Origin of the sequence: Streptococcus sanguinis (assembly GCF_013343115.1) — a bacterium.
In the GTDB taxonomy this organism is placed as follows: domain Bacteria; phylum Bacillota; class Bacilli; order Lactobacillales; family Streptococcaceae; genus Streptococcus; species Streptococcus sanguinis_H.
This window is the reverse complement of record NZ_CP054570.1, coordinates 1,498,006-1,554,174: the sequence shown is the minus strand read 5'-3', so window position 1 is coordinate 1,554,174 and position 56,169 is coordinate 1,498,006. Positions and strand designations below refer to the sequence as shown.

58 protein-coding genes and 2 pseudogenes (1 of these 60 only partly in view) are annotated in these 56,169 nt (G+C 43.0%); 47 read left to right on the top strand and 13 right to left on the bottom strand.

Annotated elements, in window-relative coordinates; translation table 11 throughout:
* Positions 1-758: 758 nt before the first annotated feature.
* The 6 genes and pseudogenes from FOC72_RS11735 to FOC72_RS07405 form a co-directional block, all read left to right on the top strand.
* Positions 759-903, top strand: a pseudogene (locus tag FOC72_RS11735) (hypothetical protein); the annotation flags it as partial.
* 94 nt (positions 904-997) lie between these two features.
* Positions 998-1,816 (top strand): hypothetical protein, encoded by an 819-nt coding sequence (locus tag FOC72_RS07425; protein WP_002896301.1) that lies wholly within the window; start codon positions 998-1,000, stop codon positions 1,814-1,816.
* A 3-nt stretch (positions 1,817-1,819) separates the two neighbouring features.
* The gene (locus FOC72_RS11575) at positions 1,820-3,346 is read left to right on the top strand and encodes a hypothetical protein (RefSeq protein ID WP_002896299.1); all 1,527 of its coding nucleotides are present in this window, start codon (positions 1,820-1,822) and stop codon (positions 3,344-3,346) included.
* Positions 3,347-3,361: 15 nt separating this feature from the next.
* Positions 3,362-4,336 (top strand): hypothetical protein, encoded by a 975-nt coding sequence (locus FOC72_RS07415; protein ID WP_002896298.1) that lies wholly within the window; start codon positions 3,362-3,364, stop codon positions 4,334-4,336.
* A gap of 91 nt (positions 4,337-4,427) precedes the next feature.
* A complete protein-coding gene (locus FOC72_RS07410) occupies positions 4,428-4,784 on the top strand; it encodes a hypothetical protein (protein ID WP_002898121.1) in 357 nt (118 codons plus the stop codon).
* A gap of 121 nt (positions 4,785-4,905) precedes the next feature.
* The gene (locus FOC72_RS07405; RefSeq protein WP_032914249.1) at positions 4,906-5,952 is read left to right on the top strand and encodes a 2,3-butanediol dehydrogenase; all 1,047 of its coding nucleotides are present in this window, start codon (positions 4,906-4,908) and stop codon (positions 5,950-5,952) included.
* A 104-nt stretch (positions 5,953-6,056) separates the two neighbouring features.
* Here FOC72_RS07405 and FOC72_RS11570 read toward each other — a convergent pair.
* A pseudogene (locus FOC72_RS11570) lies at positions 6,057-6,161 on the bottom strand (helix-turn-helix domain-containing protein); the annotation flags it as partial.
* 68 nt (positions 6,162-6,229) lie between these two features.
* Complete coding sequence (locus FOC72_RS07395; RefSeq protein WP_002896290.1) at positions 6,230-6,856, bottom strand: TVP38/TMEM64 family protein; 627 nt, start codon at positions 6,854-6,856, stop codon at positions 6,230-6,232.
* A 131-nt stretch (positions 6,857-6,987) separates the two neighbouring features.
* On the opposite strand from FOC72_RS07395, the gene FOC72_RS07390 reads away from it, so the two are divergent.
* The 31 genes from FOC72_RS07390 to FOC72_RS07240 all read left to right on the top strand — a co-directional run bounded on the left by FOC72_RS07390 (position 6,988) and on the right by FOC72_RS07240 (position 31,687).
* On the top strand, positions 6,988-7,515 hold the full coding sequence (locus FOC72_RS07390; RefSeq protein WP_032914247.1) for a YqeG family HAD IIIA-type phosphatase: 528 nt from the start codon (positions 6,988-6,990) through the stop codon (positions 7,513-7,515).
* Between the two features lie 2 nt (positions 7,516-7,517).
* Positions 7,518-8,624, top strand: coding sequence for a ribosome biogenesis GTPase YqeH (yqeH, locus tag FOC72_RS07385; RefSeq protein ID WP_002896288.1), 1,107 nt, complete (start codon positions 7,518-7,520; stop codon positions 8,622-8,624).
* Between the two features lie 107 nt (positions 8,625-8,731).
* The gene (gene yhbY / locus FOC72_RS07380) at positions 8,732-9,043 is read left to right on the top strand and encodes a ribosome assembly RNA-binding protein YhbY (protein ID WP_002896287.1); all 312 of its coding nucleotides are present in this window, start codon (positions 8,732-8,734) and stop codon (positions 9,041-9,043) included.
* Positions 9,044-9,069: 26 nt separating this feature from the next.
* Positions 9,070-9,702, top strand: coding sequence for a nicotinate-nucleotide adenylyltransferase (locus FOC72_RS07375; protein ID WP_002896286.1), 633 nt, complete (start codon positions 9,070-9,072; stop codon positions 9,700-9,702).
* On the top strand, positions 9,699-10,298 hold the full coding sequence (gene yqeK, locus FOC72_RS07370) for a bis(5'-nucleosyl)-tetraphosphatase (symmetrical) YqeK (RefSeq protein WP_002896285.1): 600 nt from the start codon (positions 9,699-9,701) through the stop codon (positions 10,296-10,298). Before FOC72_RS07375 ends, yqeK begins: the two co-directional genes overlap by 4 nt.
* Entirely contained in the window at positions 10,295-10,798 is a 504-nt protein-coding gene (locus FOC72_RS07365) for a cysteine hydrolase family protein (protein WP_002896283.1), read from the top strand. Before yqeK ends, FOC72_RS07365 begins: the two co-directional genes overlap by 4 nt.
* Positions 10,799-10,807: 9 nt before the next feature.
* On the top strand, positions 10,808-11,173 hold the full coding sequence (gene rsfS / locus FOC72_RS07360; protein WP_002896282.1) for a ribosome silencing factor: 366 nt from the start codon (positions 10,808-10,810) through the stop codon (positions 11,171-11,173).
* 74 nt (positions 11,174-11,247) lie between these two features.
* The gene (locus tag FOC72_RS07355; RefSeq protein WP_002896281.1) at positions 11,248-11,982 is read left to right on the top strand and encodes a class I SAM-dependent DNA methyltransferase; all 735 of its coding nucleotides are present in this window, start codon (positions 11,248-11,250) and stop codon (positions 11,980-11,982) included.
* Position 11,983: 1 nt separating this feature from the next.
* Positions 11,984-13,078 (top strand): nucleotidyltransferase, encoded by a 1,095-nt coding sequence (locus FOC72_RS07350; RefSeq protein ID WP_002896280.1) that lies wholly within the window; start codon positions 11,984-11,986, stop codon positions 13,076-13,078.
* Positions 13,079-13,284: 206 nt separating this feature from the next.
* On the top strand, positions 13,285-14,088 hold the full coding sequence (locus FOC72_RS07345; RefSeq protein ID WP_002896279.1) for a DUF6612 family protein: 804 nt from the start codon (positions 13,285-13,287) through the stop codon (positions 14,086-14,088).
* 230 nt (positions 14,089-14,318) lie between these two features.
* Positions 14,319-14,684, top strand: coding sequence for a hypothetical protein (locus FOC72_RS07340; protein ID WP_032914328.1), 366 nt, complete (start codon positions 14,319-14,321; stop codon positions 14,682-14,684).
* A gap of 240 nt (positions 14,685-14,924) precedes the next feature.
* The gene (locus tag FOC72_RS07335; RefSeq protein ID WP_002896277.1) at positions 14,925-15,641 is read left to right on the top strand and encodes a YebC/PmpR family DNA-binding transcriptional regulator; all 717 of its coding nucleotides are present in this window, start codon (positions 14,925-14,927) and stop codon (positions 15,639-15,641) included.
* 214 nt (positions 15,642-15,855) lie between these two features.
* Positions 15,856-16,998 carry a M20 peptidase aminoacylase family protein gene (locus FOC72_RS07330; protein WP_032914244.1) on the top strand — a complete coding sequence of 381 codons (1,143 nt, stop codon included), beginning with the start codon at positions 15,856-15,858 and terminating at the stop codon, positions 16,996-16,998.
* Between the two features lie 118 nt (positions 16,999-17,116).
* Complete coding sequence (locus FOC72_RS07325; RefSeq protein ID WP_032914242.1) at positions 17,117-17,944, top strand: amino acid ABC transporter substrate-binding protein; 828 nt, start codon at positions 17,117-17,119, stop codon at positions 17,942-17,944.
* A gap of 116 nt (positions 17,945-18,060) precedes the next feature.
* The gene (locus FOC72_RS07320; RefSeq protein WP_002896274.1) at positions 18,061-19,443 is read left to right on the top strand and encodes a M20/M25/M40 family metallo-hydrolase; all 1,383 of its coding nucleotides are present in this window, start codon (positions 18,061-18,063) and stop codon (positions 19,441-19,443) included.
* 16 nt (positions 19,444-19,459) lie between these two features.
* Complete coding sequence (locus FOC72_RS07315) at positions 19,460-20,053, top strand: MptD family putative ECF transporter S component (RefSeq protein WP_002896273.1); 594 nt, start codon at positions 19,460-19,462, stop codon at positions 20,051-20,053.
* Positions 20,054-20,084: 31 nt separating this feature from the next.
* Positions 20,085-20,930 (top strand): SAM hydrolase/SAM-dependent halogenase family protein, encoded by an 846-nt coding sequence (locus FOC72_RS07310; protein WP_002896272.1) that lies wholly within the window; start codon positions 20,085-20,087, stop codon positions 20,928-20,930.
* Between the two features lie 11 nt (positions 20,931-20,941).
* Entirely contained in the window at positions 20,942-21,484 is a 543-nt protein-coding gene (locus tag FOC72_RS07305; RefSeq protein ID WP_002896271.1) for an ECF-type riboflavin transporter substrate-binding protein, read from the top strand.
* A gap of 135 nt (positions 21,485-21,619) precedes the next feature.
* Positions 21,620-21,817: a hypothetical protein gene (locus tag FOC72_RS07300; protein WP_002896269.1), complete on the top strand. Its 198-nt coding sequence runs from the start codon at positions 21,620-21,622 to the stop codon at positions 21,815-21,817.
* Entirely contained in the window at positions 21,801-21,998 is a 198-nt protein-coding gene (locus FOC72_RS07295; protein ID WP_002896268.1) for a helix-turn-helix transcriptional regulator, read from the top strand. The genes FOC72_RS07300 and FOC72_RS07295 overlap by 17 nt, the downstream gene beginning before the upstream one ends.
* Positions 21,999-22,012: 14 nt before the next feature.
* Complete coding sequence (locus FOC72_RS07290) at positions 22,013-22,501, top strand: DUF6773 family protein (RefSeq protein ID WP_002896267.1); 489 nt, start codon at positions 22,013-22,015, stop codon at positions 22,499-22,501.
* A gap of 141 nt (positions 22,502-22,642) precedes the next feature.
* Positions 22,643-23,629, top strand: coding sequence for an oxygen-dependent tRNA uridine(34) hydroxylase TrhO (trhO, locus tag FOC72_RS07285; RefSeq protein ID WP_002896265.1), 987 nt, complete (start codon positions 22,643-22,645; stop codon positions 23,627-23,629).
* Positions 23,630-23,644: 15 nt separating this feature from the next.
* Positions 23,645-23,953, top strand: coding sequence for a putative quinol monooxygenase (locus tag FOC72_RS07280; RefSeq protein WP_002896263.1), 309 nt, complete (start codon positions 23,645-23,647; stop codon positions 23,951-23,953).
* Positions 23,954-24,193: 240 nt separating this feature from the next.
* Complete coding sequence (locus tag FOC72_RS07275) at positions 24,194-24,997, top strand: helix-turn-helix transcriptional regulator (RefSeq protein WP_032914239.1); 804 nt, start codon at positions 24,194-24,196, stop codon at positions 24,995-24,997.
* Between the two features lie 56 nt (positions 24,998-25,053).
* Positions 25,054-25,467, top strand: coding sequence for a VOC family protein (locus tag FOC72_RS07270; protein WP_002896258.1), 414 nt, complete (start codon positions 25,054-25,056; stop codon positions 25,465-25,467).
* A gap of 9 nt (positions 25,468-25,476) precedes the next feature.
* Positions 25,477-25,836 carry a TfoX/Sxy family protein gene (locus FOC72_RS07265; RefSeq protein WP_002896256.1) on the top strand — a complete coding sequence of 120 codons (360 nt, stop codon included), beginning with the start codon at positions 25,477-25,479 and terminating at the stop codon, positions 25,834-25,836.
* A gap of 294 nt (positions 25,837-26,130) precedes the next feature.
* Positions 26,131-27,048: a DUF4299 family protein gene (locus FOC72_RS07260; protein ID WP_002896254.1), complete on the top strand. Its 918-nt coding sequence runs from the start codon at positions 26,131-26,133 to the stop codon at positions 27,046-27,048.
* 266 nt (positions 27,049-27,314) lie between these two features.
* Positions 27,315-28,076, top strand: coding sequence for a nucleoside phosphorylase (locus FOC72_RS07255; protein ID WP_002896253.1), 762 nt, complete (start codon positions 27,315-27,317; stop codon positions 28,074-28,076).
* Positions 28,077-28,085: 9 nt separating this feature from the next.
* Positions 28,086-29,771 carry an ABC transporter ATP-binding protein gene (locus FOC72_RS07250; protein ID WP_002896251.1) on the top strand — a complete coding sequence of 562 codons (1,686 nt, stop codon included), beginning with the start codon at positions 28,086-28,088 and terminating at the stop codon, positions 29,769-29,771.
* On the top strand, positions 29,764-30,600 hold the full coding sequence (locus FOC72_RS07245) for an energy-coupling factor transporter transmembrane component T family protein (protein ID WP_002896250.1): 837 nt from the start codon (positions 29,764-29,766) through the stop codon (positions 30,598-30,600). The genes FOC72_RS07250 and FOC72_RS07245 overlap by 8 nt, the downstream gene beginning before the upstream one ends.
* Before the next feature lie 106 nt (positions 30,601-30,706).
* A complete protein-coding gene (locus tag FOC72_RS07240) occupies positions 30,707-31,687 on the top strand; it encodes a hypothetical protein (protein ID WP_002896249.1) in 981 nt (326 codons plus the stop codon).
* Positions 31,688-31,788: 101 nt separating this feature from the next.
* Here the strand turns inward: FOC72_RS07240 and rsmG are convergent, their stop codons facing one another.
* The 5 genes from rsmG to FOC72_RS07215 form a co-directional block, all read right to left on the bottom strand.
* The gene (rsmG, locus tag FOC72_RS07235) at positions 31,789-32,502 is read right to left on the bottom strand and encodes a 16S rRNA (guanine(527)-N(7))-methyltransferase RsmG (protein ID WP_002896247.1); all 714 of its coding nucleotides are present in this window, start codon (positions 32,500-32,502) and stop codon (positions 31,789-31,791) included.
* A gap of 81 nt (positions 32,503-32,583) precedes the next feature.
* Positions 32,584-33,327, bottom strand: coding sequence for an ABC transporter ATP-binding protein (locus tag FOC72_RS07230; RefSeq protein WP_002896246.1), 744 nt, complete (start codon positions 33,325-33,327; stop codon positions 32,584-32,586).
* Between the two features lie 57 nt (positions 33,328-33,384).
* The gene (locus FOC72_RS07225) at positions 33,385-35,721 is read right to left on the bottom strand and encodes an ABC transporter permease (protein ID WP_002896245.1); all 2,337 of its coding nucleotides are present in this window, start codon (positions 35,719-35,721) and stop codon (positions 33,385-33,387) included.
* Positions 35,696-36,979 (bottom strand): MFS transporter, encoded by a 1,284-nt coding sequence (locus tag FOC72_RS07220; protein WP_002896244.1) that lies wholly within the window; start codon positions 36,977-36,979, stop codon positions 35,696-35,698. The genes FOC72_RS07225 and FOC72_RS07220 overlap by 26 nt, the downstream gene beginning before the upstream one ends.
* Before the next feature lie 62 nt (positions 36,980-37,041).
* Entirely contained in the window at positions 37,042-37,659 is a 618-nt protein-coding gene (locus tag FOC72_RS07215) for a TetR/AcrR family transcriptional regulator (protein ID WP_002896243.1), read from the bottom strand.
* Positions 37,660-37,812: 153 nt separating this feature from the next.
* Here FOC72_RS07215 and FOC72_RS07210 point away from each other — a divergent pair, with 153 nt between their 5' ends.
* The 5 genes from FOC72_RS07210 to FOC72_RS07190 all read left to right on the top strand — a co-directional run bounded on the left by FOC72_RS07210 (position 37,813) and on the right by FOC72_RS07190 (position 46,854).
* Positions 37,813-38,382 (top strand): LemA family protein, encoded by a 570-nt coding sequence (locus FOC72_RS07210; protein ID WP_002896242.1) that lies wholly within the window; start codon positions 37,813-37,815, stop codon positions 38,380-38,382.
* A gap of 1 nt (position 38,383) precedes the next feature.
* The gene (gene htpX, locus FOC72_RS07205; protein WP_032914236.1) at positions 38,384-39,280 is read left to right on the top strand and encodes a zinc metalloprotease HtpX; all 897 of its coding nucleotides are present in this window, start codon (positions 38,384-38,386) and stop codon (positions 39,278-39,280) included.
* 75 nt (positions 39,281-39,355) lie between these two features.
* A complete protein-coding gene (locus FOC72_RS07200; RefSeq protein ID WP_002896239.1) occupies positions 39,356-40,735 on the top strand; it encodes an ABC transporter permease in 1,380 nt (459 codons plus the stop codon).
* A 455-nt stretch (positions 40,736-41,190) separates the two neighbouring features.
* Complete coding sequence (locus FOC72_RS07195) at positions 41,191-42,072, top strand: helix-turn-helix domain-containing protein (RefSeq protein ID WP_002896237.1); 882 nt, start codon at positions 41,191-41,193, stop codon at positions 42,070-42,072.
* 69 nt (positions 42,073-42,141) lie between these two features.
* Positions 42,142-46,854 (top strand): glycoside hydrolase family 70 protein, encoded by a 4,713-nt coding sequence (locus FOC72_RS07190; protein WP_002896236.1) that lies wholly within the window; start codon positions 42,142-42,144, stop codon positions 46,852-46,854.
* A 130-nt stretch (positions 46,855-46,984) separates the two neighbouring features.
* Here the strand turns inward: FOC72_RS07190 and FOC72_RS07185 are convergent, their stop codons facing one another.
* The gene (locus FOC72_RS07185) at positions 46,985-48,226 is read right to left on the bottom strand and encodes an MFS transporter (RefSeq protein WP_032914233.1); all 1,242 of its coding nucleotides are present in this window, start codon (positions 48,224-48,226) and stop codon (positions 46,985-46,987) included.
* 351 nt (positions 48,227-48,577) lie between these two features.
* Positions 48,578-49,447 (bottom strand): Rgg/GadR/MutR family transcriptional regulator, encoded by an 870-nt coding sequence (locus FOC72_RS07180; protein ID WP_002896234.1) that lies wholly within the window; start codon positions 49,445-49,447, stop codon positions 48,578-48,580.
* 98 nt (positions 49,448-49,545) lie between these two features.
* Here FOC72_RS07180 and FOC72_RS07175 point away from each other — a divergent pair, with 98 nt between their 5' ends.
* The gene (locus FOC72_RS07175; RefSeq protein ID WP_002896233.1) at positions 49,546-50,076 is read left to right on the top strand and encodes a DUF177 domain-containing protein; all 531 of its coding nucleotides are present in this window, start codon (positions 49,546-49,548) and stop codon (positions 50,074-50,076) included.
* A gap of 104 nt (positions 50,077-50,180) precedes the next feature.
* Positions 50,181-51,659, top strand: coding sequence for a flotillin family protein (locus FOC72_RS07170; protein WP_002896230.1), 1,479 nt, complete (start codon positions 50,181-50,183; stop codon positions 51,657-51,659).
* Between the two features lie 260 nt (positions 51,660-51,919).
* Here FOC72_RS07170 and FOC72_RS07165 read toward each other — a convergent pair whose 3' ends face one another.
* Genes FOC72_RS07165 through FOC72_RS07150 form a run of 4 tightly spaced genes read right to left on the bottom strand, consistent with a single transcriptional unit; the run spans position 51,920 to position 54,659 of the window.
* Entirely contained in the window at positions 51,920-52,213 is a 294-nt protein-coding gene (locus tag FOC72_RS07165; RefSeq protein WP_002896228.1) for a DUF5960 family protein, read from the bottom strand.
* Positions 52,191-52,565 (bottom strand): hypothetical protein, encoded by a 375-nt coding sequence (locus tag FOC72_RS07160; protein WP_002896227.1) that lies wholly within the window; start codon positions 52,563-52,565, stop codon positions 52,191-52,193. Before FOC72_RS07160 ends, FOC72_RS07165 begins: the two co-directional genes overlap by 23 nt.
* A complete protein-coding gene (locus FOC72_RS07155; protein WP_002896223.1) occupies positions 52,562-53,977 on the bottom strand; it encodes a Y-family DNA polymerase in 1,416 nt (471 codons plus the stop codon). The genes FOC72_RS07160 and FOC72_RS07155 overlap by 4 nt, the downstream gene beginning before the upstream one ends.
* A 4-nt stretch (positions 53,978-53,981) precedes the next feature.
* Positions 53,982-54,659: an XRE family transcriptional regulator gene (locus FOC72_RS07150; protein ID WP_002896221.1), complete on the bottom strand. Its 678-nt coding sequence runs from the start codon at positions 54,657-54,659 to the stop codon at positions 53,982-53,984.
* Positions 54,660-54,801: 142 nt separating this feature from the next.
* On the opposite strand from FOC72_RS07150, the gene FOC72_RS07145 reads away from it, so the two are divergent.
* The 3 genes from FOC72_RS07145 to coaD form a co-directional block, all read left to right on the top strand.
* Positions 54,802-55,290: a YcxB family protein gene (locus FOC72_RS07145; RefSeq protein ID WP_002896219.1), complete on the top strand. Its 489-nt coding sequence runs from the start codon at positions 54,802-54,804 to the stop codon at positions 55,288-55,290.
* Positions 55,291-55,359: 69 nt separating this feature from the next.
* Positions 55,360-55,908: a 16S rRNA (guanine(966)-N(2))-methyltransferase RsmD gene (gene rsmD, locus FOC72_RS07140; RefSeq protein ID WP_002896218.1), complete on the top strand. Its 549-nt coding sequence runs from the start codon at positions 55,360-55,362 to the stop codon at positions 55,906-55,908.
* Positions 55,898-56,169: the 5' portion of a pantetheine-phosphate adenylyltransferase gene (gene coaD, locus FOC72_RS07135; protein WP_002896217.1), read on the top strand. It continues 223 nt past the right edge of the window; only the first 272 of its 495 coding nucleotides appear in the window; it begins with the start codon at positions 55,898-55,900; its stop codon lies off the right edge, out of view. The genes rsmD and coaD overlap by 11 nt, the downstream gene beginning before the upstream one ends.

Genomic DNA, 56,169 nt, shown 5'->3' with positions numbered 1-56,169 from the left:
ATAAGTAGAAAACCAGTCGAGAGGCTGGTTTTTGTTGTGGAAAATAAAATATGCTAAAATATAAAAAAAGCATGGGAGCAATAAGGATGAAACAACTTTCAAAAATAATAATTCTCCTACTAGGTGGATTATTAATAATGGTAGGATTGAGCGCCTGAGGAGAGAAAATACCAGAAAATCGCACAAAAGAACAGTACGAGTTGGAGAAAGAGTTTCAGCCACTGTTTGACTTTTTAGCGGAAGAAGAGAAGGATTTGTCAAATGTGAAAATTTATAATAGCTCAATTTACATAACTGATAGAAAAACAAAAACGACAGAAAGTCGCAGTATTCGCTTTGAGAATCTTGGCACAGAAATTTCTGGAGAATACAAAATAGAAGATGGTAAAAATGAGAAACGAATTCCCGTTACTTTTCAAAGTGGTAAAATAATTTATAAGAATAATGTTGAAGAATCCGAAAAATATAATATAGATATTTTTAATTTGCAACTTACGTCAAAATTTTTTTCAACTCTTCCGATATCTGATTTCATGGCTAATCATCCCGAAACTTACATGAAGCGCATTGATCATAGAGTTAAAGATAATTATGAATTCTTTAACAATCTAAAAAAGAGATATGGTTTTGTTGAAAAATGTCATGTTGATGTTAATGTTATTATTAATGGACATGGAGATTATGAGCTTCAAATAGAATTTATAGATTCAAATAAGATAGCTACTATAACTCATTCTATTGTTTTAGAGGAGAGTGCTCATAAAAATGCTATAAATGATTATAAGGGCGGCAATAAGAACGCGGCCAAGTACCTTGATTGGTCAGTTGATGAAGGTCACTAAGGGGCAAGACAACCCACAAGTAGCACAAAAACTACTCAATGAAGAGTTGGAGAAACTTTAGAAATCAGTAGAAAACCAGCCGTGAGGCTGATTTTTTATGAGAAAATGAAATAGATGGCAGAATCTTCATAGGGTTATCATTAGGTAAGAAATTAATGAAATATACATCTTCTAAAAATAAAATGGAAGGTATTTCTATAATTGACACTTTTGTCATAGAAAAGACAATAAAGAATATTATAGAAAAGCTATTGATAAATCAGCAGATTTTTTATCTAAAATATGTTAAAATACAAAAAAAGTATAGGAGCTATACTATGAAACAATTCTTTAAAATAATTATTTTACTACTAGGAGGATTATTGATAATGCTTGGATTAAGTGCATGTGGAGAGAGGATTCCAGAAAACCGTACAAAAGAACAGTACGAGTTAGAGAAGGAGTTTCAGCCACTTTTTGACTTTTTAGCGGAAGAAGAAAAAGATTTGTCAAATGTAAAATTATATAGCAGTAAAATTTTTATGATGGATGAAAATGCTGATAGTAAAATATCAAGGAGTGTTTATTTAAAACCTGATAATACGGGAGAGTATGTAATTGAACAAGGGGGACAAACTACGGAGTTTCATGTTCAGTATAATAACAGAGAATTACAATATGATAAGGAAGTACCTCAAGAGTATGATTTAGAGGTTTTAAATCTGGAATTAGAGCCTGAATTTTTCCAAGAACTATCTATTTTTGATTACATGACCAAACATCCTGGTACAGGTATGAAACGGATTGATTATAATATTGTAGATGCAAGTAAATATTTTAATAATTTAAAAGAAAAGTATGGATTAAAAAAAGATTGTTCAACCTCTGTTGATGTGATGATTAATAGCGAGGGTCATTTTGAGCTTATACTAGAATTCTCTGACGAAGAACGATTACTTGTAATTACGAATTCAATTGTGATAGATATGGAGTGATAAATGAATACAAAAGAAATTATAGAAAGACGTGTGGATGTTTCAGCAGATATTTCTTATTATGTCTATAAATTTGAAAATGCGTACACAGATGAATTGAAAAAAGTTGAAAATGGTAAAAGTCATTTATCAGACAGTCAAATTAAGGAACAAGCAATAGAAGCAACTAAAGCTGTTATTAGTGAAGGGGAAAAAGAATTATCTATCAATAAAAACATAGAAATCACCCATGCTATGTATGACCAAGACACTGGTGTTGCGGCAATCGCAGTTAAAGATAAGGTTACAGAAGAGACATATATAGCTTTTGCAGGGACAAATGCTGGAGCAGATGGATGGTCTGATATTCTTTCGGATGCTTCTATTGGATTCAATAATTCTCTGCATTTGAAAAAACGAGGAGATGTTGCAGTCGGATTTTACGATCAGGTTGAACGATCAGGTGCGAACATCACTCTAGGGACTGGACATTCTTATGCTGATTTTTTAGCCAGTCGTATGGCGATGGAGCGACAAGTTCCCTATATGCTAGCTTATCAGGGAGCCCCTCAGTCTGTAAACGGGCAGTCTTTCTATCAAGATAATTATGGAAAATTTAAATTGATTATGGATAAGGAAGATTTAGACTTTCATGTTCAGCAAGAAAAGAAAGAAGCTACCAGAGTTCGCAAACTCCTTGAAGGTTATAAAGGATATGCAATGACTTTTTCCTCCACCCGCGATGCCTTGACAAATATAACTTGGGAACAATCTTCTCAAGAAATTTCTTTCGGAGGAAAAGTTCATAATTCTTTTATTGATGGTGTAGCTAATGTCATACTACCACCGGGGAGAGCTATTACAGGGATTACAATGGATACGCAGTACTTGGGTAAAGTTGTTGCTATTGATATTCCTATTCCTCATGATATGGATAAATATCGCAAGAGCAAAGAAGCAATGAAATATTCAAGACAAGTTGTTTTAGAGTCTATTTATGGTGTTGACTTAGATCAAGATGGAAATCTTGAATTTGCTGTTTCTCCTGATAAATTAACAAATCAAAGCCTCATTCCTGCCTTTGCAGGGAGCGAGACGATTCTTCTAGATATCGATGCTATGAGGGTATTAACTAATAATTTAGCTACTTGCTTTTCACAAGTTGGCGAATTGCAAGAATTAACTCAAAAAGCCATCTTAGCCAACGAGGAGGTCTTACTTAATCTTTCAAATAGACGAAATAATTTAAAAGGTAAAATTGCTAGTCATTTAGAAAATATTAATCTTGTTGAAGCAGTCAAAAAATTGGATAAGGCATATTCAAATCTTGATGATGTAGAAGAGAATGTTCAAAGGATTGCTAGCTATAGTACGGGAGATTATTTGTGTAAATTTGATAACCTAGGGACTAGTATGCTTTACGATTATTATGATGAAGCTGGTAATGGATGGGACAATTATGCTGTGGTACATAAACTAGAGGAAGTTATTCTAGCGGCTTATCAAATGAAGAGTGATATTGAAACTAATGCTAGTATTTCTACTGGTTAAACTGTAAAAGATGGAATGTTTGGTCTATCTAGTAAGACAAATATCGCTAAAAAAGGTGAAAATCTTTTAAACTCTTTTGAAAGCATGATTGAAGAAAGTACTTCTGGTCTTGATAAACGCTCTCAGTTTGGGGACGGTATTCCGCAAGCTGTGCAAGAAATTTTGCGAGTTATTCATCAAAATTTGCAGACGATTTCTGCCTGTGTTCTTTATATGCAAAATGTATCTGATAGCATTAGAGCTACTATGGAAGCCACAGATACCAAGTTAGCTACTCTTATTCAAGAAATGGATTTTAGTCATATCCCTGAAGTAAGCGCTACAGTAGCAAAGGATTACAACACGTATCTTGAAGAGAGTGGAATTTTTGATGACCGAGATGTTATCAGCGCTTTTGATAATCAGATTGATGTTAAAGCTCAGAAGCTTGCGCAAGAGATGTCTGCTGCATTTAATGTTTACCTTGATGAATCAAATGAAATTATAGCTGAAACGAATCGTAAAGTAGAAAGTTTGAAAGATTCTTGTAAAGATATAAGTATGGATTTCCCTAAAAGAATATACTATAAAGGCCGATTTGAAGCTAAGAAAGAAAAGAAGTTTTATGGTATTTTAAGAGATCAAATTTCTGTTTCTGGGACTATTACAGGTGTACAGAGTTCAATGGGGACGATTGATACAAAGTTAACAGAAGCAGCAACGACTATTAATACAGTTATCAGCATGTTAGGTGGTTTTTACCAACCGTTTAGGGATGGTATGGAGGATGCTTTCTATGGAACAGTAAATCTAACAGGTATCGTTCGTTCTCAAAAAGCGGTTGGTGCTGTCTTATCCACTATGGTCGCTAGGTTTATTCAGTTCCAAAGTCAACTTTCTACTTTCGCATCAGGATATGCAATAGATGCTTTTTCTGAAAAGTTATCAACCACTGTTAAAGTTATGACTAACGTTTCTCATGTTATTGACGATTGTTTTGGCGATGAATAGCTTAGTATTTTTAAATATCATAGCCTTTTATTTCGTCTTTCCTTTAGCCATCAGTTATGTTAAAATAATTAAAAAAACAAAGGAGTCTTTTATGTCGGAAATCAAAGTGAAACGTGGGACAGGTTTTGTAGGAATTATTGGAAAGTTTCCAATCTTTATCAATGATCAGAAAGTTGGCGCAATTAAGAATGGTGATGAGGCTGTCTTCCCTATTGAGGGGGAAGAAGCTGTTGTTCGTGTGGGAGCAGCTCCTATGAAAACCAAGCCAGTGACAGTTAAAGCAGGACAAACCTTGCTGATTGAAACAAATTTTACTAATTTTTCTATTTGTTTAGGAACTTTAGTGGTTGCTTTTCTATTTGGCGGATTGCTCCGTGCGATACTCTTGATTCTTTATATTGTTTTAATGTTTCTTTTTCCGTTTTACTCGGCTAGAATTGCAGAATAAGTCTATGACCAGCTGATGCTGGTTTTTTGTATGATTTTTTTTGAAAATGTAGCTAATCTTTTGACAAGATTTCTGAAAGGGTTTACAATTAAACTAACAAATTATAAAGCGAGGTATGTTTATGGCAAAAATGAATGCTGCGCGTTGGTATGGCGCTAAAGATGTTCGTATTGAAGAAGTGGATGTACCGGAAGTCCAACCGCATCAAGTCAAAATTGCGGTCAAGTATACAGGAATCTGTGGTACTGACTTGCATGAATATCTGGACGGACCGATTTTTATTCCGACGGAAACAGAGCATGTCTACTCTGGCCAGAAAGCGCCTGTAACTTTGGGGCATGAGTTTGCTGGGGAAATTGTTGAGGTCGGCAGTGCTGTGACACGGGTCAAAGTTGGCGATCGGGTAACAGTTGAGCCTATTTTAGCGAAGCATAATCTTGTCGGTGATTATAATCTGGACCCTAATCTAAACTTTGTCGGTTTGGCGGCAGACGGTGGTTTTGCCAAATACTGTGTTTTGGACGGAGACATTGTTCACAAAGTTCCAGACAGCCTTAGCTATGAGCAGGCAGCCTTGACAGAACCTGCTGCTGTGGCTGTTTACGCGGTCCGTCAGTCAGCTCTTAAGACGGGCGATACAGCAGTTGTCTTCGGTTTGGGACCAATCGGGCTCTTGATTATTGAGGCTTTGCGGGCAGCCGGTGCCTCTAAGATTTATGGTGTCGAGTTATCTCCAGAACGCCAAGCCAAGGCAGAGGAGCTTGGGGCGATTATTGTGCGACCAGAAGAAGGCGAAGACGTGGTGGCTGCTATTCATCGTTTAACTGGTGGCGGAGCAGATGTGTCTTATGAAGTGACTGGAGTGCCGGTTGTGCTGGGACAAGCTTTAGCTGCTGTCCACAAGGCTGGAGAATGTATGGTTGTTTCTATCTGGGAACGAGAAGCTAGCATCAACCCTAATGAATTTGCCATTCAAGAAAAATCGCTTAAGGGTATTATCGCCTATCGGCATATTTTCCCTAAGGTGCTGGAACTGATGGAGCAGGGCTATTTCTCTGCAGACAAGCTTGTGACCAAGAAGATTAAGCTAGAGGATATTGTGCAAGAAGGCTTTATCGAGCTGACTCAGGACAAGGCGCAGATCAAGATTTTGGTATCGCCAGAATAAAATCTTTGCTTAATCATGAGACGAAAATCAGTCAAAACTGGCTGATTTTTCTTTATGGTTTGTGCTGTAATAAGTAAAGATTTAGAAAGAGGTTGGGATGTCAAAAGTTTTGAAAGGTTCATTCCATATTTTTCTGAAAGTCGCTTTAAGCTGATTCCTTGTTTTCTTAGTTCATAGATTCGAACTTTATCCTCATAAGTTAGTTTCATTTAAAAACCCCCCACAAGTTAGATTTTTTCTGTCTAACTTTTGGGGTGCGGTGCAATTCAACTTCTTTTTATTTGGAGACCATTTTCCAGAAAAAATCAATGATATAAGTCAGTCCGTAGGTATAGATGACGAGGGTGATGGGCTTGCAGAGAAGGATAATCAGCATGTACTTTTTGAAAGTCATCTTGGTCAGGGCGGCCAGCATGCAGAGAAAGTCGGCTGGACTGATAGGCCAAATCATCATGAAAATAAAGAAGCGTTCAAAGCGATTACCCTTATCCAGCCAGCCGATATATTTATCATAGGTGCGCTTGCTGACGACAGACTGGACAAAAGCCGGACCGTAGGTGCGCGCCAGATAAAATATCAAGGCGCAGCCAATGACAATGCCGATATAGTTATATATGGTGCCGACGATATGGCCGTAAATGAAAACTCCAGCGACAGAGGTCAGGGCGCCGGGGATAATGGGCACAACCGTCTGTAGAATTTGCAGAAAGATAAAGAGGGGTGGTCCCCAGATGCCTGCCTGCTGGATAAAGGCTGAGAGAGTTTCCTTGGACTGGAGGATGCCAGCGAAATAGGCCCAGATGCAAAAAGCCACCGTTCCTAAAGCGCCAATGGCGGACGACCAGTTGATAATCTTTTGCAAAAGAGGAGAAACAGCCTGCATCTGCCTGTTTTTTTCTGCCATACAAACCTCCAGAACATTTATACTATCACTACTATATCATCTTTTGCCCTTTTTGTAATCTTTGAGGCTGTAAGTGCCAAAAAGCCCATTTTATGCTATAATAATGAGAATACGAATTTTTGGAGAGAGATGTGGCGATTGAAGATTATATGCCGGACTTTGCAGTTGAGGCAGTTTACGATTTGACAGTAGAGAGTTTGAAAAAACAGGGGATTAAAGCAGTTTTGGTGGATTTGGATAATACCCTGATTGCTTGGAATAATCCTGACGGGACCCCAGAGATGAAGAAGTGGCTTCATGATTTGCGGGACGCGGGCATTCGGATAATCGTGGTGTCTAATAATAACCAAAAACGGGTTAAGCGGGCTGTTGAAAAGTTTGAAATTGACTATATCTACTGGGCCATGAAACCCTTCACTTGGGGAATTGACCGGGCGCTCAAGCTTTTTCATTTTAAAAAAAAGGAAGTGGTCATGGTGGGCGATCAGCTCATGACGGATATTCGAGCTGCTCATCGGGCCGGGATTCGTTCGATTTTGGTCAAACCACTGGTCGAGCACGACTCTATCAAGACCCAGATCAATCGGGCGCGTGAACGCCGAGTGCTCAAGAAAATTACTGAAAAATACGGTCCAATTCAATACAAAAAAGGAATTTAAGCATGGAAGAACTTCTCTGTATCGGCTGCGGAGCCCCTATTCAGACAGAAGAGAAGGGCAAGCTGGGCTACACGCCTCAGTCAGCTCTAGAAAAAGGCTTGGAGACAGGTGAACTCTATTGTCAGCGCTGTTTCCGCCTGCGCCATTATAATGAAATCAGCGATGTCCAGCTGACGGATGATGACTTTCTGCGGCTTCTGCATGAGGTTGGAGATAGCGACGCTTTGGTCGTCAATGTTGTCGATATTTTTGACTTTAATGGATCGGTCATCCCTGGCCTGCCTCGCTTTGTCGCTGGAAACGATGTTCTCTTGGTTGGGAATAAAAAGGACATTCTGCCAAAGTCGGTCAAGGATAGCAAGGTGACCCAGTGGCTGACGGAGCGGGCTCACGAAGAAGGCCTGCGTCCAGTCGATGTGGTATTGACTTCTGCTCAGAACAAGCAGGCCATCAAGGACTTGATTGACAAGATTGAGCATTGCCGCAAGGGACGTGACGTTTATGTGGTCGGCGTGACTAATGTAGGCAAGTCCACTCTGATTAACGCCATTATTCAGGAAATCACGGGCGATAAGGATATTATTACGACTTCGCGCTTTCCGGGCACAACTTTGGATAAAATCGAGATTCCTTTGGCAGATGGCAGTCATATCTATGATACGCCGGGCATTATCCATCGTCACCAGATGGCTCACTATCTTTCTGCTAAGAATCTCAAATATATCAGTCCCAAAAAGGAAATCAAGCCCAAAACCTACCAGCTTAATCCAAATCAAACCCTCTTTTTGGGTGGTCTAGGCCGTTTCGACTTTGTGGCAGGTGACAAGCAAGGCTTCACGGCTTATTTTGACAATGAGCTTAAGCTCCACCGGACCAAGTTGGAAGGTGCTAGCGATTTTTATGACAAGCATGTCGGCGGTCTCTTAGTGCCGCCAGTTGGCAAGGAAAAGGAAGAATTTCCAACCTTGGTCAAGCATGAATTTACCATCAAGGACAAGACGGATATCGTTTTCTCTGGTCTGGGCTGGCTTCGCGTCAGTGGACCTGCCCGAGTAGCTGGTTGGGCGCCAGAGGGTGTAGCGGTTGTCACTCGGAAAGCTATTATATAATACTCAAGAAACCAAGGGGAATAGATCTCCTTAAAATAAGGAAGGAAAAGGCCATGAACAGTGGGGAGCAAAGCGAATCCTAGCTGTCTCAAGCCTTATAGAAGAACATGACACTAACATCAAAACAACGGGCCTTTCTCAACAGTCAGGCACATAGTCTCAAACCGATCATTCAGATTGGGAAAAATGGACTTAATGACCAAATCAAAACCAGCGTCCGTCAGGCACTGGACGCACGAGAACTGATCAAGGTTACGCTCTTGCAGAATACGGATGAGAATATCCACGAGGTCGCGGAGATTTTGGAAGAAGAAATCGGAGTGGATACGGTGCAGAAGATTGGCCGGATCTTGATTCTCTACAAGCAGTCCAGCAAGAAGGAAAATCGCAAACTTTCTGTCAAAGTCAAGCAAATTTAAAAAAATTTCTGTGGAGATGTCAGCCTATGGCTATTGAATTACTGACCCCCTTTACCAAGGTGGATTTAGAACCAGAAGTTAAAGATAAAAAACGCAAGCAGATTGGCATTTTAGGTGGGAATTTCAATCCTGTCCACAATGCTCATTTGGTCGTGGCAGATCAGGTCCGCCAACAGTTGGGCTTAGATCAGGTCCTGCTCATGCCAGAGTACGAGCCGCCCCATGTGGACAAGAAAGAAACCATCGATGAAAGGCATCGGCTGAAAATGTTGGAGCTGGCTATTGAGGGCATTGCAGGATTAGGGATTGAAACCATTGAGCTGGAGCGCAAGGGAATTTCCTATACCTACGACACCATGAAGCTCCTGACAGAGCAGCATCCAGATACGGACTATTACTTTATCATCGGTGCAGATATGGTGGACTATCTTCCTAAGTGGTACCGGATTGATGAGCTGGTTGAGCTGGTTCAGTTTGTCGGTGTTCAGCGACCGCGCTACAAGGCGGGGACTTCTTACCCTGTCATCTGGGTAGATGTACCGCTTATGGATATTTCCTCCAGCATGGTGCGGGATTTTCTGGCTCAGGGACGGACTCCTAATTTCCTGCTGCCTCAGCCGGTCTTAGACTATATTAAGAAAGAAGGGCTTTATCTATGACCTATGAAAGCTATATCAGTATGAGTCGTGAAGCCTTACTGGCTAAGATGGAAACTGTTATGCCCGAGAAACGCCTGCGGCATTGTCTGGGTGTGGAAAAGGCTGCTCGAGAATTAGCGGAGCGCTTCGGTCTTGACGTCGAAAAAGCGGGTTTGGCAGGACTTCTACACGACTATGCCAAAAAGGTCTCGGATGAGGATTTCCTATCCTTGATTGACAAATACAAGCTGGATCCTGACCTGAAAAACTGGGGCAATAATGTCTGGCATGGCATGGCGGGCATTTACAAGATTCAGGAAGATTTGGGAGTGAAAGATACTGAGATTCTGCGAGCCATCGAGGTTCATACAGTGGGCAGTGGCACCATGTCTGAGCTGGACAAGGTGGTCTATGTCGCTGACTATATCGAGCAAAACCGGGACTTTCCGGGAGTTGACAAGGCCAGAGAGCTGGCTCAGCGCTCACTCAATCAAGCTGTGGCCTATGAAACAGCAAGGACTGTGGAGCATCTAGCCCATAAGAAGATGCCCATCTATCCGCAGACCTTGGAGACCTACAATGCCTTTGTAGGGTATTTGAAGGAAATAGAAGAATGAAAACAGCTCTAATCATTATAGATGTACAAAATATCTTAGTGGAAACAGGTTTTCAGTCTGATAAAATGATGGATAAAATTTCCTTTCTGCAGCATCAGGCTAGGAGTAAAGGTGTCGAAATTATCTATATTCAGCATATGGAAAATCCAGAAGACAGTGCATTGGAAGATTGGCAGTTGTCTCCTCTCTTAAATCGGAAGTCAGATGAAAAGGTCTTTCAGAAGAAGTATAATAGTATATTTAAAGAGACAGGTTTGAAGGATTACTTGGATAAAGAAGATATTGGTCGTCTAGTTTTATGTGGAATGCAGACAGAATATTGTGTAGATGCATCGGTTAAAGTTGGATTTGAATTTGATTATAAACTCGTCATTCCAGAGGGTGCTTTTACAACTTTTGATGGAGAAGACGCTTCGGCAGAAAAAATAAATACTTTTTACCAAAAAATTTGGGACAGACGTTTTGTGGATGTTCTAGATTACAAAAACATTTTTAATTAAAGAGGAACTATGAAAGAACAAGAATTATTGGAACTGGTCGTGAAAGCGGCCGATGAAAAGCGTGCAGAAGATATTGTGGCGTTGGACTTGCAAGGTCTGACTACTGTGACAGATTATTTTGTTATCGTCAGCTCGATGAACAGTCGTCAGCTGGATGCAGTCGCTGAAAATATCCGTGAGAAAGCTGCGGCGGCGGGTGTTTCTGCTGGTCATGTTGAGGGAGACGCAGCTGGCGGCTGGGTGCTCTTAGACTTGGGCGGCATCGTTGTCCATGTCTTTTCTGAGGAAATGCGGGCGCATTACAATCTGGAAAAACTCTGGCACGAAGCGACTGGTGTGGATGTTGCAGTCTTATTGGAAGAAAAAAACAAGTGATTTTTTGCCCTTAGGCAGAAAGCAGAATTTAGCTCAGTCAGCCTGCTGGCTGGGCTATTTTTGAAAGGAAAAGTATGGCAACTTATGAAACCTTCGCGTCGGTTTACGATGCGATTATGGATGATTCTTTGTATGAGAAGTGGACAGATTTCAGCCTGCGTCATTTTCCCAAGGATAAGAAAAAGCTGCTGGAGTTGGCCTGTGGTACGGGCATTCAGTCCATTTATTTTAAGCAAGCTGGTTTTGATGTAACGGGGTTGGACCTTAGTCAGGAAATGCTGGATTTGGCGGAGAAACGTAGCAGAGAGGCCGGTTTGGATATTCCCTTTATCCAGGGCAATATGCTGGATTTGAGTGGCGTCGGTCAGTTTGATTTGGTGACTTGTTATTCGGACTCGATTTGCTATATGGAAGACGAAGTCGATGTCGGTCAGGTTTTCATTCAAGTCTACCAGCATCTAAATGAGGGCGGTCGTTTTATCTTTGACGTGCACTCGATTTACCAGATTGACGAGGTTTTTCCTGGCTATTCTTATCATGAAAATGCTGAAACCTTTGCTATGGTCTGGGATTCTTATGCGGACGAACCGCCTCATTCCATCGTGCATGAGCTGACCTTCTTTGTCCAAGACGAAGATGGGCGCTTCACGCGCCATGATGAGGTGCATGAGGAGCGGACCTATGAGATCCTGACCTATGATATCTTGCTGGAGCAGACTGGCTTTAAGAATGTCAAGGTTTATGCGGACTTTGAGGACAAGGAGCCGACTGACAAGAGCGTTCGTTGGTTCTTTGTGGCGGAGAAATGAGATGACAGTTACCGGTATTATCGCAGAGTTTAATCCTTTTCATAATGGGCACAAATATCTGCTGGAGCAGGCTGCTGGTCTGAAAATTATCGCTATGAGTGGTAATTTTGTTCAGCGAGGGGAGCCGGCTATCGTGGATAAGTGGACTCGGGCACAGATGGCTTTAGAAGCGGGAGCGGATTTGGTCCTTGAGCTGCCTTTCTTGGTCAGCGTTCAGGCGGCAGACTTTTTCGCTAAGGGGGCAGTAGATATTTTAGAGAGACTGGGCATCGAACAGCTGACTTTTGGAACTGAGGAAGTGCTGGATTATGAGAGTATTTCCAAGGTCTATGGTGAAAAGGCAGAGCAGATGGAGGCTTATCTGGCTGGCTTGTCTGATTCCCTCTCCTATCCTCAAAAGACTCAGGCTATGTGGCAGGAGTTTGCAGGGCTCAATTTCTCAGGCTCTACGCCCAATCATATCTTAGGCTTGGCCTATGCTAAGGCTGTGGCGGGAAAGGCTATAAAGCTGTGTCCGATTCAACGTCAGGGGGCTGGCTACCATTCCTTGTCAGCTAATCAGGAATTTGCTTCCGCAACTGCCCTTCGTCAGAATCTGGATCAGCCAGACTTTCTCAAGAAATTCACCCCAGCCTATCACTTGCTTGAAACGGCTCCCAAGGTGATCTGGTCGGACTTTTTTCCTTATCTCCGTTACCAGATAGTGACCTGTCCGGATTTAACAGACTTTTATCAGGTCAATCAGGAGTTGGCCGTCAGGATTAGAGTGGCCTTGAAAAGCAGTGAGACCATAGAAGATCTAGTTGAGCAGGTAGCAACCAAGCGCTATACCAAGGCTAGGGTTCGGCGTCTGCTGACCTATATCCTAGTCGGAGCTAGGCAAGAAGAGTTGCCGTCTGGCATCCATATTTTAGGTTTTTCCGAGCAGGGGCGCCAGCATTTGTCCAAACTTAAGGGAAAAGTTGAATTGGTCAGCCGTATCGGCAAGGAACCGTGGGATAGTCTAACCCAGAAGGCCGACAAGGTCTATCAGCTAGGCAATCCTGCACTTACGGAACAGAATTTTGGACGGGTTCCGATTATGAAAGACAAGTAAGGCTGAATATTCAGCCTTTTTGCTTTGTTTGCGACGGTAAATAAAAAATGGTATAATAAACAAATAAACTTGTTTTTGCTAAGGAGCATAATTTGCTTTTTAGTGGTTTGACTGTAGGTATGAAAGCTAACATTTGGTTAATAAAACTTTGCTGGGCTTGATTGAATGATTATCTTTTATATCCATGTCTCAAAGGAGGAAGACTCATGAAATTCAAAAAGATTACCTTTATGGCCCTTACAGCCTTGCTTACGCTTAGTTTAGGGGCTTGTAGCTTAATTGGGCAGAAGCATTCTCAAAAGAATCAGGGTGGAACTGAGAATAGCTCCCGTGAGAGCCAAAAGAATACTTCTTCTGATGATATTGAAGAACTCTTGGAGAAAGCAGAAACTGCGAATGAAGATCTAACTTCAATGAAAATGAAGGTGAAATTATCTATCACTGTTGATGGTTCCAATAAAACTCAAACGATGAGCGGGGATCTTCTCTATGATAAAAGCACGGATGAGCTGGCCAAGGGGCATTTAATCATAGATGGAAAAGAGAGCGGTCAGGAGAGTTATCAAGAAGCGATTATGCCAGGCGGAGAGAATAAACTTTTGTATACTCGTTCTTCTAAAAATGGAACATGGACTAAGCAAGAAATGGGAAGCGGGGCAGATTATTATGTTCAGCCCGATTATTTCAAACTCATGGATGGCTTTTATCAAATGGCTGATGATGTCACTGTAAAGGAAAGCGGTGATGAATATGTCTTTAAATTAAGCAGTAAAAATGCTGACTTGCTGGGGCTCTTTGGTGAAGAATTCAAACTAGAGCTGACAGGTGTTACTCAGGCTGATATGGATAAAACGTTAGAAGTACGCTTGGATAAAAAGACCTTATTCTTAAAAGACTTTAAGCTAGGTCTATCTTATAAAGGTGAAGAAGGTAGTTTGGATGTTCAAACAGATACTCAATATTCTGACTGGAATAAGGTAGAGGAAGATGAGTTTAAGGCGCCTCAGTAAAGCATAAGCAAAACTATTAGCTGAGAAAGAAAGGAAAAGTCATGCCTTTATTGTTTGCTTTTCGCTACCGTAGAGGACTCTATTTGACCATAGTCATCTTGGCATCTGTTTTTTTAGCCTTAAGCCTTATTTTCGGAACTTTAGCTTACTTTATACTATTTTCTTTCGAAAAGGCTATGCCTGGAGCAGGAATACGCTCGTTCAGTTTGCCTTTTATACTTGCTTTTTTCATGACTGCTGTAGTCGAAATCTTTGCAATAGTTCATGCGGGACGCAAGCTGAGTAAAAAGTGCTTTGTTCTTGCGGGAACAGAATGGGGCTTGACCGTGCGAGGAGCTTTCTTGAAAGAGCATAGCTTTGCTTGGAATCAGCTGGAAAGTGTCTTTTACCGGCCGGCTTGGGGAAGAACTTCTGATGGGCAGGCTTCTTTTCGACTGGGAGTCAGGTACTATCGGAGAGACTACCTATATGTCAAGCCTTATCATGGCAAGTCCGTTCGAGTAGATGTCACTTTTTTAGATGGCCGAATAGAGGATGTTTTTGCCTGTTTAAGCAGATGCAAACCGGATTTGCCTATTGTGAAAAATTATCAGTGATATTTTTGATGGATTTCGGTAAAGGTCCGCTATGACAGACCTGCTAGTTTCAGGAAATAGAATTTACCGTCCAGTTGCTGTGTTAGCGGCTGGATTTTTTATGGAATAGAAATAGGTGTAAAGTTAAAGAAACCAAGCTGGTTCTTCTAAAAGCTATCATTTTTTCTTAGTGATTTTTCTGATTCCCTGTGTTATAATAAGAAAGATTAAAAATGTAATTTATCAAAAGGAGAATCTCCAATGGGACGTAAATGGGCCAATATTGTGGCAAAGAAAACGGCCAAAGACGGCGCAAACTCAAAAGTGTATGCTAAGTTTGGTGTAGAAATCTATGTAGCGGCTAAAAAAGGTGATCCAGATCCAGAGTCTAACACAGCTTTGAAATTTGTTATTGACCGAGCTAAGCAGGCTCAGGTGCCGAAGCATGTTATTGACAAAGCTATTGATAAGGCAAAAGGAAACACCGACGAAACCTTTACTGAAGGCCGCTATGAAGGATTTGGGCCAAACGGTTCTATGCTGATTGTCGATACTCTGACTTCAAATGTCAATCGGACTGCAGCCAATGTCCGTGCTGCTTTTGGTAAAAATGGCGGTAATATGGGAGCTAGCGGCTCTGTATCCTATTTGTTTGATAATAAAGGTGTGATTGTCTTTGCGGGTGACGATGCCGACAGCGTCTTTGAACAGCTGCTGGAAGCGGATGTGGATGTTGATGATGTTGAAGCAGAAGAAGGAAGCATCACTGTCTATACAGCGCCAACTGACCTTCACAAGGCTATCGTGGCTCTGCGTGAATCTGGCATTCAAGAATTCCAAGTAACCGAACTAGAAATGATTCCTCAGTCCGAAGTAGAGTTGACTGGTGACGATCTGGAAACTTTTGAAAAACTTTATAGCGTTTTAGAAGACGATGAAGATGTCCAAAAAATCTATACGAATGTAGATGGATTCTAAAGATACTTGACCTGTAGTTGGAGCTACAGGTTTTTCTGTAATGAGAAGTATCAAACTGTATTTACCAATGCAGCTAAGTATGGTAAAGTACAAAAGTCATAGTACAAAAATTAGAGGGCTGATTATTGATTATTTGCTCTCTATTTTTGTTTCTGCGTCCAGCTTTGTGCTATACTGGATGGTAGATAGGTGTATTCGAGTAAAGGAGTCGGCCATGAAAAAATTTTATGATAAACTGATGCAAATGCGGCATTATCTTCATCAGCATCCAGAGCTGTCTGGGCAGGAATTTGAAACGACGGCTTTCCTAAAAGCCTACCTGGAAGATTTGGAGATTAGGATTTTGGAATCTGATCTGAAAACGGGCCTAGTTGCCGAGGTTGGCTCTGGCAAGCCGGTTATTGCCCTGAGGGCTGATATCGATGCTCTGCCCATTTTGGAGCGGACTGGTCTGCCTTACGCCAGTCAGAATTCAGGCGTCATGCACGCTTGCGGCCATGATTTTCATCAGACCAGCCTCTTGGGAGCAGCGGAGCTGCTCAAGGCTATGGAAGATGATTTGAGAGGGACAGTTCGTCTGATTTTTCAGCCGGCTGAGGAAACTTCTCAGGGAGCTAGTCAGGTTCTTGCGACTGGTTTGCTGGACGATGTGTCTGCTATTATCGGCTTTCACAATATGCCCCAGCTTAAGGCGGGGCAGCTGGCACTTAAAGCTGGATCCATGATGGCTGGGGTTGAGAAGTTTAAGGTTGAGGTAGAAGGAGTCAGCAGTCATGCGGCTAGGCCAGATCTGGGGGTTGATACAGTATTGACCTTAACCAGTATGATTCAAAATCTGCAGGCTCTAGTGGCCCGCATAGTGTCTCCTTTTGAAGCAGCTGTCTTATCTGTAACCCATATAGAAGCTGGAGCGACTTGGAATGTACTACCGCAGTCAGGCTTTTTTGAAGGAACCATTCGCAGCTTCAATCCGACCTTGCAGCAGCGTCTCAAGGAAGACTTTGTCCGAATTGTAGAGAATACAGCAGAGAATTTTGGAGCTCAAGTCAGGATTTCTTGGGACCATACACCGCCAGTGACCTATAACGATCCCGAATTGGCCGAGCTGCTCTATGAGCACTCACAGAATCTGGCAGAGGTTCTGCCAGCCAATCCATCCTCGGCTGGAGAAGATTTTGCCTTTTATCAGGAGAAGCTTCCAGGCGTCTTTGCCTTTATCGGCTCAAATGGGGCAGAAAATGCTCCTGACCTCCATCACGACAGCATGATCATTGACGACGAAGCTTTCAAAGTTTCCGTTCCTTACTATGTGGAGAGCGCCCTCTTTCTCCTGCAGCACTACAGGCAGAAAGCTTAAATAATGACTGCCTCAAAGCTGATAAAGAAAAGCTATCACCTCCATAAAAAATATATAATGGTCAAGTTTCTCCTTATTTGATATGATAAAGAAAGACTTTTTAGGAGGAATTCGAAATATGAACCTGAAGAAAACCTTGAAATACTTCTCTCTGGCGGCTGTCAGTGTCTTGGCCATTGGTGCCTTGGTGGCTTGCTCATCATCAAGTAATAAGAAAACAGAGAAAATAAAGGTAGAAGTCGGAACAGTGGGAACGACCAAACCATTTTCATACGAGGATAAAGACGGTAAACTGACTGGCTACGATATCGAAGTCCTTCGTGCTATCTTTAAGGACTCAGACAAGTATGAAGTCAATTTCAATAAGACCAAGTGGGCTTCTATTTTCTCAGGTCTGGACAGCGATCGCTACCAGATCGGTGCCAATAATATCAGCTACTCTGAAGAACGGGCTAACAAATATCTCTATGCTAGTCCATATGCGAAAAATCCAACAGTTTTAGTTGTCCGTAAGGGTGAGGGCATCAAATCGCTGGATGACATTGGCGGCAAGTCTACTGAGGTTGTTCAGGGGACTTCAACAGCTCAGCAACTAGAGGACTATAACAAGGAACATAGCGATAATCCGACAAAAATCAATTATACGGACGGAACCATTCAGCAAATCTTGGCCAATCTGAATGACGGCCGTACGGACTATAAGGTTTTTGAGCGCATAACTGTAGAGTCTATTATCAAAGACCAAGGCTTGAAAAATCTGGAAGTGATTGAGCTTCCAAGCGACCAGCAGCCTTATGTCTATCCGATTATTGCAAGCGGTCAGGAAGACCTGCAAAAATTTGTCAACAAGCGAATCAAGGAACTCTATGAGGACGGTACGCTTGAAAAACTTTCACAAGAATTCTTTGGCGGTTCTTACCTGCCAGATGCAAAAGATATCAAGTAAGAAATCCCATCAAGTTCGGTCTGCATTTGGCTGACTAGACTTTGATACAAGAAATACGATAAGGGCGGGGAAGCTTATTTCCCCAGCCCTTTATCTGCTGTTAATAGGAGTAACGCATGCCTTTCTCAACTGAGACTGAACAAATCAAGAAATTTGAAAACGACGAGGTGGCCCAGCACTATTTTGAAGTGCTGCGAACCTTGATTTCTAAAAAATCAATCTTTGCCCAGCAGATTGGCCTGCAGGAAGTAGCCAACTATTTGGGAGAGATTTTTACAGCTGCAGGTGCCAAGGTCATGATTGACGATAGCTATACTGCTCCATTTGTTTTGGCGGAGTTTCTTTCTTCAAATCCTGCTGCTAAGACCGTTATTTTCTACAACCACTACGATACAGTGCCGGCAGATGATGACCAGCCTTGGACCAATGATCCCTTTACGCTGTCAGTTCATTATGGGGTTATGTATGGGCGAGGAGTGGATGATGACAAGGGGCACATTACTGCTCGTTTGACGGCTGTTCGCAAGTATGTTCGAGAGCACGGTGATTTACCAGTCAATATCATCTTTATGATGGAAGGGGCAGAAGAGTCTGCTTCGACAGACTTGGATAAATATTTGGCCAAGCATCGCAAACGCCTGCAAGGAGCAGATTTACTGGTTTGGGAGCAAGGCAGCCGCAACAATCTAGGTCAGCTGGAAATCTCAGGCGGTAATAAGGGAATTGTTACCTTTGATATGACGGTCAAAAGTGCAGATGTAGACATTCATTCTAGCTTCGGCGGTGTTATCAATTCAGCTTCTTGGTATTTGCTCAATGCTCTATCCAGCTTGCGCAGTCCAGACGGCCGAATCCTGGTTGAGGGTATTCATGAGCAGGTTCAAGAGCCAAATGAACGGGAGCTGGCTCTGATTGAGGAATATGCCCTACGGACTCCTGAAGAACTGAGTCAGGTCTATGGCTTGAAATTGCCGGTTTTGCTGGACGAGCGGAAGGAATTTCTCCGTCGCTTTTACTTTGAACCTTCGCTTAATATTGAAGGCTTCGGATCAGGCTATCAAGGCCAAGGGGTTAAAACCATTTTACCTTCAGACGCCCAGGCCAAGATGGAGGTTCGTCTGGTGCCAGGTCTGGAGCCAGAGGATGTGTTAGACAAGATTCGTCAGCAGCTGGACAAGAATGGCTATCCGGCAGTTGAGCTGACTTATACCTTGGGAGAAATGAGCTATCGCAGCGACATGAGTGCACCTTCCATTCTCAATCTTATCGAGCTGGCTAAAGATTATTATCAAGAAGGCGTCTCTGTACTGCCGACTTCAGCTGGAACTGGTCCGATGCACACGGTCTATGAAGCCTTGGAGGTTCCTATGGCAGCTTTCGGACTTGGAAATGCCAACAGCCGAGACCATGGAGGAGATGAGAATGTGAAAATTGCTGATTACTATACACATATAGAGCTCATTCAAGACTTGATTGGCAGTTACCGTCAAGCTGACTAGCGGGAAAGGAAGGCTTATGCTATACTCTATAAGAAAAGACAAACTGAAGCAGGCTGGTTTCTTTTACCTCTTTTATTTCCTAGCCATGATCTTAGGCGTCTTGGTTGGACTTTTATTTGACCACTCAGGCAATATGTTTTACGCTCCAGCTTTTACAGCTTTCTTTGGCGGAGTTCTGTTCATCTTCTATACTGGGAAAATAAAGACCTTCGGACTAATCAGCGGCCTAGGTTGTCTGCTAGGTCTCTTCTTTCTGCTTAGTCGACATGGCTTTGGGGCATTTCTACCTGGTTTGATTTGTGGTATTTTAGCGGATCTTATAGCTCGGTCAGGCGGCTATCAAAAGACTGTTAGAAGCTTGCTAGCTTTTATGGTTTTCAGCTTTAGCACAGCGGGTCCTATTTTCCTAATGTGGCTGGCGCCCAAGCAGTATGAAGCTAGTCTTCTTGCCAGAGGAAAGACTCAGGCTTATATCGGGCAAGTCATGCTTAAGCCGGAACCCAGCTTAGTCCTCTGGTTTGTAGCTAGCATTTTACTGGGCGCTTTACTTGGAGCCCTGTTAGGAAGGAAGATCCTTAAAGCTAGACATTCCAAGTCAGCTTCGGTCTAAATATCATTGAAAATATAACTAAGGAGAAAACATGAACAATTTACTCGTACTCCAGTCGGACTTTGGTCTGGTAGATGGAGCCGTGTCAGCCATGATCGGAGTGGCCTTAGAAGAATCGCCCACTCTGAAAATTCATCATCTGACTCACGATATCACCCCTTACAATATCTTTGAAGGGAGCTATCGTCTCTTTCAGACGGTTAATTACTGGCCGGCAGGAACGACCTTTGTGTCGGTAGTGGATCCGGGCGTTGGCTCTAAGCGTAAGAGTGTGGTAGCCAAGACTAAAAAAGGACAGTACATCGTCACGCCTGACAATGGTACCCTGTCTTTCATCAAGAAGCATGTCGGCATTGAGGCCATTCGGGAAATTTCTGAAGTGGAAAATCGCCGCAAGGATACGGAGCATTCCTACACTTTCCATGGCCGTGATGTCTATGCCTATACAGGTGCCAAGCTAGCCAGCGGCCATATCAGCTTTGAAGAAGTCGGACCAGAACTCAAGGTCGAAGACATCGTCGAAATTCAGGTAGTTGAGACCACGCTTGCGGAGAATTATGTCAGCGGAGCTATTGATATCCTGGATGTTCGTTTCGGCTCTCTCTGGACCTCTATTACCCGCGAAGAATTCTGCACCTTAAAACCGGAGTTTGGCGACCGATTCGAGGTTACCATCTATAACAATGACATGCTGGTTTATCAAAACCAAGTAACCTATGGCAAGTCCTTTGCGGATGTCCGCATCGGCCAGCCTATCCTCTATATCAACTCCCTCTATCGGGTTGGCTTAGCGATTAACCAAGGTTCCTTTGCTAAGGCTTACAATGTTGGCGTCGGTGCCCAATGGCATATTGAAATCAAGAGAATTGAAAATTAAGGAAGAAGGACATGAGAAATAATACAATCAGAAACGTAGTCGCAACAGGAATTGGAGCTGCCCTATTCGTGGTCATCGGAATGATCAATATTCCAACGCCTGTACCCAATACCAGTATCCAGCTCCAATACCCTCTGCAAGCTCTTTTTAGCGTCATCTTTGGACCAATTGTCGGTTTCCTGATGGGCTTCATTGGCCATGCCATTAAAGACGCTATGAGTGGTGGCGGACTTTGGTGGTTCTGGATTGCTGGCAGCGGAGTCTTTGGTCTATTGGTTGGTTTCTTTAGAAAATTCTTCCAAGTAGAAGATGGCAAATTTGAAGTCAAGGATATTATCCGCTTTAACTTGATTCAGTTTGGAGCCAATGCAATCGCTTGGCTAATCGGCCCGATTGGTGACGTGATTGTGTCTGGCGAGCCGGTCAATAAGGTTATTGCTCAAAGTATTGTAGCGATTCTGGTGAATTCTGCGACAGTAGCAGTCATCGGTACGGTCTTGCTGACTGCTTACGCTCGCACCCGCACCCGCGCAGGAAGTCTGAAAAAGGATTGATTACATCAAAAATTGAAAGATTGGGAGAATTCCCAGTCTTTTTTTGTACAAAATAAAAAACAAAATGTAATTTATATATTGCATTATTTAAAATATATTGTATAATAGACTTATAAAAATGAAGGGAGAAGCGATATGAAAAACATCAAAAATATATATTCACCACTTATTTGGCTTGTTTTGGGTATCATTTTTTTGGTTATAGGACTGAACAATCAAAATCAGACTTTTCTTATTTTTGCTGGCAGTGATATTACAATTGGTTGTGCACTTTTAGGCATAGCAACAAAGAAGAAAAATGATAAGGATGATGACCATGGCAAAAAATCTTAGACTAAAAATGGCACGAGCTGAGCATGATATGACCCAGGGGGACTTGGCAGATGCTATCGGAGTGACCCGCCAGACCATTGGCCTGATTGAGGCAGGTAAGTACAATCCCAGTCTCAGTTTATGCTTAGCGATTTGCAAATGTCTCAATAAGACGCTGGATCAATTGTTTTGGATTGAATAGAGAAAGGACTAGTCATGAAAATTAAACTTATTAAACGACAGATCTTGGACGAGCGGGAAGAGCAGCTGGTTAATAAGGCTGGTATGGAGGCTTTTAGTCTCTTCTTGTATGGTGGTTTAGCCTTATATGCTGGTTCTGTAGCTATGAATGCTAGAGCCATTAACTATCAGCCCTTCTTGGTTTTGATCATTATCGCCTGCTTATATTTCTTCTTTCGGGCTCAGTATCTGGGAGCCAATTATTACAATAGTTTCAGTCTGACTATTTGGGGTATAGCAGCTTGGACGGGGTCTCTAACTCTTTTGATTGCCTGCCAGAATTTCCAACTGAATCATGTTATTTATCATAACAGTGTTTTTCACCCCATGTTTCTATTTGTTATTTTTATTACGTTTGTCATTCACTTTCCCTTTATGCTGCTGGTCAATATTTTCTTGGAGTATATAAATAAATGGCAGAAAAAGCGCTTTGAGAAGTATTTGGATCAATTGGAAGAAGAGTGATAACTTGTCCTTCTCGCTTAAACTTTCCAGCTCTGCTATTTTTCAAACAAATATTTTGCCCAGCTTTTCTTCTCGCGTTATAATAAATAGATGAATTAAAAAATTCAGAAAATTTTATAGAGAAAAGAGAGTTGAAATCTTATGGCAAAAGATATTCGCGTCCTACTTTACTACAAATATGTTCCGATTGAGAATGCTGAGAAATTTGCAGCTGATCATCTGGCCTTCTGTAAATCTATCGGTCTGAAAGGCCGTATCTTGGTAGCAGATGAGGGAATCAATGGAACGGTTTCTGGTGACTATGAAACCACTCAAAAATACATGGATTATGTGCACAGCCTTCCGGGTATGGAGGACCTTTGGTTCAAGATTGACGAAGAAAATGAGCAAGCTTTCAAGAAAATGTTTGTTCGCTACAAGAAAGAAATTGTGCACTTGGGCTTGGAAGACAATGATTTTGATAATGACATCAACCCGCTGGAAACGACAGGAGCTTACCTATCACCTAAGGAATTTAAGGAAGCCCTTTTGGACGAAGACACTGTTGTCTTAGACACTCGTAACGACTATGAGTACGATCTGGGTCACTTCCGCGGAGCCATTCGTCCAGACATTCGCAACTTCCGTGAGTTGCCACAATGGGTTCGTGATAACAAAGATAAATTCATGGACAAGCGCGTGGTTGTTTACTGTACCGGTGGTGTTCGCTGCGAGAAATTCTCAGGCTGGATGGTCCGTGAAGGATATAAGGATGTCGGTCAGCTTCATGGCGGTATTGCGACTTACGGCAAGGATCCAGAAGTTCAAGGTGAGCTTTGGGATGGTAAGATGTATGTCTTTGATGAGCGTATCTCTGTTGATATCAACCATGTCAATCCAGTTGTGATTGGGAAAGACTGGTTTGACGGTACTCCTTGCGAGCGCTATGTCAACTGTGGCAATCCAGAGTGTAACCGCCGCATCCTGACTTCAGAAGAAAATGAAGACAAGTACCTCCGTGGCTGTTCTCATGAATGCCGTGTTCACCCTCGCAACCGCTATGTGGCTGAAAACGGCTTGAGCCAGGCAGAAGTGATGGAACGTTTGGCTGCGATTGGAGAAAACTTGGAAACACTGGTGGCTCAGTAATAATGAGAAATCTTAATGGAAAAATTTTGCGTTTATGGTAAATTAATTGCCAAAGAAGGAAAGGCGCAGGAACTTGCTGCTTATATGCAAGAAGTTGTCAAAGAAATGCAAAATCTTGATACTTGTTTCTGCTATATCTTAGGAGAGAAAGCAGACGAACCCAACAGCATCTATATTTATGAAGTTTGGGAGAGCGAGCAGGCTCACAATGATAGTCTGACTTTGGCAGTTTTTCAAAATCTCATTGTAAAAGCTAGACCCATTATTGCAGGCATGGAAAATTTGCATAAGCTGACTATTTTTGATGGTAAGGCAAGTTTGTAAATTCCTAAGAAGGACTAAAAACTTTAGACGATTCAAGCGTCTAAAGTTTTTTTCATCATTTACCTACAGATAAAAGGACTGTTGGATAGGGATTTGGGAAAGCAGACTATTTCCGCCGATTCTTGGGACATCTCGCGGATTATCACTTGATTTCTGGTTTTCTTTCCACAGTTCTGATTTTTTGTCCTTTCTTTTTGATGTGATATAATGGGCTTAAATAAATGGGAAAGGAGCAAGTCTATGTCTAAAGCTATCATGGAAGAAGTGGCGGCCTATCTACGTCAGCATACAGATCAAGAGCTGAGTCTGACCGATTTGGCTCAGTATTTCCATTATAGTCCTTCCCATCTATCCAGAACTTTCAAGAAAAAGATGGGCTTTTCTATCAAGCAATATGTGGAAGCTCTTAAGATGGAAAAAGGGATTCAGGAAATTGTGGAAGGTCGGCAAAATGTGACTGAGACCTCTATGGAAGCTGGTTATGATAGTCTAGGCAGTTTTTCTAATACTTTTAAGCGGCATACTGGACTTTCGCCTAAAAAATATTATCAGGAATCAACCAAGGCTTATGATTTTATGGTCAAACAGCTGGATGAGAAGGGAGCTTTATTGCATCAGGATCCTGACCACAAAAGTGGCAATCGCTTGACTGTGGCGTTATCTTATCCTGAGGGCTATGAACCACGCATTAGCTGTGTCGGGCTTTTTAAAACCCGCATTCCCAAAGAAGAGCCGATTATCGGAGTAGCACTGAGTCAGGAGAGACAGTTTACTTTTGAAAATGTACCCGATGGCCACTACTATCTTTTGGCCTGTGAATTGCTGGAGGATTTACGCCTAACTAAAAACTATGTCTTGAAGCATAACTTTCGCTGGGGGAGCGATGAGCCTCTCACTTTTTCAGGCGATAGCATCTATCAGGAGGAAATCAGTATGCGCAGGCCCTTGCCCAGCGATCCACCTATTACAGTTAATCTTCCAGTTTTAATCATGCGTTCCCTAGCCAAACAAGCGCAATTGAGAATAAGAAAATTTTTATCCTAATTGATAAACTGATACTAGAGATTTATTCTCAGATATAAAAAATTGGAGGAACAATAATGAAATTAGACGTGTTTTTAAGTTTTAATGGTCAGGCCGAAGAAGCTTTTCGTTTCTATGCAGATCTTTTTCAGACAGAGATAAAGGGACTTGTCCGAGCCAGTGAGATGATGGATCCAGCAGATCTTCTTGCAGAAAAACGGGATAAGGTTGCCTGGATTGCCTTAGATACGGAAAACTTAACCCTGAATGGTGAGGATGTAGGCATTTTTAACGACCTATCTATTCCTAGCAATCACCAGCCCAATCAATGGTTGGTTCTGAACCCAGACAGTAGAGAAGAAGCCGATGAGATCTTTGCCAAGCTTGCTGAAGGTGGGCAAATTCTCTATCCTTTAGAGGAACAAGCTTTCGCAGAGTTTTATGGCCGCTTGATTGACCGTTTTGGTATCGGCTGGGATGTGATGAAATGAGGTAGAAGGATGGCTTATAGTGAATCCCTAGCCCAGCAAGTCCGTGCCATTTTAGCTACTGAACTTCCTCCTCATGTTTTTGAAGAAGAGGTGGAAGAGAAGAAGATGTTTGGTGGTTTGGCTTTTATGGTCCGTGGTAAGATGACCGTTACTGTTAGTTCGAGAAGTCAAGAGCTCGTCATGGTACGCATCGGTAAGGAACTGGAAAAGCAGGTTCTGCCTAAAAATGGTGCCAGTGTCACAGTGATGAAAGGCAGGCTTTATCATGGTTATATTGATTTAGATGTCGAGGGACAAAAGGAACTGTCTTACTGGATCGAGCTAGCCTTGTCCTATAATCAGGAGCTGACGCAGCAGGATAAAAAGTAAGAAGTACTCAGAATGAGTTTTGCTTTCTTAGAAGTTTATTCATTACCTTTTTATAAAATTCAAATATATTCTTAGAATCTGTATTGATGAAGCTTTCAATCGAAAAGTATCTTCATGGATACAGGTTTTTTCGTCTTTTTCTTACAAAAATGTTATACTAATACCAGAGTCCGTTTTGCGAATGAAGTTTATCTTTAAAAGTCTTGGAGAAAAGCTAGTTTGTACCAGTATTGAGTTTTGATTTTGCATTTTCTCGCTTTTTGAAAGGCTTTTGTAGTTAGAAAGGAGCATGGTATGAGTATTTCTTTTTACATTCAGAACCGAAAGGGCCTGTTTAGCTATAAGGCGGTCGAAACACCCTTGTCTTTGGTTTCCCTAGTAGAAGGGCTGGAGGTCGTAGGTCTCGAGGGAGATAAGGCTTATCAATCCTTGGATCAGGTCGGAACTTTTCTGGCTGTCTATTGGGAAGGAGCAGGCCGTGGGTTTGAAGTTTATTATCTGTCAGACCGGGAAACCTACCAGATTCGCGTCTTGACACCATCGACGGTAGGCGACTGGAAAGGGGCTATTCTCTTCATGAGTCGTTTGGCTCAGAAGATGAAGCAGGATATTGTCGATGAATACGGCACGACTTACACTGCTGACGGGATTTTTAATATTGATTTTGAAGCGGATATTCTCTATGGTCTGAATGATGCCAGAGTTGCAGCTGCGCCTATGCATGTTTTCGAAGGCTATGCTCATGATTTGTATATGTCGCAGGAAAAACTTCTGGAACTATTCAAAGTTGAAGATCCTGTGGAGGAGTTCGGCAGACAGATGGCCGAGATGCAGCAGGTCCAGAGTCAATTTTCTACTCCTAAGTATTATAAGGATCAGGGCGGGAAATACCTAGGTTCTTATGTTCTGGCAGAAGGAGTGGAGACAGTCCTTCCGACTCAGCCCATGCCCAAGGGCTACTTGGTTAAAGAGATGATTGAGAGCGGTGCTAGTCAAGACATGAAATGGCATCTTCATATCCTGATAGAGGATGCCAGCAGTCCGCAGGGCTATAAATACTTGACAACAAAGGATTTAAAAGCTTTTTTGGAGAAGATTCCAGACACTCACCGCACCTATCTGGATTCTAGTCAGATTCGGATTCAGCCACTTAGTCGACTGGAACTGGAAGCCATTTTGAATCAACTTCCCGATGGAGAACCGAAGTTTTAGCGCTAGGAAAATCTACTCTTTGTCTACTGCTGCTACCGCCTGTATGTAAAATGAGATTGGGAAATACTCCCAGTCTTTTTTGTGGGTTAAGCTTTGAAATACACTCACTGCAATCCTCGCTATAAAGTCTGCCTATAGCTATTGCTATCTAGAAAATATGCAGGCAGCGTTCAGCAGACCGCCTTTTTATGATACAATGGTAAGATGAAGTTAGCAGAGTTCTGCTGGCTGTTTCATCAGGAAGAAAGGGGTAAGAGAGCAAGCCTATGATACTTGAAGAATTTGACCAAAGTCGCAAGGCCATCATCAATCCAGAGGACTTGAATGAGTTCATAGAAGGGTTTCCTGAGACGGCCGTTTCCTGCTTTGCCAGAGAGACTTTTGCGCGGATGTTGGCGGATTTTGAACATGAGCTGATTACGACGACTAGCATGGCAAATATTGAAATTCCTATCTATCGTATTTTCGTGGATGGCCGGGAACTGGCTCTCTTCAATGCACCTGTTGGAGCTTCGGCCTGTGTGGCTATTCTGGAAGACCTGATTGCTTTTGGCATGAAAAAGCTGGTGCTTTTCGGTACTTGTGGCATCTTGGATGAGGAGATTAAGGAAACGTCCGTCATTATCCCGACGGAGGCCCTGCGTGATGAGGGGACTAGCTATCACTACCAGCCAGCTAGCCGTGAGCAGGAAGTTAATCTTGGCTTGAAAGATTCTCTGACAGCTTTTCTGGATGAGCGCGGTATTTCCCATAGCAAGGGCAAGGTCTGGACGACAGACGGCATTTACCGTGAGACGCCAGCTAAACTCCGCCAGAGAAAGGCTGAGGGAGCGATCTGTGTGGATATGGAATGCTCAGCTGTAGCGGCTTTGGCAGCTTTTCGAGAGATAACCGTCTGCCAGTTCTTCTACGCAGCCGACCACTTGTCTGAGGAAGCTTGGGATATGCGCAACCTTGCCAATCATGCAGGCTTAGACGAAAAAGATAAGATTGCCAATCTAGCGATTCAAATCGCTCTGGCACTATAGAGAAATAAGATGAAAAAACCAATTATCCAATTTGAAGACTTTAGCTTTCAATATCAGGCCCAGTCTGAGCCGACACTGAAGCAGATCAATCTGACTATTTACGAAGGAGAGAAGGTTCTAATTGTCGGTCCGTCTGGCTCTGGTAAGTCAACGCTGGGCCAGTGTCTCAATGGGATTATCCCCAATATTTATAAAGGAGAGGCCAGCGGTCAGCTCTTGATTAAGGGGCATCCAGCCTTTGAAACCAGTATTTATGATAAGTCCAATCTAGTCAGCACGGTCTTGCAGGATACGGATGGCCAGTTTATCGGGCTTAGTGTAGCAGAAGATCTGGCCTTTGCGCTGGAAAATGACGTGATGGAGCTGTCGCTTATGTGCGAAAAAGTCCGAACTTGGTCAGAGAAGCTGGATTTATCGGAGCTTTTGCAGCATCGGCCCCAGGATCTATCAGGCGGTCAAAAGCAGCGCGTCAGTCTGGCTGGGGTTTTGATTGACGAGAGTCCTATTCTGCTTTTTGACGAGCCCTTGGCCAATCTGGATCCCAAGTCGGGTCAGGATACCATTGATTTGATTGACCAGCTTCATCGGGAGACGGCAACGACGACTCTGATTATCGAGCATCGTTTGGAAGATGTTCTTTACAGACCGGTAGACAGACTAGTGCTTGTCAATGACGGACGCATTCTCTTTAATGGACAGCCGGATGACCTGCTCAGGACCCAACTGCTAGCTGAAAATGGTATTCGCGAGCCGCTCTACATTACCACTCTACGCCAGCTGGGTGTTGATGTGGAAAAGACTGAGGACTTATCCCGCTTGGAACAGCTGCAGCTGGCAGATGTGATCTTTGAGGGCAGGGATTGGTCTGATTCTGACAAAGAGTCTCAGGAGCCCTTACTGGAACTGGAGCACGTTTCCTTTGCTTACCAGAGCGGCGGCAAGCCTATATTACAGGATATGAGCCTGAAGATTTTCAAGGGTGAGCGGATAGCTATCGTTGGTAAAAATGGAGCTGGCAAATCCACTCTGGCCAAGGCCCTCTGTCAGTTTATCGAGACTGAGGGGAACTATAGCTGGCAGGGGCAGGACATCAAAGGAGACTCCATCAAGGAGCGAGCTGAGCGGATTGGCTATGTCCTGCAGAATCCCAATCAGATGATTTCGGCAGCCATGATTTTTGATGAAGTCGCTTTAGGATTGCGCCTGCGTGGACTGGCAGAAGCGGAAATCGAAGAGCGGGTCCATGCGGCTCTTAAAACGTGCGGACTCTATGAATTCCGTAGTTGGCCGATTTCGGCCCTGTCTTTCGGCCAGAAGAAACGGGTGACCATTGCATCTATCTTGGTGCTGAATCCGGAGATTATCCTCTTGGATGAACCAACAGCTGGCCAGGACCAGCGCCATTATACAGAGATGATGGACTTTCTAGACGAGCTCAACCAGCAGGGACATACGATTATCATGATTACCCATGATATGCAGCTGATGCTGGATTACTCAGATCGGGCAGTGGTTGTGGTGGATGGTCAGATTTTAGCCGATAAGGCGCCTGCTCAGGTGCTGACAGATCAAGAGTTGATTTCGGCGGCTCATCTAAAAGAAACGTCAATCTTTGCTCTGGCTGAGAAGATTGGTGCCGACCCTCTGGCTTTGACCGAGTTTTATATGCGAGAAAAGGAGGACAAGCATGCTTAATCAGCGAAAATTAATCGGCTACCATGCAGGCGAGACGTTTCTTCATGGTTTGTCCGGTGCCAGCAAGATGCTGTTCTTCGTTCTGGTATCAGTGGCAGCCATGATCAGCTATGATACTCGCTTTTTGCTGGGGCTAGCCCTGCTGTCCCTCTGCCTCTTTCGGCTGTCCCGTATCCGCATCCGAGACATTTCATTTGTTTTAGTCTTTGCGGCATCCTTTGCTGCTCTTAACTTAGTGATGGTCTATCTTTTTGCGCCTCAGTATGGTATCGATATCTACGGGGCCAAAGATGTCCTCTGGACCGGATGGGGAGCTTATAATCTAACAGCTCAGGAGCTGTTCTACCTCTTTAATCTCCTGCTCAAGTATGTTTCGACCATTCCTCTGGCAGTGATTTTCCTCATAACAACCCATCCCAGTCAGTTTGCTTCCAGCCTTCATCAGCTTGGTATTTCCTATAAAATTGCTTACGCGGTCAGTCTGACGCTCCGCTATATTCCAGATTTGCAGGAAGAATTTTTCCTGATCCGGATGTCTCAGGAAGCGCGTGGTCAGGAATTATCCAAGAAAGCCAAACTGTCTCAGCGCGTGAAGGGAAATTTGCAGATTATCATTCCGCTGATTTTCAGCTCACTAGAGCGCATCAATACCATTGCCACGGCCATGGAGCTGCGCCGTTTCGGAAAAAATAAAAAACGCACCTGGTATACCTATCAGGCTCTAAGCAGACGAGATATGCTGGTGCTGACACTGGCAGTCACCTTTCTATTGCTCTGCTTTGCCCTCTTCGCAGTCAATCACGGTCGCTTTTACAATCCGTGGAGGTAGGATGTAAGCATGTTTCTTATGAATGTACGGTTCCCTAAAGTATCTTCTATTTAGATACTATTTTAGGAGCTTTTTGAGACTTACATGCTGAAAGGGAAGGAGTAATATGAAGAAAAAATGGAAATTTATAGCAGCGCTCGTAGTTGTTTTGTCTTTAGTCGGTGCTTACGATGCGTATCGATATTTTACATATAATCGTTATAAAGAAAGAAACTATGCAATTGAACCACGAGCTTACGAATTTATTGCAAACAAACAAGGCTTAGTTATTTCATGGAAAAAAGCAAATTCCCAAATTATTGACTCAAAAGTCCCAGATAATAACAGTGGCGAAGGACAGGCATTAGGATTTGGCGCAGTGGTTTATGGAAAGCACTATCTTTCAACGGACAGCTATCAATTTGTTCGCCAATTTCATGATCCTGATTTTAATCTGAAAGATTTAAGTTGGGGGGAGTTTTGGAAAATACAGGTCTACGATATTAGTACGAATAAGTTATCTCGTAAGGAATATGATTTACTTGAAGCGATTCGAGAATATGATGATAGTTATGTACCTTTTGCGACTTATTCGGCTTTCTTTAGTTATGATAATCAAGAATATCGAACAGTGGAGTTAGAAAAGGTTGGAGGCGGAAGTGGCCGTATAGTTTTGTTTAATATGGCGACAGGAAAAATAGAGGATGTTCCGAAAGATGTCGAAATTCCAAAAGATAAGCGAACTGATATTATTAGTAATTCTACAAGTTTAAAAACATATTATAAAGAGCCTATTGATAATATATTCTCATCTATCTCTTTCCCAAATTCAGTTATTAAACAATCTTCTGATTGGCGCCTAAAGGTCGAATACCCTAAAGCTTACGATTTGATGACGAAGCAAGGCGGTCAATTATATCTTTTGACGGATAAGACAGATCCTAAACTGCTGTCAGACATTTACAGTCTTTTAATACCGAAAGATAAGCAACTATTTGATAACTTAACTGTTTATGGTAATATCACAAAAGACGGTCAAGATCATGTGGTCAATTCTTATGAAGAATTTACCAATGTTTTAAAACTAGAGGAACAGGACAGTAAGTAAGCGTCTTTTTATACTTGATATAGCCTTGCAGCCCCTCTTTTCTACATTGAACTTCTAGTCGGTTACATAAAAAACCAGGCAAGCCTTGCCTGATTTTTTTCTTATAACGGTCTTTTATTTGGCATACCGGCTTTGCGGGGGTATTTATTGGGGGTTTCTTTCTTCTTTTCTACCACTGTGATAAAGCGGGGATCGCCGTTTGGTAGGGCATAGCTGAGGTTGTCTTGGACCTTGCTAAAGAGTAAATTGAGGGCATTTTTTGCTTCTTCCAGTTCCTCTGGAGCATTGGAAGCTTTGAGAGCCAAGAGCTTCCCGCCAACTTTTAGATAGGGAATGGTTAGCTCAGACAGAACTTGCATTCGAGCGACTGCACGGGCAGTGACCAGGTCAAATTGGGCTCGAAAGGCCTTGTCCTGAGCAAAGTCTTCTGCGCGGCCGTGGTAGAAATGTACCTTGTCTAGGCTAAGCTCTTCAGCCAGCAGTTTGAGGAAGTTGATTCGTTTGTTGAGCGAGTCAATGATAGTCACATCCAGCTGAGGACAGATGATTTTCATAGGGAGGCTAGGAAAGCCAGCACCGGCTCCGATATCCAGCAGCTTAAGCTCTTGATTATCAATCAGGCCTTGCAAAACGGGCGCAATTGAATCATAGAAATGCTTGAGATAGACTTCATTTTTCTCGGTGATAGCTGTCAGATTGATTTTTTCATTCCATTCGACCAAGAGTTCAAAATAACGCTCAAACTGGTCTTTCTGGCGGTCGGTCAGCTCGATTCCCTGCTGGGCTAAGAGCTGGTAAAATTCTTGCGGTGTCATAGTTTCATCCTTGTTTGTCAGTATTCATCCTATTATATCATAAAAAGGAGACCCCGGCATTCTGTCAAAGTGCCTCTTGTCTTATATACCAATCTGATTGAGCTCCGCCAAGAGCAGCTGGCGCCGATCATCTTGATTAGTAGCTGGGGCAAAGAGAATTTCTTTTTTTATCTTGCCATCTAAAATGAGCAGAACCTTGTCTGCATAGGTAGCCACAATGGCATCATGCGTCACTAGGAGAATGCTTGCACCCTGCTGGTGGAAGTGCTGCATGAGCTCCATAGCTTGACGGCCAGCCTGAGAGTTGAGCGCTCCTGTCGGCTCGTCAGCAAAAATGATTCGAGGCTGGTTCATGAGAGCCCGGCAGATGCCGGCTCGCTGGAGCTGGCCGCCCGATACCTGATGGATAGAGCGGTGAGCAATGTCCTTAATGCCAGTCAGAGCCATTAACTCCTTGGCTCGCTCATAGGCTGCCTTTCGCTCGCTGCTTTTCTTACCAATAATACTCGGTAGGCAGATATTGTCTAGGATATTGAGATTTTTCAGGAAGGTTGCCTGCTGGAAGACAAAGCCGAAAGCCTCTCTGCGAAGGCGGTCTAAGTCCTTGTCTTTCATAGCTAGCAGGTCCTGTCCCTCGTAAAAAATCTGTCCTTGGTCAGGTCTGTCAATGGTGGACAGAAGATTGAGAAGAGTGGATTTCCCGCAGCCAGACGGCCCCATGATGGCGATGAATTGGCCGCTTTCAATCTCTAGCGACAAATCACGGAGAATGGGCTCCTGATTTTCCTGATAGCTTTTGCTGAGGTTATGTGCTTCTAATAACATAGGCTTCTCCTCGGATGTAAAATAAATGCTAAGCGCTCGGAAGCTAGCTGCTTAAGGTCAATGTTCCTTTAGATAACGTCCAATTTCCAGCTTGTTCAGCGCTCGGAGACTGATGTGTGCTGCTGTGAGTCCGCTAAGAAGCAGAGCCAGCGGTGTCCATAGAAAAGTAAGGGACTTATTGATGATGAGCTGGAGTTTGCTGATACCGAAGCTGTTGAGCAGTAGACTGCAGACTTCTTGTCCCAGACTAAGGAGCAGCAGGTCGGCTATTGCCAGAGCCAGCATCAAGATGAAGCAGACAGCGAGCAGGTAGTAGCTCCTGAGTCGTTCAGTGCCAAATCCCAGCATCCGATAAAGTGCCAAGTCAGCTTGGTCCTTGGTGAGAATCATATAGACAAAGAGAGTCATAAGGATGAAGACAATGCCGAGCCCTGTCCAGAAAACGCTGGTCTGAATCAGGCGGAGCATGGCAAGAGTATCATCAAAAGTCTGATGGAAAAAGTCTTCTACGTCGGTCAATTTATAATTGGAATAGCGTTTTTTCCATTCGTTGATTTTTTGAGTTTTGTTGCTAGCATCTTTAAGGTGGATGGTCGTCAGACTATTGAGTGTTTGCGCTTGCTTTGTCACAAAGACAGCCTTGGCGGTCTTGCCGCCGTAGGTCAGGTCTGAGTAAATACCGACTACTTTTAGTTTTCTGGCTTGACCGTCTACCGTCAAGGTCAGGCTGTCTCCTACTTTTAGCTTGAGCTCTTCTGCCTTAAGCTTGGAGAGGGCAATTTCATGCTCGTTTTTAGGATAGCGGCCTTGGCTGTATTTGACTGGAAATCCCGCATGGTTTCCCAGAGTTACCCGCAACTGCTGGGTCTGACCTTGCTGGTCTTGATAGGAGAAATTCTGGCTCTGGTACTGATTAATCTCTGCGATATCCTTGTCTGCCTGCAGTTCTTTCAGAAGCTGGGCAGTCTTGGTATCGATATCTTCAGTCTGAGAAATATCAACCAACACATCTGCCTGACCGGCTCCCAGATACTGACTGAAATTCTTGTCCATCACAGTACTGTAGAGACTGGCTGGCAGCAGGATAAGCAGGCTAATCAGACTGACAATGAGCAAGATAGTCAAATAGAGTTTTTTATGATTCAGAATCGTTTTCAGAGCGAAATAGGGCCTGTCTAAGAGGGGGATAGTCGGTAATCCCATTTTGGGAGTAGAACACGTCTCGGTCAGACTGTTGGAAGAAGCTAATCTTAAAGCTTGGCCGGGTGTCATTTTCTTAAAGGAGCTGAGAGGACGGGCAGTCAGCCAGAAGACCAAGAGACAGAGCAACAGAGCTACTAGCATTTCCAGAAGATAGCTATAGAAGGGCGTCGGACTTTGCCCCATAGACAGTGCCATCTGCTTTTTAAAAGGAGAACTCAGAAGAAAGGACAGTCCCCATCCTACGATGGTTGCCAGAGCTAGGCAGAAATAATACTTGGTCAGGTAGACCCTGCTGATAAAGCTTTGGGGCAATCCCATCACCTTCATAACGGCAATCTGCTGCAGTTCTTCTTGAATCTTGGTCAAGAGGGCAAAGCGCATGCAGAGAAAGGTGATGCCAATGATAGCCACAACCAGCAGCCCCATGACTAGGATGACTAGAGCATCATTGAAGCCGTTAATCATCTTGATCGTCGGATAGGTAATCATAGGCGGTCCATTGGACTCAAGCTCTGCATTTTTATAGGCTTGCTCGATGGTAGAAATCTGGCTAAGCTTATGCACTCGAAAGGCAATCAGGTTTTCATTAGATGCAAATGCTTCTTTTTTCAGAATCTGCAAATCAGTCGGCGAGATGAGGAAGCGCTTGGAGGAGACTAGGCCAGCATTCATCTGGGCATCTCGGATAAAGCCCTGGACAGTTAGCCGTAGCTTGCCGACCCTTATTTGGTCGCCGATTTTGATTTTTCCGCTATTGTAATAATAAAGGGGGATATAAACTTGCCCTGGCTGAGGCTGGGCAGGCCGGTTATTCTGATCCAGCAGAAAGTCAAAGTTTTGGTTCTGACTGGAAAAGCCATTATCCTGGGAGCTGTCCTGAAGTGAGTTTTTCTCATTGATGCGGATGGCTGATCCTTCCACATTGACAAAGTCTGTCAGCTGCCAAGAGGCAATTTCTGGATGCTGCTGGACGAAGTTTTGCAGGCGTTCTTGGTCAACGCTTCCGCTGTGCATCTGTAGCAGGTGAGGACTTTTAGCTGTTTCTACAAAGCGCTCAATCGAGCTAGTCAGACTGACGGTCAGGCGAGTGGCTGCAAAGCTCAGAGTCAGAGTCAGAAGCAGGAAAAGTCCAATGACTAGCATGCTGACTTTGTTTTCTTTTAAATCATTTTTTATCAAGCGTTGAAACATATTCCAGCTCCTTTACTGAACGTGCTCGGGAGAGCAGATAAGCACCGATGCTGATAGAGATACCGGATAGGATAAAGAGCAGACCGTAGCCTCTGCCTCCTCCAACACCGATGATTTTTCCGACAGAATTTGCCAGCCAGCCAAAGTAAGTTAGCGAGGGCTTGAAAAGAGTGTCCGCGACCCAACCCATGCCGGCATAAGCTAGCACATAGCCCAGCTGAGAAATAATCCCGATGGTCCCCCAGACCTTGCCTTGGTCGGCTTTGTTAATATTGATGCGGACTAGATAGTCAATGGCTGTATTGGCGAAAGGCAGGGCAGCAAAGAGGAGAAAGCCAAAGCTGCAAATCCAGATGAAATTTTCTTTCATTCCCAGCCCAACCATGAAGAATCCCAGTAGAAATAGTGAGAGACAGAGCATACAGTGGAAGTGTTTTTTGATAGCAAATATCCCCAGAACCAAGCCTCCTATCAGCATACCACTGCTGGAGATGGTCATAACCCAACCGGCTGTTTTGGCATCTGCGAAAGCCAGCACTAAGGGAGAAAGCAGGATTTGGACAGTTCCCAAAAAGAAGGAAAAGCCTGTTCCAGCTAGGACTAAAATCCAGATTCCTTTTTTTCTATAGACGATTTGAAAACCTTTAAGGAAATCCGCCCAGAAACGACTATCACTGCTATAAACTTGTGTGTGAATGGCCCTACGAGCCAGCAAGGTGCAGGCTACTGTCACGAAAATGGTTGAAAAATCCAGCAACAGAATCATGCTGATATCTCCGCTCGCCAAAATCATTCCAGCCAAGGCTGGTGAAATCAGATAGCGGGCAATGCCATTAATCTGGGACAAACCAGTTGCTTTTGATAACTGGTCCTCAGGCAGCAAGTCGGAAATCGTAGCCCGAAAGGCCGGATTGACCAAGGCTGAAAAGAGCGAACTAATGGCAGCTCCGATACAGATAAAAATCAAAGCAGGATTCTTCAGACTAAAGTAAATCCAGAGAACTCCTAAGCCTGACAGGCCATCTCCCAGGGCCATCAGCAATCTTCGGTCATAGCGATCGGCCAGAATTCCAGCCAGAGGAGTAACCAAAAGACCGGGTAGGAAAGCACAAAGGGTAACAAAAGAAGAAACAGAAACCAAACCGGTCAGCTGGAAGATATAAACACCTAAAGCGAAAGAAGTCATACCAGAGCCGATTTCTGAAATGAGGCTTCCTATCCAAATCAATAAAAAGAGTCTAAAACCCGATTGTTTCATAGTTACCTCCTTATGCTTGCAATGGCAAGTAAGTGTAAATAGTAAATCTAGTGCTTAGCTTTCTAGCTGCTTTGAGTTTGAATCAAAGATAGAAAGGGATTGAAGTAGCCTTGCCGGCTGTGGAAAAGAGTTTCTAAAAGATAGAGAAAAGCCTGAAGTTTTTGCTGCTGTTTTTCTGGAGGTAGAGCCTGAAAACTGCTGCCAAAAGCTTGCAGCGAATAAGTAAGAATCATTTCCAGACTTTCGTAGGGATAGTCGGTCCTCATATCTCCAGCAGTGATACCGTCTTGGATGATGGGAAGTAGAATCTGGGGTGCTCGTTCAAGAAGAATTTGATTGGTCTTTTCGTGCAGGAGCGCATTTTGTGGCTGATTGAGATGCAGCAGTACTCCCTCTCCCTCTTGGTGATTGAGATTCAGAGCAGCCATACTGCCAACCAAGCGCTCTATGATAGTCAGTCCACGATTATCAGCAAAGGCTTGGGAAGCTGTAAATGCTCTTTCAATGGTTCGCTCAATGATGGCATCCATTATCTCTTCCTTAGAAGAAAAGTAATAGTAGAGAGTACCGCGGGCGATTTGAGTCGCTTCTAAAATCTGGGAGATAGAGGTCTGGTCAAAGCCTTGCTCCATAAAAAGCTCCTGAGCGGTATCTAAGATAAAGTCTTTTTTATTAGCCATGTTTGCATCCTTTTTGGTAGTAAAATTTTGTTCGACCGACAGTCGGTTTATTCTTTCCTTTATCGTACATCTTTTCTAAATCAATGTCAAGAATAAAGACAGTTCCTCTATTTTTTGATATAATAAGTCTAATCAAAATTGAAGGAGTATATCATGACTTTTATTATAATTCTTATTATTGTCGCGGTTTTAGCATTCTTCGTTGTTGGTGCGTACAATACCTTGGTTAAAAGCCGCATGCAGACTCAGGAAGCTTGGAGCCAAATTGATGTACAGCTTAAACGCCGTAATGACCTGATTCCTAACCTCTTGGAAACGGTCAAAGGCTATGGCAAGTACGAGCAGGCAACCTTGGAAAAGGTAACACAACTGCGCAACCGGGTAGCTTCAGCTGCTTCACCAGCCGAAGCCATGCAAGCCAGCGACGCCCTTTCTCGTCAGATTTCTGGAATCTTTGCAGTAGCTGAAAGCTATCCAGATCTGAAAGCAAATACCAACTACTTGAAGTTGCAGGAAGAGCTGACCAATACTGAAAATAAAATTGCTTATTCTCGTCAGCTTTATAATTCAGTTACTAGCAACTACAATGTCAAGCTGGAAACTTTCCCAAGCAATATTGTTGCAGGAATCTTTGGCTTTAAAGCTGCGGACTTCCTCAAGACACCAGAAGAAGAAAAGGCTGTGCCAAAAGTTGACTTTGGCAGCACTGGACTAGGTGACTAAGATGCTATTTGATCAAATTGCCAGCAATAAAAGGAGGACTTGGCTCCTCCTTATCGCTTTTTTCGGCCTCTTGGCTCTTGTTGGAGCAGCTATTGGCTATCTCTGGCTGCGGTCTGCTCTAGGTGGTGTCTTGCTAGCTTTGATTATCGGAGCGATTTATGCCGGAGTGATGATTTTTCAGTCTACAGAGGTTGTCATGGCGATGAACGGAGCTCGCGAGGTCTCTGAGCAGGAAGCACCTGAACTCTATCATATTGTTCAAGATATGGCCATGGTCGCTCAGATTCCTATGCCACGTGTCTATATCGTAGAGGATTCCTCTCCCAATGCTTTTGCGACCGGTTCTAAGCCTGAAAATGCGGCTGTCGCAGCAACGACAGGTATCTTGCAAATCATGAATCGTGAGGAGCTTGAGGGAGTGATAGGCCATGAAGTCAGTCATATTCGAAATTATGATATCAGAATTTCAACGATTGCTGTAGCTTTGGCCAGTGCTATTACCATGTTGTCTAGCCTGGCTGGCCGTATGATGTGGTTTGGTGGCGGACGGCGCAGTAGTAATGATCGAGATAACGATAGTGGATTAGGAATTATTCTACTTATCGTATCATTGATTGCTATCGTTTTAGCTCCTCTGGCAGCTACCTTGGTGCAGTTGGCCATTTCTCGTCAGCGGGAGTTTCTGGCTGATGCTTCCAGTGTAGAGCTGACCCGCAATCCGCAAGGGATGATCAATGCTCTACTCAAGCTGGATCGCAGCGAGCCTATGGAGCATCATGTCGATGATGCCAGTGCAGCTCTCTATATCAGCGATCCTAAAAAAGAAGGCGGTCTGAAGAAACTTTTCTATACGCACCCTCCTATCTCAGAGCGGGTGGAGCGCTTGAGACAGATGTAAAAACTGGGAGAAATCTCAGTTTTTTATTGTTTATGCTATAATGATAGACGAATAATATAGTAAGTAGGAAATGTAATGAAAAAACTAAAAGCCTCTAAAGATTTATTTGCAATTTTTTATATTGTTAATTGGATTCTGTCTATAATAATAGCCCCTTTGGGTGGCTATGCAGTTATAGTTCTAATGCTATCTACTATAGAATTTCTGAGTTCAGGCAAGACAAGCATATTAATGCAGTTTATGATGTTTAGTATGATTTTTAAGTTTGTTGTTCTAATCTATCTGTTTATTTATCTGATTTTGAGCCTTCGTTCGCTGATTCAGAGTATAAAGACAAGCAAGGACTCGCTTCATCTGGCTCCAATCAGTTTAATTCTGACTCTGTTGCTTCAGCTATTTCCATTCATCTCTGCTTTGAAAGATACGCGAACCATAGAACCTTATCGCTGGTTGATAGGGGTTGTGCCACTATGCTCGATTTTGTCTTTCCTCAGCTATCTTTACGCTCGGTATGGACTCAAAGGACAAAGAAAGAAGGCACTGCTCTGGGCAGGGCATATGGTTAATGGCATGCTAATTTTGCTCATGATTGTAGCTTTTTTTCAGCCTATCATTCCCCAACTAACACGAACCAGCCGAGTTCTCAGCAGCTTGGAGCAGGAGTACAAAAAGCGGGGTATGGATGCTAAGGTAGAGACTGTACCAAGTGGATACGGGGAAGAAGATTCGAATAATCCAGACTTTAATGATATATACCCAATCGGAAAATTTAAAGTAACTATTGGCAAGCATTCTTTCTATGAAGAAGTTCGAGTCAATAAGGCAGGAGGCATTGAAGAAGCTGCGTTTATTGATCCGAAAACAACACCTTCTCCCATCCTGCGAGTTATTCTCCAAAAGGAAAATAGTCGAGAAAATCTAATCAAAACGAAAGAAAATGTAGAAAAAAGTCTAGATAATATAGATGAGAGTGTTAATATCATTCCTCATTATGGGAATACAGAGGTTTCTGTAGAGTACATAACTAATCCTAAGCGCTCAAAACCCAAGAGCTTTGAGGAAAAAGATTTCAAGTTAAATTCTATCTTTGATCTTACTGATGAGAAATTGCTAGAAAAAGAAGATGTTTGGATCAGTATTAGAATTGAGCTGAATCTGAAGCAAAGACTCTTTGCTTCAGATTCAGGAGAAAAATTCTTGCATGATATGGACTATTCCCTCTTTCAGACAGGAAACTATGTCTTTGAGATAGAGGAGACAGACAAGGATAATGTTACTAGCAAAAAGCAATTTTTTGCTAAAATTAAGGACGGAAAGTTAGTCCAGTTAAATAAGAACGACAGTGACCAAGACTTGACTGAAGGGTCAGTATCGTTGTTAGAATACTCTTATCGTGGTAGTATAGGCTATTCCATAGACGAAGGGTATGACCACATGGTTGATTGGCCTGATTGATACGGAAGGGAATAGAAGAGGGGGAATTTTATGATTCTATTCCCTCTTTTTTTAGTCAAATCTATTTTAGTTCATTAGGTGGATTCATTTTACTTCCTTTCATTCATGTCTAAAAAATATTCGTTTAGATTTTGTTACAGTTTCATGTCAGTCATCTATAAACATTGGATTATCCAAGTTTATTTTTGTATCAGTAAGGAGGCTAGATTTAAAAAAGCCAGTGTTTTCAAGTTGTCAGGTTGAACCCTTCTGACTTTCTTGTAAAATTAGCATTTTCTTGAAAACCATAAAATTTTCAGAAAAATCACTATATTGAGTTATTTTATTGTTCAAGTTAATCTATTTGTATCATTTAGAAATACAAAGTAGTTTTTTTGTAACAAAATAGAAATATATTACTAGTATATTAAATTTAGTAAAAAATTTTATTGCATATATGAAACCGGGGGTTCGGTATGTTGAAAACATTTGGAAAAATTTTCAAAGTCATTAGAGAATCAAAAAACATGTCTCTTAAAGAGGCGGCAGCCGGAGATATTTCAGTGGCTCAATTGTCTCGTTTTGAGCGGGGAGTCAGCGGTATCACGCTTGATTCTTTCTATTGCTGCTTGAAGAATATGGCTGTTTCTCTAGACGAGTTCCAGTATGTTTACCATAACTACATTGAGGCAGATGATGCGCTTTTCTCGAAAAAAGTAGCTGATGCTTATCAGGAAAACAATGTCGTCAAGCTCCAAAGTATTTTGGCTAGTTCAGAAGCTTTGGCTGAGAAGTTCCCTGAGAAGAAGAACTATAGGCTCAATACAATTGTTGTTAGAGCAGTATTGTCTTCCTGCAGTCCAGATTTTCAGATTAGCAAGAAAGATACAGAATTGCTGACTGATTATCTCTTTTCCGTCGAGGAGTGGGGACGTTATGAACTCTGGCTCTTTACTAATAGTGTCGATCTACTGACCTTGGAAACACTGGAAACCTTTGCTAGTGAGATGATTAATCGAACTCAGTTTTATAATGACCTACCAGAGAACCGCCGGCGTATTATTAAGATGCTGCTTAATGTTATCAGCGTCTGCATAGAGGGAAACCATTTGCAGGTTGCTATGAGATTCCTCAATTATCTTGATCATTCTAAAATCCCTGAGACAGATCTCTATGAACGGATGCTGATTAAGTATCATAGGGCTCTTTATTCCTACAAGGTTGGAAATAGCCATGCTCTAAGTGATATTGAGCAATGCTTATCTTTTTTGGAATTCTTAGATTCCTTCGGTGTTGCCCAGAAGCTCAAAGCTCAGTTTGAAAGAATTTGCCGTTCACAGTTGCAGATGTGCAAATAAAATAGACTCATTTCTAAAAATATACTAGAATAAGAGTATAAATTTATACCAAATTCAGAAGGAGGTTTTATGATGGAGAAAAAAATTCATTATAAGATGCATAAAGTTAAGAAAAACTGGGTAGCCATCGGTGTGACTAGCTTAGCACTTATCGTAGCACCAAAAGTACTTGGTCTCGAAGCAGGTCTTGTCCACGCTGATGATGTTAAGCAGGTGGCAGTTCAAGAACCAGCTGCAGCTCAGGATAGCAGTTCTGGGCAGCCGGTTCAAGTACAAGCCAACTCAGCTTCTCCGCTGGAAGCAGAAAAAGCAACTTCTGCAGACAAGGTGACTGATGCTGCTGTAGCCAGTGAAAAAACTGCTGAAACTGCAGCAAATACGGAAGCAGCGGCTCAAACAGATGCTCAAGAGCCAGCTAAGCCGGCAGTAGCAGAAGCAGCAACTACAGAAAAGGCAGCCGTTGCTGAAGAAGCAAAAGCAGCTAATGTAACATCAGAAACTGCTAAACCAGAAGCAGCTGATCAGGATAGACAAGCAAGTCCAGCAACTGCTGATAAACAAGCAAAGAAGACTGTTACGGACAAGATTGTTGCAAATCCAAAGGTTGCAAAGAAAGATCGCTTGCCAGAACCGGCTCAAAGACAGGGAGCGATAGCTGAAAGAATGGTGGCTGCTCAAGCCCAAGCGGCGCCTGTTAATACTGAGCATGATGATGATGTGCTGGCTCACATCAAGACCATTGATGGCAAGAAATACTATGTTCAGGACGACGGTACAGTTAAAAAGAATTTTGCAGTTGAGCTTAATGGAAAAGTTCTTTATTTCGATGCAGAGACTGGAGCATTGATTGATTCAGCTGAGTATCAATTCCAGCAAGGTATTAGCAGTCTCAATAATGAATTCACTCAAAAGAATGCCTTCCATGGCACTACGGAAAAGGATATTGAAACAGTTGACGGCTACCTGACAGCAGATAGCTGGTATCGTCCAAAGTTCATCTTGAAAGACGGAAAAACATGGACAGCATCAACAGAAACAGACCTACGTCCGCTTTTGATGGCTTGGTGGCCTGATAAGCAAACGCAGGTTAGCTATCTCAACTATATGAACCAGCAAGGTCTGGGAGCAGGAGCTTTTGAAAACAAAGTGGAACAAGCTATCCTGACAGGTGCTTCTCAGCAGGTTCAGCGAAAAATTGAAGAAAGAATCGGTAAAGAAGGCGATACTAAATGGCTGAGAACACTGATGGGCTCATTTGTCAAAACTCAGCCAAACTGGAACATCAAGACAGAGTCTGAAACAACCGGTACGAATAAGGACCACTTGCAAGGCGGAGCTCTGCTTTATACCAATAGTGATAAGACTTCTCATGCTAATTCTAAGTACCGTATCCTGAACCGCACACCTACCAACCAAACTGGTACACCTAAGTACTTCATTGACAAGTCAAATGGTGGTTATGAGTTCCTGCTAGCTAACGACTTTGACAACTCTAATCCAGCTGTTCAGGCTGAGCAACTCAACTGGCTGCACTTTATGATGAACTTCGGCAGCATCGTAGCTAATGATCCGACTGCTAACTTTGACGGAGTCCGTGTCGATGCGGTAGACAATGTCAATGCGGACTTGCTCCAGATTGCCTCTGACTACTTCAAGTCTCGCTACAAGGTTGGAGAAAGTGAAGAAGAAGCCATCAAGCATCTGTCTATCTTGGAAGCTTGGTCTGACAACGACCCTGACTACAACAAAGACACCAAGGGTGCACAATTGCCGATTGATAATAAGCTTCGCCTATCCTTGCTTTATTCGTTCATGCGCAAGCTTTCTATCCGTAGTGGTGTAGAGCCAACGATTACGAATAGTCTGAATGACCGTTCTACTGAAAAGAAAAATGGCGAACGGATGGCCAATTATATCTTTGTTCGGGCTCATGACAGTGAAGTGCAAACCGTTATTGCTGACATCATCCGGGAAAATATCAATCCAAATACGGATGGTTTGACCTTTACCATGGATGAGCTCAAGCAAGCCTTCAAGATTTACAACGAAGATATGCGCAAGGCCGACAAGAAGTATACGCAGTTCAATATCCCAACTGCTCATGCTCTCATGCTCTCCAACAAAGACTCCATCACTCGGGTCTACTATGGTGATCTCTATACAGATGACGGCCAATACATGGAGAAAAAATCTCCTTACCACGACGCTATCGATGCCCTGTTGCGTGCTCGGATTAAGTATGTAGCTGGTGGTCAGGACATGAAAGTTACCTATATGGGTGTCCCTCGTGAGGCTGATAAATGGTCTTACAATGGTATTTTGACTTCTGTTCGTTACGGTACTGGTGCTAACGAAGCAACAGATGAAGGAACAGCAGAAACTCGTACCCAAGGGATGGCAGTTATTGCTTCTAACAACCCGAATCTCAAGCTGAATGAGTGGGATAAACTGCAAGTCAATATGGGAGCAGCCCATAAGAATCAATACTACCGTCCTGTGCTCTTGACGACCAAAGATGGTATTTCCCGCTATTTAACTGACGAAGAAGTGCCGCAATCCCTCTGGAAGAAGACAGATGCCAATGGTATTTTGACCTTTGATATGAACGATATCGCAGGCTACAGCAATGTCCAAGTTTCTGGTTATCTGGCTGTTTGGGTACCAGTTGGTGCTAAAGAGAATCAGGATGCTCGTGTAACAGCTAGCAAGAAGAAAAATGCCAGCGGTCAGGTTTACGAATCTAGCGCGGCTCTTGATTCTCAGCTGATTTACGAAGGATTCTCTAACTTCCAAGACTTTGCAACTCGTGATGACCAGTATACCAATAAAGTCATTGCCAAAAATGTCAACCTCTTCAAGGAATGGGGAGTGACTTCATTTGAGCTGCCACCTCAGTATGTATCTAGCCAAGACGGTACTTTCCTAGATTCTATCATCCAGAATGGTTATGCCTTTGAAGACCGCTATGATATGGCTATGAGCAAGAACAATAAATATGGTTCTTTAGATGACCTGCTCAATGCTCTCCGTGCTCTTCACAGTGTCAATATCCAAGCCATTGCGGACTGGGTGCCAGACCAAATCTACAACCTGCCAGGCAAGGAAGTGGTAACAGCAACTCGTGTCAACAACTACGGAACCTACCGTGAAGGCGCAGAAATCAAGGAAAATCTTTACGTTGCCAATACTAAAACGAATGGTACAGACTATCAAGGCAAGTATGGTGGAGTCTTCTTGGATGAACTCAAAGCTAAATATCCAGAAATCTTTGAACGAGTACAGATTTCCAACGGTCAAAAGATGACGACTGATGAGAAGATTACCAAGTGGTCTGCTAAACACTTTAACGGTACCAATATCTTGGGTCGTGGTGCTTACTATGTTCTTAAAGACTGGGCTAGCAACGAATATCTCAACAACAAGAATGGTGAGATGGTACTGCCTAAGCAATTAGTTAATAAGAATGCTTACACAGGATTTGTTAGTGATGCTAGTGGTACTAAGTACTATTCAACTAGTGGCTATCAAGCTAGAAATTCCTTTATCCAAGATGAAAATGGAAATTGGTATTACTTCGATAAACGAGGTTACCTAGCAACAGGTGCTCATGAAATTGATGGCAAGCAAGTTTATTTCCTCAAGAATGGTATTCAGCTGCGTGACTCGCTCCGTGAAGATGAAAACGGCAATCAGTACTACTACGATAAGACTGGTGCCCAAGTTCTCAATCGTTACTATACTACTGACGGCCAAAACTGGCGTTACTTTGATGCCAAGGGTGTCATGGCTAGAGGTCTGGTAACCATGGGCGGCAATCAGCAATTCTTCGACCAAAACGGCTACCAAGTCAAAGGCAAGATTGCGCGTGCCAAAGATGGTAAACTTCGTTACTTTGATAAGGATTCAGGTAATGCTGCTGCTAACCGCTTTGCCCAAGGTGATAATCCAAGTGACTGGTACTATTTCGGAGCAGATGGTGTTGCAGTAACAGGTCTTCAAAAACTTGGCCAGCAAACACTTTACTTCGACCAAGATGGCAAGCAAGTCAAGGGTAAAATCGTGACACTTGCAGACAAGAGTATCCGTTACTTCGATGCCAACTCAGGAGAAATGGCAGTCGGCAAGTTTGCAGAAGGATCTAAGAACGAATGGTATTACTTCGATCAAGCTGGTAAAGCAGTGACAGGTCTTCAGAAGATTGGCCAACAAACCCTTTACTTTGACCAAGATGGCAAGCAAGTCAAAGGTAAAGTAGTAACTCTGGCTGATAAATCAATCCGTTACTTCGATGCTAATTCAGGAGAAATGGCAGTCGGCAAGTTTGCAGAAGGTGCCAAGAACGAATGGTATTACTTCGATCAGGCTGGTAAAGCAGTGACAGGTCTTCAGAAGATTGGCCAGCAAACCCTTTACTTCGATCAAGATGGCAAGCAAGTCAAAGGTAAAATCGTGACACTTGCAGACAAGAGTATCCGTTACTTCGATGCCAACTCAGGAGAAATGGTAGCCAACAAGTTTGTTGAAGGTGCCAAGAACGAATGGTACTACTTCGATCAGTCTGGTAAAGCAGTGACAGGTTTGCAGCAGATTGGCCAACAAACCCTTTTCTTCGACCAAAATGGCAAGCAAGTCAAAGGTAAGATTGTCTATGTCAATGGTGCTAACCGTTACTTTGATGCCAATTCCGGAGAAATGGCGCGCAATAAATGGATTCAGCTAGAAGATGGAAGTTGGATGTACTTTGACCGCAATGGTAGAGGCAGACGCTTCGGCTGGAACTAATAGCAATAGAATAGCTAAATGAAATTTAATCTTTAGCTTTCTAATAGACAAAAATGATAACTTCTTATTTGGAAGTTATCGTTTTTTGCTGTCTTCTAGGAGAACAAATGTAGAAACAAGATTGAATCTATCACATTTCTTTAACATCTTTCTTTTTTTCGATAGATAGGAGCAGAGCAATCACACCGATAATGCTGAAGATGAGCCAGCTAGCGTTCATATTCCAGAGGGCCAGACTGCTGAAGACCATAGTACCAAAGGGAACAGAGAAAGAAAAGAGCAGACTCAGAAAGCTGGAAGTCTGAGCGAGAACATCAGAAGGCAATTTGCTCAGTAAGAGGGTGTTGATTTTGGGATTGATCTTACCGGAGATATAAGCTAGTAAAAATCCAAAAGCAATGCCGACGAAAACAGGCAGGTGTAAGAAATTGCTGACAGCAAGCAGAATCATTGTGAGAGCAGCCCAGAGGGTTAGTTGATTTAGAGAGAGAAGGCTAAAGTAATCGTTTGGCGTCAGGCTGGCTGCGATTATGGCTAGGACAAGAGTGGTCTGAAGAACCAAGAGAGACTGACTAAAGGACAGCTGGAAGATGGGATTGTCCAGCAAGTAGAGATTATAAAGAGCTATAAGAGAACCTGCCATAGCGTTGACGATCAGGATTTGAGCTAGCAGTTTGAGAAAATTGTTAGAACCTTCCTGCTCAAAGATGAGCTTGGACGATGTGTACATTTTCTTCAACTCTTCTTTCAGAGGAGCGTTTTTCTCAGAAATTACGACGGGGTCATGGGTCAATCTGCGACGGACTAGGTAGAGGATGGTGGAGGATAGGAGAAAGGTCAAGGCGTTAACCAAAGCAACTAGGAAAAAGTCTTGCTGGCTGACGGTTAAGAGCCAAACTCCCAAAGCTTGTCCGGCCAGGCTGCAGAGAAAGCTGATGAGCTGGGTAAAAGAGAAGGCTTCCATAAGATCTTTCTCTGGAACATTCTTTTTCAAAATCGGCATTTGCAGGCCGCTGCGATAGTCGCTGATGATATCTGAAAGAATATTCATCAAGCAGACGGCTGAAAAGGCTAGATAAGAGCTGGATCGAGTCATGAAGGCAACAAGGACAAAGAGCAGGGCTTGAAGATAACCAAAATGAATCAACCAGCGAGCCTTATGGACGGTCTTGTCAGCTTTGATGCCGGCAAAGATAGTAAAGAAAGTCGGAACCAGGACGATAAAATTAGCCACAGCAATAGCGAACTTGGGATTGGGCATGCTGGAAGCAAATACCACAAAAACAATATTGAAAATAGAAGCTCCCAAGGTGTTGAAGATTCGGGAAAGGCTGAGTGAGGCATAGACTCCATTTTTAAAGAATAATTTCATTGTAGGCTCCTTTTCTAAACTGCAAGATTGTATAAAAGCTGATTGGGTGCATCTGTAATCTAGCTTTTGTCTTTTTCTCTTTCTGATGATCATTATAGACAGTTTAAAGCCAAAAACAAGGGTTTTTCGGCAACTGGTCAGGTCTTGTAAGTAAGTGGTAAAGTTCTGAAAGTGACTTGCGCTAGCTCTTTCTGTTTTTAGTATAAAATAGAGAATCCAATCTGCAGGAAATGTTGCATATATTCAACGATTTTCGGGTAGAAACTTTTAAATCAGAAAGGTGGAGCTCGAGTAGGAACAAAAAACCACTTTCCAACTCAAAATAGCTGAGCTTAAAAGTGGAGATTTGCATTATTTGCTATATTTTTGAAAAGCAGTATCAAGAGCTTCTTGATAGTAGTCAGCGCTATGCTGACAGTTCAAGATTTGGAAAATGTCAACAGCTTGCTTCATTTGCGAAAGCCCCTCTTCTGTTTGCCCTTTCAAACAGATCAACTCTCCCTGAGCAAAGAGATAGACAATTCGGAAGTAAGTCTCATTTTCTTCGTAAAAGTTTCGCTCAATGACTTGTTGGAAATAGTCTGCCTGGGTGATATTTTCCTGACTGATGGCCAGAAGATAGCCATTAAGAAAGGTAGTGTGCAGGGTGTTGCGGTTGTTGGCAAACAAGGCGGCAAAATCTTTTCTTGAGAGGATTTCTTTGGTGTATTGGGAAAACAAGTTTAGGGATAAAACCGGAGTACAGATAGAGAAGAGATTGAGTTCGTAGCGTCCCCAAATGTCAACTGAAAAGAGGTAATCATGGAGGAAATCCAGCTCGCCTAGGCTGGCCTTTTCAGACTCTTTGAGGGCACAGAGATAGGCCTTTATAATCAGGCGTTCAACCCAATCGCTAGTCTTCTTGCTTTTTTGAGTGATTTTTTCTTTTTCCAGATAAAGTTCTTCTAAGAGGTCGAGCTGACTGGCTTGCAACAGGTCTTGAATGTGGCTTAAGAGTTCCTTGTGAGAATGATGATCCTGGATGCCGGCTGCAACGGTAAATTCTTCCGTTTCCGTGTGGATGGCGCTGAGAGCGCTAAAAAGTTTCTGTGCCGAAAGTTCGCTCTGCCCATTTTCAAAGCGAGAAAGCATAGATTTTGAAAATTCTCCGCCAGTCGCCTCGGATAAAGAGATGTGCCTTGCCTCTCGAAAAAATCTAAAAACCTGTCCTAGATGTTCCATTGTCTTCCCTCCTTACAATTTATTATAACAAAATAATTTTCAATAACATCGAAGCGCTCAAACATGATATAATATAAAGAAAAAACAAAGAGGAACTTATGTTGCATATTCAAGAAATTCGGAAGAATCCAGATGGTCTAGCTTTTGAGAAAAAGCTGGACTTGGCAGAAGAGTTAAAAGAGCGCAATCCTGAGATTTTAGAGGTTCAAGATATTGTAGCCAAAGGAAAGGTTCAATATGAAGATGGCCTCTATTTTCTGGATTATGACTTGTCTTATACCATTACCTTGACGTCCAGTCGTAGTATGGAGCCAGTAGAGCTCAAGGAGTCTTATCTAGTCAACGAAATTTTCATGGAAGAAGGACAGGCCGCATCGCAGGATATGATTGATCAGGACTTGGTGCTTCCGATTGAAAATGGCGAGATTAATATAGCCGAGAGTGTGGCTGATAATATCCTGATGAATATCCCGCTGAAAATTCTAACAGCTGAGGAAGAAGCCGGCCAAGGCTTTCTGTCAGGTCAGGACTGGCAGGTTATGACGGAAGAGGAATTTGCCGCTGCCCAGGAAGTTCAAAAAGAGAAGAACAATCCTTTCGCCGGTTTGCAAGGACTGTTTGATGAATAATTCTTGTAAAAATTTTGAAAATAATTTGAGAATTTGAAATAATTTGTTATACTAAGTATAAAAAGAAAATAGACAATGAAAATTGTCTTATAGAAGGAGATTTAATGGATACATTTTTCTTTCCAACCTGGTTGATTCCAGTAATTATTGGTTTGGTTGTACTTGTTGTACTTTTAGTGAAAGGCTATGTTAACGCACGCCCTAACGAAGTAGTTGTAATTACAGGTCTTCGTAAACAGCGTCACCTTCGCGGTAAAGCTGGATTTATGATTCCTTTTGTAGAGCAGCGCTCCTATTTGGATATTGAGCAGTTCTCAACAGATGTTCGCACATCTGAAGCAGTACCGACTCTTGACTTTATCAATGTACGTGCTGATGCAGCTGTTAAGCTGAAAATCGGAACGACCGATGAAATGATTGCTCGTGCAGCAGAAAACTTCCTTAATTGGAATACAACAGATATTTCTAACTCTGTTCAAGATGTCTTGGAAGGAAATCTTCGGGAAGTAATTGGTCAGATGGAGCTTCGTAAGATGGTCAATGACCGTCAGGAATTTGCCTCAAAAGTTCAGGACAACGTAGCTCCGGATCTGGCTAAGATGGGATTAGAAGTCATTGCCTTTACCGTTCAGTCTTTCTCTGACGAAGGTGGTGTGATTGATAATCTCGGTATCGAAAATGTCGAAACCATCAAAAAAGATGCCCTAATTGCAAAGGCTAAAGCTGAACGTGAGCGCAAGGAAGTAGAAGCTGAGCAAGACAAATTGGCTAACGATAAGCGCGTAGCTGCTGACTTAGAAATCGCTCAAAAGCAAAATGAGTTGAAACTGAAGCAAGCAGCCCTCAAGCAGGAAGCGGATATAGCTCAAGCTAAGGCTGATGCAGCTAAAGGGATTGAGGCGGAAGTGCAGCGTCGCGAGCAAGAACGTGTGGCTGCCGAAGCTAATATCATGAAGCAAGAGAAAGAAGCTGAAGTCAAGGAACGCGAAGTTAAGGTTCGGGAGCAAGAACTGGATGCTAACATCCGCAAACAGGCTGAAGCGGAGAAATACTCTCGTCAACAAGCAGCGGAAGCACAATTGATTGAGCGTCAACGTCAAGCCGAGGCGGAGCTTTTTGAAACACAAAAAGAAGCCGAAGCCCGCAAGGCTCAAGCCGAGGCTGAGAAATTTGCGCAACTGCAAGAAGCTGAAGCCATTGAAGCCAAGGGACGTGCTGAAGCGGAGGCTATTCGTCTTAAATTAGAAGCCGAAGCAGAAGGTTTGGATAAAAAAGCAGAAGCTATGAAGAAGATGCAGGAAGCTGCGATTACTGAGATGATTGTAGACAAACTGCCAGAAATTGCCCGTGCTGTAGCAGAGCCGCTTACTAAAGTGGACAAAATCACTATGTATGGTGAAGGCAATGCTTCTAAGATGGTTGGCGACATCATGCAGAGTATTGACCAAGTGTCGCAAGGTGCAGGCTTCGATATCCGCCAACTCCTAGCAGGAGCTCTTGGTGTTAATATGACAGTTAACAAGCTAAAACAAGATGAGCAACCTGTTATTGAAGCTGCAAATCTTGACACCGATAAAAAATAAAAGAAAAGAAAAGACAAATTGCTATGACCCGCACCCAAAAATTTAGACAGAAAATCTAACTTTTGGGATGTTTTGGGTATGAAATTAGTTTATACAAATGAACTGAATAGATAACCTAAAAAGAATGGCGTTTCTTGGCTTTAAATATAGCTGGCTCAAATCTTTAATGTTATTTACCTGACTTAAAGCAATAAATAATTGAGAAGATACTAGTAGATGGCCAGTTCCCTACAATAAGCTCCCAAACTAAGTTTGGGAGCTTATTGATTTATATCTTCTGTTTGGCCTTGATAGTGGTAGATACAGAGTCGTTTTGCTTGGTCTGGACGACTGACGGTAAAGTGGAAGTAATGGTCTTTCTGGTCTAAACTTTTAGCCTTAGAGAGTTTGAAATAAGTGACTTGGCGGCTGGCCATATGGCGGAGGATATCATCTTCCATGGCCATCAGAGGCTGGGGAAGATTGGAGAATTGATAAAAATCCTCTTGAAATTGATAGTAATTCTGGGAAAAATAGTCAAATTGAAGTTCCTCATGTATATTCTGAGTAGTCATCTGTGCCTCCTAGGGCTTGTATCGAAAGAATCTGGTGAATAGCAAGGCCTTTGTAATGGTCTCCTTCCTGCAGGAGGACCTGTTTACTGTCCAGATGAAAGACGGTAGCAGTAATCTCGGTCAGCCTTTCCTGATTAAGAAAGGTGATTTGGATGGGAACTTGCTGGCTGTAGGCTTGACTGAGCATCTGGAACTTCTCTTGTCTGTCAAGCTGGGTCAGGCGACTGATATCTAGTTCTTTTTTGGCCAGAGCAGTGCTGTGCTCAGAGAGAAAAAAGCCAGCCCACTTAGCCATACCTCGATCCTGAAAGTCACGAGCCGACTGATAGGGGAGATAAGAGCGATCGGTCATGATAAGCCCTCCAACCCTCCAGCTGAATGGCCACCTGTTAGCTTGCTTCGAGCGATGGCACGAGAGGAGTCCAGTAAGGCCGATCCCTTAAGCAGAGAGGCAAAGCCGAAGCGATCTCTGATGCGGTCGATTGTCAGCTGGAGATCCTCTTCTTTTTGAATTTGCAGAGGATCATCAAAGAGAGAAATCATACCATAGCCTTGATCGACAAAGTCACTGTAAAAAACGCCAATCTGTCGGATAGCCCCGCCCTGATATTTAGAACGAAAAAGCTGAACTACGATTTGAGCCAGTCGATCGCTGTTACTGGTAGGCTCAATTTTTTTCTGTGTATGAATGGAAGGCAGGAGCTCCTGCTTGGAATAGCGGGCATAGATGGAGACACGCTGGCATTTCTTACCAGAGCGTCTGAGACGAATGGCGACCTGCTCAGCCATCTCTCGAAAAACCAGCTCAATATCTGCCTGCTGTCTATAATCTCGGGGGAGAATTTGCGAGTTGCCCAGGCCGTGTGACTTGACCTGATAAGGCTTGTGCACATTGCTTTCATCAATACCGTGAGAATGAAACCAAAGCTGTAGGCCCATGACTCCCATTTCTTTTTTGAGGATGTCGGGGTTAAAGTGAGCTAAATCATAAATGGAGTGGATGCCTAGTTTCTCAAGACGAGTGGCCGTTCGGTGGCCAATGCCCCAAAAATCAGTCATGTTTGGAATAGTCCAGACCTTACTGGGAACATCTTCATAGGACCAGTTGACCCGCATCTTTTTTGTATGTTTGGCTTCAATGTCCAAGGCTAATTTGGCAAGAAGAGGATTGGCGTTGCTCAGGCCGATAGAAGCATAAATCCCGGTCTTCTTCCAGATAGCCTGTTGAATGCGGGCGGCCAGCAGGTCCAGTTTGGTCCTGCGGTCCAGCGTATGATCAGGAATGAAGTAGTTGATAGAGCTTGTCAAATCTAGGAAGCCCTCATCGATTGAGTAGGGGAAAATGTCATCGGGAGCTGCAAAATCCTGGAAAATCTTTTGGATTTCCATGTTTTTCTGGATGTAGTAGTTCATCCGAGGTGGGACCAATAAGGTCTTTTGCGCAGCATCCTCAATAAAGCGCACATAATCTGCTGTAATCGGCAGTCCCTGCTTGCGGGCAGCAGCATAGTTGAACTTGCGGGTGTGGACATCAAAAGGAAGATTATAGCTTCGGCTGACATTCTGGCTGCCGAAATTCTTTTTAAAGAGAGGGGTGGCGGCTAGTATCAGTCCAGCGGAATTTTCAATTCGGCTCATGACACAGAGCGAGGTTTTTAAAGGGTCGAGACCGAGAGCGATGCATTCGCAAGAGGCATAAAAACTTTTCATATCCACAAAAGCGATGTCTGAACGTGGCTCGCGTGAATAATCAAATAGGACCATAGTTTTATACCTCAATCGGCAGAAAATGTCCAACTACAATACCAACAATAGTAGGCTGGTCTTCATAGGGAGCAAAGAGATCCTCGTAGTCAGGATTGATAGACTCTAAACGAAGTCCTTCAGCTTCTCGGTAGACTTTTTTGATATAGGTCTTGCCATTCCACATGAGAGCATAGACTGCCCCGTCGTAGTCGAATCCCGTCTGTTTCATAAGGGCAACAGAGCCATTGGGATACTTAGGCTCCATCGAATCCCCAGAGACCCAGGATGCAAAGTCGTGCTGGATATCTTGATCAAAGTAGACAGTTTCGTAGTCTGTTTCATTGTCATAGTAGCTGTGACCGCGACCTGCCGCCAGCTCAACAGATAGAACCTTATAAGCTGTAAGGGAGCTAACTTTACGCTGTCTCTCTAGGAGCCGACTAGCGAACTGGTCTACTTCTTTTTTATGTGGTAGAGTTAGTAAAGGGTAGGTGTAGAGCGCGCTGGTCTTATCCACAAAGTAGTTCTCTTGGACCTTGAGACAGGTGGCCAACCTCCTGAGATTTTTGGCGTGGGGTTCTGCTAAACCATTTTCCCAAGCAGAGTAGGTCTTTCTGGAAATTCCAAGCTCTTGGTAAATGGAAGACTGAGTCAGATTAAGTTCCAGCCGGCGTTTTTTTAATTTTTCATGCGAAAACATATCACACCTCCTATGTAACGTTTTAAAAGTTACATATAGTATAACAGATGAAATCGAAAAAAGCAAGTTCTTTATTGAGTATTGTTATTTCTAGCAAGAGTGTGGTAAACTGTAGGGAGGAATATGACTTGGAGGTAGAGAGATGTTTCCTATGACAGCAAAAACGATCATGACAGAAGAAGCTTACCGCCGTTTCGCTTGGACCAATTTTTGGTATAAAAAGAATGGCATCTTCTCGCTGATTCTCCCTGAGATAGTGGTGCTGATATGCAGTGCAATCTGTTTTTTCATCGGGGAACCTTTGCCAGGCATAGCTTTTCTTGTTACTGTGGCTGTCCTTCCTTTTCTTTACTATCTGTCCATGAATCGACATATTAAAAAGTTTTATAGAGGCAACCCCCTCTGGCATGATATAGAGCAGGAGTTTAGCTTCTATGAGACAGACTTTCGTGTCGTTAATCGGAATAACAATGCCAGATTTGACTACAAAGATATTGTGGCGATTATAGACAAGCCAGAAACTTTTTATATTATGGTTGGCCGGTCAATGGGGCTGATCTTGGATAAGGCAGACTGTCAGCCTGAATTAATTGATTTTTTACTAAAACTAAAAGAAAGCAGAAGTCTCTAATTTGGGGGACTTCTGTTTTTTATCTGTCAAGTTTTCAAAAAATTGGCCTCTTGTGCGATGTGTGTTATAATGTTTTTTATGAGAGTTGTTGCAGGTAAATACGGGGGTAGGTCCCTCAAAACTTTGGACGGCAAGACGACTAGACCTACGACCGATAAGGTCAAGGGGGCAATTTTTAATATGATTGGTCCCTATTTTGACGGCGGTCGGGTGCTGGATCTTTATGCTGGGAGCGGAAGTTTGGCCATTGAAGCTATTTCGCGAGGCATGGAGGAAGCTGTCTTAGTCGAAAAGGATCGCAGAGCTCAGGCTATCATTTCAGAGAATATTCAGATGACCAAGGAGCCGGAACGTTTTGACTTGCTCAAGATGGAGTCTGGCCGAGCCTTGGAAATGTTGACAGGGTCTTTTGACTTGGTTCTCTTGGACCCGCCTTATGCCAAGGAGCAGATTGTGGAGGACCTTGAGAAGCTAGAGGAGCGCCAGCTCTTGAGTCAAGATGTCCTGGTAGTCTGTGAGACAGATAAGGAAGTGAAATTGCCGGAAGAAATCGCAGGGCTAGGCATTTGGAAACAGAAGATATATGGAATTTCAAAGGTGACGGTGTATGTCAGATAAAATAGGACTATTCACAGGGTCTTTTGACCCGATGACCAAGGGCCATGTGGACCTGATTGAGCGGGCCAGCAGGCTCTTTGATAAGCTCTATGTAGGGATTTTCTATAACCGGGAAAAGTCAGGTTTTTTTACAATTGAGTCCAGAGAGCGGATGGTCAAAGAAGCTCTGCAGCATTTGGATAATGTCGAGGTAATCACTTCTCAGAATGAGCTAGCAGTGACAGTGGCCAGAAGACTAGGAACCCAAGCCTTTGTGCGCGG

Bases quoted from the DNA above. Each gene is read 5' to 3' on its own strand.
- FOC72_RS07350 (WP_002896280.1), top strand. From the start codon at position 11,984: ATGACAGTTACCGGTATTATCGCAGAGTTTAATCCTTTTCATAATGGG.
- FOC72_RS07320 (WP_002896274.1), top strand. From the start codon at position 18,061: ATGCCTTTCTCAACTGAGACTGAACAAATCAAGAAATTTGAAAACGAC.
- FOC72_RS07245 (WP_002896250.1), top strand. From the start codon at position 29,764: ATGCTTAATCAGCGAAAATTAATCGGCTACCATGCAGGCGAGACGTTT.
- yqeH (WP_002896288.1), top strand. From the start codon at position 7,518: ATGGAAGAACTTCTCTGTATCGGCTGCGGAGCCCCTATTCAGACAGAA.
- FOC72_RS11575 (WP_002896299.1), top strand. From the start codon at position 1,820: ATGAATACAAAAGAAATTATAGAAAGACGTGTGGATGTTTCAGCAGAT.
- FOC72_RS07230 (WP_002896246.1), bottom strand. From the start codon at position 33,327: ATGTTATTAGAAGCACATAACCTCAGCAAAAGCTATCAGGAAAATCAG.
- FOC72_RS07395 (WP_002896290.1), bottom strand. From the start codon at position 6,856: ATGGCAGAAAAAAACAGGCAGATGCAGGCTGTTTCTCCTCTTTTGCAA.
- FOC72_RS07290 (WP_002896267.1), top strand. From the start codon at position 22,013: ATGAAAATTAAACTTATTAAACGACAGATCTTGGACGAGCGGGAAGAG.
- FOC72_RS07180 (WP_002896234.1), bottom strand. From the start codon at position 49,447: ATGGAACATCTAGGACAGGTTTTTAGATTTTTTCGAGAGGCAAGGCAC.
- FOC72_RS07330 (WP_032914244.1), top strand. From the start codon at position 15,856: ATGAAAAAATTTTATGATAAACTGATGCAAATGCGGCATTATCTTCAT.
- FOC72_RS07185 (WP_032914233.1), bottom strand. From the start codon at position 48,226: ATGAAATTATTCTTTAAAAATGGAGTCTATGCCTCACTCAGCCTTTCC.
- FOC72_RS07375 (WP_002896286.1), top strand. From the start codon at position 9,070: ATGGCTATTGAATTACTGACCCCCTTTACCAAGGTGGATTTAGAACCA.
- FOC72_RS07300 (WP_002896269.1), top strand. From the start codon at position 21,620: ATGAAAAACATCAAAAATATATATTCACCACTTATTTGGCTTGTTTTG.
- FOC72_RS07215 (WP_002896243.1), bottom strand. From the start codon at position 37,659: ATGGCTAATAAAAAAGACTTTATCTTAGATACCGCTCAGGAGCTTTTT.
- FOC72_RS07425 (WP_002896301.1), top strand. From the start codon at position 998: ATGAAATATACATCTTCTAAAAATAAAATGGAAGGTATTTCTATAATT.
- FOC72_RS07335 (WP_002896277.1), top strand. From the start codon at position 14,925: ATGGGACGTAAATGGGCCAATATTGTGGCAAAGAAAACGGCCAAAGAC.
- FOC72_RS07225 (WP_002896245.1), bottom strand. From the start codon at position 35,721: ATGTTTCAACGCTTGATAAAAAATGATTTAAAAGAAAACAAAGTCAGC.
- yhbY (WP_002896287.1), top strand. From the start codon at position 8,732: ATGACACTAACATCAAAACAACGGGCCTTTCTCAACAGTCAGGCACAT.
- FOC72_RS07255 (WP_002896253.1), top strand. From the start codon at position 27,315: ATGATACTTGAAGAATTTGACCAAAGTCGCAAGGCCATCATCAATCCA.
- FOC72_RS07170 (WP_002896230.1), top strand. From the start codon at position 50,181: ATGGATACATTTTTCTTTCCAACCTGGTTGATTCCAGTAATTATTGGT.
- rsmD (WP_002896218.1), top strand. From the start codon at position 55,360: ATGTTTTTTATGAGAGTTGTTGCAGGTAAATACGGGGGTAGGTCCCTC.
- FOC72_RS07210 (WP_002896242.1), top strand. From the start codon at position 37,813: ATGACTTTTATTATAATTCTTATTATTGTCGCGGTTTTAGCATTCTTC.
- FOC72_RS07310 (WP_002896272.1), top strand. From the start codon at position 20,085: ATGAACAATTTACTCGTACTCCAGTCGGACTTTGGTCTGGTAGATGGA.
- FOC72_RS07410 (WP_002898121.1), top strand. From the start codon at position 4,428: ATGTCGGAAATCAAAGTGAAACGTGGGACAGGTTTTGTAGGAATTATT.
- FOC72_RS07220 (WP_002896244.1), bottom strand. From the start codon at position 36,979: ATGAAACAATCGGGTTTTAGACTCTTTTTATTGATTTGGATAGGAAGC.
- FOC72_RS07345 (WP_002896279.1), top strand. From the start codon at position 13,285: ATGAAATTCAAAAAGATTACCTTTATGGCCCTTACAGCCTTGCTTACG.
- FOC72_RS07365 (WP_002896283.1), top strand. From the start codon at position 10,295: ATGAAAACAGCTCTAATCATTATAGATGTACAAAATATCTTAGTGGAA.
- FOC72_RS07240 (WP_002896249.1), top strand. From the start codon at position 30,707: ATGAAGAAAAAATGGAAATTTATAGCAGCGCTCGTAGTTGTTTTGTCT.
- FOC72_RS07270 (WP_002896258.1), top strand. From the start codon at position 25,054: ATGAAATTAGACGTGTTTTTAAGTTTTAATGGTCAGGCCGAAGAAGCT.
- yqeK (WP_002896285.1), top strand. From the start codon at position 9,699: ATGACCTATGAAAGCTATATCAGTATGAGTCGTGAAGCCTTACTGGCT.
- FOC72_RS07195 (WP_002896237.1), top strand. From the start codon at position 41,191: ATGTTGAAAACATTTGGAAAAATTTTCAAAGTCATTAGAGAATCAAAA.
- rsmG (WP_002896247.1), bottom strand. From the start codon at position 32,502: ATGACACCGCAAGAATTTTACCAGCTCTTAGCCCAGCAGGGAATCGAG.
- rsfS (WP_002896282.1), top strand. From the start codon at position 10,808: ATGAAAGAACAAGAATTATTGGAACTGGTCGTGAAAGCGGCCGATGAA.
- FOC72_RS07295 (WP_002896268.1), top strand. From the start codon at position 21,801: ATGGCAAAAAATCTTAGACTAAAAATGGCACGAGCTGAGCATGATATG.
- trhO (WP_002896265.1), top strand. From the start codon at position 22,643: ATGGCAAAAGATATTCGCGTCCTACTTTACTACAAATATGTTCCGATT.
- FOC72_RS07305 (WP_002896271.1), top strand. From the start codon at position 20,942: ATGAGAAATAATACAATCAGAAACGTAGTCGCAACAGGAATTGGAGCT.
- FOC72_RS07145 (WP_002896219.1), top strand. From the start codon at position 54,802: ATGTTTCCTATGACAGCAAAAACGATCATGACAGAAGAAGCTTACCGC.
- FOC72_RS07250 (WP_002896251.1), top strand. From the start codon at position 28,086: ATGAAAAAACCAATTATCCAATTTGAAGACTTTAGCTTTCAATATCAG.
- FOC72_RS07190 (WP_002896236.1), top strand. From the start codon at position 42,142: ATGATGGAGAAAAAAATTCATTATAAGATGCATAAAGTTAAGAAAAAC.
- FOC72_RS07405 (WP_032914249.1), top strand. From the start codon at position 4,906: ATGGCAAAAATGAATGCTGCGCGTTGGTATGGCGCTAAAGATGTTCGT.
- FOC72_RS07415 (WP_002896298.1), top strand. From the start codon at position 3,362: ATGTTTGGTCTATCTAGTAAGACAAATATCGCTAAAAAAGGTGAAAAT.
- htpX (WP_032914236.1), top strand. From the start codon at position 38,384: ATGCTATTTGATCAAATTGCCAGCAATAAAAGGAGGACTTGGCTCCTC.
- FOC72_RS07200 (WP_002896239.1), top strand. From the start codon at position 39,356: ATGAAAAAACTAAAAGCCTCTAAAGATTTATTTGCAATTTTTTATATT.
- FOC72_RS07175 (WP_002896233.1), top strand. From the start codon at position 49,546: ATGTTGCATATTCAAGAAATTCGGAAGAATCCAGATGGTCTAGCTTTT.
- FOC72_RS07315 (WP_002896273.1), top strand. From the start codon at position 19,460: ATGCTATACTCTATAAGAAAAGACAAACTGAAGCAGGCTGGTTTCTTT.
- FOC72_RS07340 (WP_032914328.1), top strand. From the start codon at position 14,319: ATGACTGCTGTAGTCGAAATCTTTGCAATAGTTCATGCGGGACGCAAG.
- FOC72_RS07160 (WP_002896227.1), bottom strand. From the start codon at position 52,565: ATGACCGATCGCTCTTATCTCCCCTATCAGTCGGCTCGTGACTTTCAG.
- FOC72_RS07150 (WP_002896221.1), bottom strand. From the start codon at position 54,659: ATGTTTTCGCATGAAAAATTAAAAAAACGCCGGCTGGAACTTAATCTG.
- FOC72_RS07265 (WP_002896256.1), top strand. From the start codon at position 25,477: ATGGCTTATAGTGAATCCCTAGCCCAGCAAGTCCGTGCCATTTTAGCT.
- FOC72_RS07355 (WP_002896281.1), top strand. From the start codon at position 11,248: ATGGCAACTTATGAAACCTTCGCGTCGGTTTACGATGCGATTATGGAT.
- FOC72_RS07280 (WP_002896263.1), top strand. From the start codon at position 23,645: ATGGAAAAATTTTGCGTTTATGGTAAATTAATTGCCAAAGAAGGAAAG.
- FOC72_RS07155 (WP_002896223.1), bottom strand. From the start codon at position 53,977: ATGGTCCTATTTGATTATTCACGCGAGCCACGTTCAGACATCGCTTTT.
- FOC72_RS07165 (WP_002896228.1), bottom strand. From the start codon at position 52,213: ATGACTACTCAGAATATACATGAGGAACTTCAATTTGACTATTTTTCC.
- FOC72_RS07325 (WP_032914242.1), top strand. From the start codon at position 17,117: ATGAACCTGAAGAAAACCTTGAAATACTTCTCTCTGGCGGCTGTCAGT.
- FOC72_RS07275 (WP_032914239.1), top strand. From the start codon at position 24,194: ATGTCTAAAGCTATCATGGAAGAAGTGGCGGCCTATCTACGTCAGCAT.
- FOC72_RS07260 (WP_002896254.1), top strand. From the start codon at position 26,131: ATGAGTATTTCTTTTTACATTCAGAACCGAAAGGGCCTGTTTAGCTAT.